The organism is Mycolicibacterium aubagnense (assembly GCF_010730955.1).
In the GTDB taxonomy this organism is placed as follows: Bacteria; Actinomycetota; Actinomycetes; order Mycobacteriales; family Mycobacteriaceae; genus Mycobacterium; species Mycobacterium aubagnense.
In genome coordinates this window covers 170898-227490 of the sequence record NZ_AP022578.1, presented here as the reverse complement: position 1 = coordinate 227490, position 56593 = coordinate 170898, and the positions used below count along the sequence as shown (strand labels likewise).

General features: G+C 63.9%; 53 protein-coding genes and 7 pseudogenes (2 of these 60 only partly in view). 17 read left to right on the top strand and 43 right to left on the bottom strand.

What is annotated here, in order from left to right:
- Together G6N59_RS30315 and G6N59_RS30310 are read right to left on the bottom strand one after the other, a co-directional pair.
- Positions 1–833, bottom strand: partial view of a ferritin-like domain-containing protein gene (locus G6N59_RS30315; RefSeq protein WP_138233480.1) — the 5' portion only. The gene continues 91 nt to the left of window position 1, outside the view; the window shows 833 of its 924 coding nt (coding positions 1–833); its start codon is at positions 831–833; its stop codon lies off the left edge, out of view.
- A 1-nt stretch (position 834) separates the two neighbouring features.
- Complete coding sequence (locus G6N59_RS30310; RefSeq protein ID WP_138233479.1) at positions 835–1701, bottom strand: SDR family NAD(P)-dependent oxidoreductase; 867 nt, start codon at positions 1699–1701, stop codon at positions 835–837.
- 128 nt (positions 1702–1829) lie between these two features.
- On the opposite strand from G6N59_RS30310, the gene G6N59_RS30305 reads away from it, so the two are divergent.
- On the top strand, positions 1830–2462 hold the full coding sequence (locus G6N59_RS30305) for a TetR/AcrR family transcriptional regulator (RefSeq protein WP_138233478.1): 633 nt from the start codon (positions 1830–1832) through the stop codon (positions 2460–2462).
- 166 nt (positions 2463–2628) lie between these two features.
- Here G6N59_RS30305 and G6N59_RS30300 read toward each other — a convergent pair whose 3' ends face one another.
- Positions 2629–3498, bottom strand: a complete 870-nt coding sequence (locus G6N59_RS30300) for a metal-dependent hydrolase (protein WP_138233477.1) — start codon at positions 3496–3498, stop codon at positions 2629–2631.
- A gap of 73 nt (positions 3499–3571) precedes the next feature.
- Between G6N59_RS30300 and G6N59_RS30295 the strand changes: the two genes are divergently transcribed.
- Positions 3572–4258 carry a TetR/AcrR family transcriptional regulator gene (locus tag G6N59_RS30295; protein ID WP_138233476.1) on the top strand — a complete coding sequence of 229 codons (687 nt, stop codon included), beginning with the start codon at positions 3572–3574 and terminating at the stop codon, positions 4256–4258.
- A gap of 165 nt (positions 4259–4423) precedes the next feature.
- On the opposite strand, the gene G6N59_RS31755 is transcribed toward G6N59_RS30295, so the two are convergent.
- Positions 4424–4801: a PaaI family thioesterase gene (locus G6N59_RS31755; RefSeq protein ID WP_163912280.1), complete on the bottom strand. Its 378-nt coding sequence runs from the start codon at positions 4799–4801 to the stop codon at positions 4424–4426.
- On the opposite strand from G6N59_RS31755, the gene G6N59_RS31750 reads away from it, so the two are divergent.
- Positions 4769–4927, top strand: coding sequence for a hypothetical protein (locus G6N59_RS31750; RefSeq protein WP_163912199.1), 159 nt, complete (start codon positions 4769–4771; stop codon positions 4925–4927). The genes G6N59_RS31755 and G6N59_RS31750 overlap by 33 nt on opposite strands.
- Before the next feature lie 463 nt (positions 4928–5390).
- On the opposite strand, the gene G6N59_RS30280 is transcribed toward G6N59_RS31750, so the two are convergent.
- The 7 genes from G6N59_RS30280 to G6N59_RS30250 form a co-directional block, all read right to left on the bottom strand.
- Positions 5391–6491: a BtrH N-terminal domain-containing protein gene (locus tag G6N59_RS30280; protein WP_138233474.1), complete on the bottom strand. Its 1101-nt coding sequence runs from the start codon at positions 6489–6491 to the stop codon at positions 5391–5393.
- Positions 6492–6768: 277 nt separating this feature from the next.
- Complete coding sequence (locus tag G6N59_RS30275) at positions 6769–7875, bottom strand: NDMA-dependent alcohol dehydrogenase (RefSeq protein WP_138233473.1); 1107 nt, start codon at positions 7873–7875, stop codon at positions 6769–6771.
- Between the two features lie 46 nt (positions 7876–7921).
- Positions 7922–9550 carry a fatty acid--CoA ligase gene (locus G6N59_RS30270; protein ID WP_179970398.1) on the bottom strand — a complete coding sequence of 543 codons (1629 nt, stop codon included), beginning with the start codon at positions 9548–9550 and terminating at the stop codon, positions 7922–7924.
- Between the two features lie 36 nt (positions 9551–9586).
- A complete protein-coding gene (locus G6N59_RS30265; protein WP_138233472.1) occupies positions 9587–9997 on the bottom strand; it encodes an SCP2 sterol-binding domain-containing protein in 411 nt (136 codons plus the stop codon).
- A gap of 264 nt (positions 9998–10261) precedes the next feature.
- The gene (locus G6N59_RS30260) at positions 10262–11464 is read right to left on the bottom strand and encodes an NAD(P)/FAD-dependent oxidoreductase (RefSeq protein ID WP_138233471.1); all 1203 of its coding nucleotides are present in this window, start codon (positions 11462–11464) and stop codon (positions 10262–10264) included.
- Entirely contained in the window at positions 11461–12849 is a 1389-nt protein-coding gene (locus tag G6N59_RS30255; protein ID WP_138233470.1) for a cytochrome P450, read from the bottom strand. Before G6N59_RS30255 ends, G6N59_RS30260 begins: the two co-directional genes overlap by 4 nt.
- A 25-nt stretch (positions 12850–12874) precedes the next feature.
- Positions 12875–13195 (bottom strand): 2Fe-2S iron-sulfur cluster-binding protein, encoded by a 321-nt coding sequence (locus G6N59_RS30250; protein WP_138233469.1) that lies wholly within the window; start codon positions 13193–13195, stop codon positions 12875–12877.
- Positions 13196–13362: 167 nt separating this feature from the next.
- On the opposite strand from G6N59_RS30250, the gene G6N59_RS30245 reads away from it, so the two are divergent.
- On the top strand, positions 13363–14331 hold the full coding sequence (locus G6N59_RS30245) for a helix-turn-helix domain-containing protein (protein ID WP_138233468.1): 969 nt from the start codon (positions 13363–13365) through the stop codon (positions 14329–14331).
- A 150-nt stretch (positions 14332–14481) separates the two neighbouring features.
- Here the strand turns inward: G6N59_RS30245 and G6N59_RS30240 are convergent.
- From G6N59_RS30240 to G6N59_RS30215, 5 genes and pseudogenes are all read right to left on the bottom strand, one after another.
- Positions 14482–14846 (bottom strand): annotated as a pseudogene (locus tag G6N59_RS30240) (transposase); the annotation flags it as partial.
- A 48-nt stretch (positions 14847–14894) separates the two neighbouring features.
- Positions 14895–15458 (bottom strand): hypothetical protein, encoded by a 564-nt coding sequence (locus tag G6N59_RS31420; RefSeq protein ID WP_234884485.1) that lies wholly within the window; start codon positions 15456–15458, stop codon positions 14895–14897.
- A gap of 412 nt (positions 15459–15870) precedes the next feature.
- A complete protein-coding gene (locus tag G6N59_RS30230; protein WP_138233467.1) occupies positions 15871–16188 on the bottom strand; it encodes a helix-turn-helix domain-containing protein in 318 nt (105 codons plus the stop codon).
- 5 nt (positions 16189–16193) lie between these two features.
- Positions 16194–16893 (bottom strand): annotated as a pseudogene (locus G6N59_RS30875) (hypothetical protein); the annotation flags it as partial.
- A gap of 10 nt (positions 16894–16903) precedes the next feature.
- Positions 16904–17092, bottom strand: a pseudogene (locus G6N59_RS30215) (transposase); the annotation flags it as partial.
- A 169-nt stretch (positions 17093–17261) separates the two neighbouring features.
- Between G6N59_RS30215 and G6N59_RS30210 the strand changes: the two are divergent.
- Both G6N59_RS30210 and G6N59_RS30205 read left to right on the top strand, forming a co-directional pair.
- Positions 17262–17888: a TetR/AcrR family transcriptional regulator gene (locus tag G6N59_RS30210; RefSeq protein ID WP_234884483.1), complete on the top strand. Its 627-nt coding sequence runs from the start codon at positions 17262–17264 to the stop codon at positions 17886–17888.
- A gap of 337 nt (positions 17889–18225) precedes the next feature.
- Positions 18226–19461 (top strand): IS256 family transposase, encoded by a 1236-nt coding sequence (locus G6N59_RS30205; protein ID WP_041799755.1) that lies wholly within the window; start codon positions 18226–18228, stop codon positions 19459–19461.
- Between the two features lie 404 nt (positions 19462–19865).
- Here G6N59_RS30205 and G6N59_RS30200 read toward each other — a convergent pair whose 3' ends face one another.
- The 3 genes from G6N59_RS30200 to G6N59_RS30190 form a co-directional block, all read right to left on the bottom strand.
- Positions 19866–20123 (bottom strand): hypothetical protein, encoded by a 258-nt coding sequence (locus G6N59_RS30200; RefSeq protein ID WP_138233537.1) that lies wholly within the window; start codon positions 20121–20123, stop codon positions 19866–19868.
- A 37-nt stretch (positions 20124–20160) separates the two neighbouring features.
- Entirely contained in the window at positions 20161–20862 is a 702-nt protein-coding gene (locus G6N59_RS30195) for a TetR/AcrR family transcriptional regulator (RefSeq protein ID WP_138233536.1), read from the bottom strand.
- 391 nt (positions 20863–21253) lie between these two features.
- Positions 21254–22177, bottom strand: coding sequence for a 3-hydroxyacyl-CoA dehydrogenase family protein (locus G6N59_RS30190; protein WP_138233535.1), 924 nt, complete (start codon positions 22175–22177; stop codon positions 21254–21256).
- A 143-nt stretch (positions 22178–22320) separates the two neighbouring features.
- On the opposite strand from G6N59_RS30190, the gene G6N59_RS30185 reads away from it, so the two are divergent.
- A complete protein-coding gene (locus G6N59_RS30185) occupies positions 22321–23037 on the top strand; it encodes a TetR/AcrR family transcriptional regulator (protein ID WP_138233534.1) in 717 nt (238 codons plus the stop codon).
- Here the strand turns inward: G6N59_RS30185 and G6N59_RS30180 are convergent.
- The 4 genes and pseudogenes from G6N59_RS30180 to G6N59_RS30165 form a co-directional block, all read right to left on the bottom strand.
- Positions 23018–24211 carry a cytochrome P450 gene (locus G6N59_RS30180; protein WP_138233533.1) on the bottom strand — a complete coding sequence of 398 codons (1194 nt, stop codon included), beginning with the start codon at positions 24209–24211 and terminating at the stop codon, positions 23018–23020. The two genes, G6N59_RS30185 and G6N59_RS30180, sit on opposite strands and share 20 nt — an antisense overlap.
- 210 nt (positions 24212–24421) lie before the next feature.
- Entirely contained in the window at positions 24422–24814 is a 393-nt protein-coding gene (locus tag G6N59_RS30175) for a hypothetical protein (protein WP_138233532.1), read from the bottom strand.
- Positions 24811–25428, bottom strand: a pseudogene (locus G6N59_RS30170) (tyrosine-type recombinase/integrase); the annotation flags it as partial. The gene G6N59_RS30175 and the pseudogene G6N59_RS30170, both read right to left, overlap by 4 nt.
- A pseudogene (locus G6N59_RS30165) lies at positions 25424–26245 on the bottom strand (acetyl-CoA acetyltransferase); the annotation flags it as partial. The pseudogenes G6N59_RS30170 and G6N59_RS30165, both read right to left, overlap by 5 nt.
- A gap of 209 nt (positions 26246–26454) precedes the next feature.
- Between G6N59_RS30165 and G6N59_RS30160 the strand changes: the two are divergent.
- The 5 genes from G6N59_RS30160 to G6N59_RS30140 all read left to right on the top strand — a co-directional run bounded on the left by G6N59_RS30160 (position 26455) and on the right by G6N59_RS30140 (position 29645).
- Positions 26455–26979, top strand: a complete 525-nt coding sequence (locus tag G6N59_RS30160) for a TetR/AcrR family transcriptional regulator (protein WP_234884497.1) — start codon at positions 26455–26457, stop codon at positions 26977–26979.
- A 53-nt stretch (positions 26980–27032) separates the two neighbouring features.
- Entirely contained in the window at positions 27033–27470 is a 438-nt protein-coding gene (locus G6N59_RS30155; RefSeq protein ID WP_074325748.1) for a PaaI family thioesterase, read from the top strand.
- On the top strand, positions 27467–28381 hold the full coding sequence (locus G6N59_RS30150) for an alpha/beta fold hydrolase (RefSeq protein ID WP_138233539.1): 915 nt from the start codon (positions 27467–27469) through the stop codon (positions 28379–28381). Before G6N59_RS30155 ends, G6N59_RS30150 begins: the two co-directional genes overlap by 4 nt.
- A 92-nt stretch (positions 28382–28473) precedes the next feature.
- A complete protein-coding gene (locus tag G6N59_RS30145; protein WP_179970406.1) occupies positions 28474–29055 on the top strand; it encodes a TetR/AcrR family transcriptional regulator in 582 nt (193 codons plus the stop codon).
- A 71-nt stretch (positions 29056–29126) separates the two neighbouring features.
- On the top strand, positions 29127–29645 hold the full coding sequence (locus G6N59_RS30140; protein WP_170313193.1) for a PaaI family thioesterase: 519 nt from the start codon (positions 29127–29129) through the stop codon (positions 29643–29645).
- Positions 29646–29788: 143 nt separating this feature from the next.
- Here the strand turns inward: G6N59_RS30140 and G6N59_RS30135 are convergent, their stop codons facing one another.
- Positions 29789–30061: a hypothetical protein gene (locus G6N59_RS30135; RefSeq protein WP_138233530.1), complete on the bottom strand. Its 273-nt coding sequence runs from the start codon at positions 30059–30061 to the stop codon at positions 29789–29791.
- 123 nt (positions 30062–30184) lie between these two features.
- Between G6N59_RS30135 and G6N59_RS32000 the strand changes: the two genes are divergently transcribed.
- The 5 genes and pseudogenes from G6N59_RS32000 (at position 30185) to G6N59_RS30110 (ending at position 36654) form a co-directional block, all read left to right on the top strand.
- On the top strand, positions 30185–30352 hold the full coding sequence (locus tag G6N59_RS32000) for a hypothetical protein (RefSeq protein ID WP_163912276.1): 168 nt from the start codon (positions 30185–30187) through the stop codon (positions 30350–30352).
- Between the two features lie 51 nt (positions 30353–30403).
- Positions 30404–31565 (top strand): annotated as a pseudogene (locus G6N59_RS30125) (IS3 family transposase).
- A gap of 836 nt (positions 31566–32401) precedes the next feature.
- Positions 32402–32775 (top strand): annotated as a pseudogene (locus G6N59_RS32060) (ATP-binding protein); the annotation flags it as partial.
- Positions 32776–33145: 370 nt separating this feature from the next.
- Complete coding sequence (locus tag G6N59_RS30115; protein WP_138233413.1) at positions 33146–33580, top strand: DUF6188 family protein; 435 nt, start codon at positions 33146–33148, stop codon at positions 33578–33580.
- Positions 33581–33594: 14 nt separating this feature from the next.
- The gene (locus G6N59_RS30110; protein WP_138233415.1) at positions 33595–36654 is read left to right on the top strand and encodes an MMPL/RND family transporter; all 3060 of its coding nucleotides are present in this window, start codon (positions 33595–33597) and stop codon (positions 36652–36654) included.
- Between the two features lie 171 nt (positions 36655–36825).
- Here G6N59_RS30110 and G6N59_RS30105 read toward each other — a convergent pair whose 3' ends face one another.
- From G6N59_RS30105 to eccB, 19 genes are all read right to left on the bottom strand, one after another.
- A complete protein-coding gene (locus G6N59_RS30105) occupies positions 36826–38037 on the bottom strand; it encodes a DUF1173 family protein (protein WP_138233412.1) in 1212 nt (403 codons plus the stop codon).
- Positions 38015–38347, bottom strand: a complete 333-nt coding sequence (locus G6N59_RS30100; protein WP_138233411.1) for a hypothetical protein — start codon at positions 38345–38347, stop codon at positions 38015–38017. Before G6N59_RS30100 ends, G6N59_RS30105 begins: the two co-directional genes overlap by 23 nt.
- On the bottom strand, positions 38344–39765 hold the full coding sequence (locus tag G6N59_RS30095; protein WP_138233410.1) for a type IV secretory system conjugative DNA transfer family protein: 1422 nt from the start codon (positions 39763–39765) through the stop codon (positions 38344–38346). Before G6N59_RS30095 ends, G6N59_RS30100 begins: the two co-directional genes overlap by 4 nt.
- 66 nt (positions 39766–39831) lie before the next feature.
- Positions 39832–40044, bottom strand: coding sequence for a hypothetical protein (locus G6N59_RS30090; protein WP_138233409.1), 213 nt, complete (start codon positions 40042–40044; stop codon positions 39832–39834).
- Between the two features lie 23 nt (positions 40045–40067).
- Positions 40068–40922 carry a DUF2637 domain-containing protein gene (locus G6N59_RS30085; RefSeq protein ID WP_138233408.1) on the bottom strand — a complete coding sequence of 285 codons (855 nt, stop codon included), beginning with the start codon at positions 40920–40922 and terminating at the stop codon, positions 40068–40070.
- Positions 40923–41047: 125 nt separating this feature from the next.
- Positions 41048–41554 carry a hypothetical protein gene (locus tag G6N59_RS30080; protein WP_138233407.1) on the bottom strand — a complete coding sequence of 169 codons (507 nt, stop codon included), beginning with the start codon at positions 41552–41554 and terminating at the stop codon, positions 41048–41050.
- A gap of 24 nt (positions 41555–41578) precedes the next feature.
- On the bottom strand, positions 41579–43135 hold the full coding sequence (eccE, locus tag G6N59_RS30075) for a type VII secretion protein EccE (protein ID WP_163912273.1): 1557 nt from the start codon (positions 43133–43135) through the stop codon (positions 41579–41581).
- Positions 43132–44775: a S8 family serine peptidase gene (locus G6N59_RS30070; protein WP_407665924.1), complete on the bottom strand. Its 1644-nt coding sequence runs from the start codon at positions 44773–44775 to the stop codon at positions 43132–43134. Before G6N59_RS30070 ends, eccE begins: the two co-directional genes overlap by 4 nt.
- Before the next feature lie 2 nt (positions 44776–44777).
- On the bottom strand, positions 44778–46295 hold the full coding sequence (gene eccD, locus G6N59_RS30065; protein ID WP_138233404.1) for a type VII secretion integral membrane protein EccD: 1518 nt from the start codon (positions 46293–46295) through the stop codon (positions 44778–44780).
- The gene (locus G6N59_RS30060; RefSeq protein ID WP_138233403.1) at positions 46292–47938 is read right to left on the bottom strand and encodes a MinD/ParA family ATP-binding protein; all 1647 of its coding nucleotides are present in this window, start codon (positions 47936–47938) and stop codon (positions 46292–46294) included. The genes eccD and G6N59_RS30060 overlap by 4 nt, the downstream gene beginning before the upstream one ends.
- 129 nt (positions 47939–48067) lie before the next feature.
- Positions 48068–48946, bottom strand: coding sequence for an ESX secretion-associated protein EspG (locus G6N59_RS30055; protein ID WP_235678766.1), 879 nt, complete (start codon positions 48944–48946; stop codon positions 48068–48070).
- A gap of 53 nt (positions 48947–48999) precedes the next feature.
- Entirely contained in the window at positions 49000–49293 is a 294-nt protein-coding gene (locus G6N59_RS30050; protein ID WP_138233401.1) for a hypothetical protein, read from the bottom strand.
- A gap of 68 nt (positions 49294–49361) precedes the next feature.
- The gene (locus G6N59_RS30045; protein WP_138233400.1) at positions 49362–49679 is read right to left on the bottom strand and encodes a WXG100 family type VII secretion target; all 318 of its coding nucleotides are present in this window, start codon (positions 49677–49679) and stop codon (positions 49362–49364) included.
- A 78-nt stretch (positions 49680–49757) separates the two neighbouring features.
- Positions 49758–51164: a PPE domain-containing protein gene (locus tag G6N59_RS30040; RefSeq protein WP_138233399.1), complete on the bottom strand. Its 1407-nt coding sequence runs from the start codon at positions 51162–51164 to the stop codon at positions 49758–49760.
- A 10-nt stretch (positions 51165–51174) separates the two neighbouring features.
- Entirely contained in the window at positions 51175–51474 is a 300-nt protein-coding gene (locus tag G6N59_RS30035) for a PE domain-containing protein (RefSeq protein ID WP_138233398.1), read from the bottom strand.
- A gap of 132 nt (positions 51475–51606) precedes the next feature.
- Positions 51607–52023, bottom strand: a complete 417-nt coding sequence (locus tag G6N59_RS30030) for an XRE family transcriptional regulator (RefSeq protein ID WP_138233397.1) — start codon at positions 52021–52023, stop codon at positions 51607–51609.
- A complete protein-coding gene (gene eccCb, locus G6N59_RS30025; protein ID WP_163912269.1) occupies positions 52020–55199 on the bottom strand; it encodes a type VII secretion protein EccCb in 3180 nt (1059 codons plus the stop codon). Before eccCb ends, G6N59_RS30030 begins: the two co-directional genes overlap by 4 nt.
- Positions 55186–56202: a hypothetical protein gene (locus G6N59_RS30020; RefSeq protein WP_138233395.1), complete on the bottom strand. Its 1017-nt coding sequence runs from the start codon at positions 56200–56202 to the stop codon at positions 55186–55188. Before G6N59_RS30020 ends, eccCb begins: the two co-directional genes overlap by 14 nt.
- A 138-nt stretch (positions 56203–56340) precedes the next feature.
- Positions 56341–56593, bottom strand: partial view of a type VII secretion protein EccB gene (gene eccB, locus G6N59_RS30015; RefSeq protein WP_138233394.1) — the final stretch only. The gene runs 1235 nt beyond the window's last position; 253 of the gene's 1488 nt are visible here — the last part of the coding sequence; its start codon lies off the right edge, out of view; the stop codon is at positions 56341–56343.

The following is a 56593-nucleotide window of genomic DNA, read 5'->3' as shown; positions in this document are numbered from 1 at the left end:
AAGCGCTGGGAAACGAAGTGAAGGGGTTGGGACCGCTTGATCGAGGCGGACATATGGGCCTTCAAGATGTGATATCCAGGCACCCTCCGCGTGTGCTCACTGCGGTCCCCGACATTGCCATATCGCGTCACCGCGTTGTACAGCTTCTCTTCGGATAGCCCCATCGCGTTGAGATTCATCAACATGCGCGTGAGAAGCGGTATATACAGCAACGCGCCAGTGAGAATACGGGGGTCCATCACAGCGCCGACCGTTTGCATTGCATGGATTCGCATGGGACTGGCGCCGAGGTCATTCAGGACTTGAAAACCTACTGCAAGGTGCCGCGATTCGTCGCTGTTGACCTTATTGAATACTTCCCCGCAAATTGGGTCGTCGACCTCATCAAGGAGAAATTTCAGCAGGGCCCCGTCCAGCGCGGTCTCCAGTGCGGGAATCGCGGCGCCGATGACAGTCAGGGGAAGAGCCTCAGCGTACCGATCTAGCCACTCGATCACCAGACGGATGTTCTTATTTGGTACAGGCTTTTCGCCTTCCTCGATCATGCCCCAACGGCGCATCAGAGCAAGTTCGGCGTTGGCGTGACGCTGCTCCTCGGCGTGAAAGTAACGGTAAATGTCTCCGAGCGCCTCGAAGGGCGCCTTCGGGGCCATCGCAGCGAAGGCGCGCGCTCCGACATGCTCAATCCACACCACGTCGGACATGAACTGCTTGAGTTTGGGGCGCTGTTCGTCGGTGATCAACTCCGCACCAGGGGCGTCCCAATCGATATCGGCGAGAGCCCATTGCTTGTTCTTGATCGTCTCGAGCATGTCGCTATATGCGAACGCCATTTCACTGCTCCCTCTGTTCGGTTGGATCGTTCCATGAGGCCATGCGTTCCACCAGCCCCAACGCCCGCGTAAACTGACCGGGTAAAGCTCTTTTCAGTTGCCACAAAATTTTCGCGTCCAGTTGGGGCACGACATAGATTTGTCCGCGATCGTGCGCGTTCAAGGTCGTTCGAGCCACCTGATCCGGCGAAATGCCGGTCCACCTCATCAGGTTGGTCGCGAGTCTCGCCGCCGACTCCTCAATCTGAGGATTATTGGCGATGTTCGTCTTGACGAAGGTGGGGCAAAGCACTGTGACGTTGACGTCAGTACCGCTGAGTTCGGCCGCCAATGTCTCGGACAGAGCGAGCACGCCGGCCTTACTCACGTTGTATGCGCCCATTCGAGGCGCCGAGCCGAAACTTGCGGCGGACGCCACATTGATCACTCCGCCCCGGCCGTTGCTCCGGAGGCGAGGAACGAAAGTCTCGCACCCGTGGATAACACCCCAAAGGTTCACAGAAATCGCAGCGTTCCAGTCCTCAACCGACGTAGCGCCGATGCGATTGCCGCCGGCACCGATTCCGGCGTTGTTGATCACCAGACTCGCCGCCTTGCCGAACCAGTCTTCACTGGCATCAGCGAGGTTACGGACCTGCTCAAGTTCGGTGACGTCGCATACGACATCGAAACCCTCGCCGCCGGCCTGCCTCACCATCTCGGCCGACTCTTTCGCAGTGATGGGGTCTTTGTCGGCACACACAACACGTCCACCTCGGCGTGCAAGCTCAACGGCGAACGCGCGGCCGATACCGCTCCCTGCGCCTGTGACTACTGCGTGGGCGCGGTGGGTTCTACCTGGTGAATTACCGAACGGCAAGAACCTCATCTGCTTGCCCTTTGGATCGCGACACTGACTTCCAGTGCGGGAGGAAATTCGTTTGGGGGCATCAGCCACCATTGGGGTCGCATGCCACCAGTTTGGTCGTGAGCCCGACGCTTTGTCAAGATGGTGAGGTGAGGTCGAGGAACAAGGTCTGGGGTGGTCGGACCGGTGCTGAGCGTCGAGCAGAACGACGGCAGCAATTGATCGAGGCTGCGACCGAGATTTGGAGTGAGAGCGGTTGGGCCGCAGTGACTATGCGCGGCGTATGCGCCCGGACAGGGCTCAACGATCGATACTTCTACGAGGACTTCAAGACGCGCGATGAGCTTCTCGTCGCAGCGTGGGATGGCGTTCGCAATGACATGCTCGGCGAGGTTTCGGCGCTCTTCGACGAGCGTGTGGATCGGCCACCGATCGAAACCATCACCGCGGCGATCGCCATCGTGGTCGACCGGATCGCACGCGATCCTGGCCGGGCCCACATCCTCCTCGCTCAGCATGTAGGTAGCTCACCGCTGCAAGATCGCCGCGCTGTGGCGCTGCAGGAGGCAACGCGGTTGGTCGTCGAGGCAAGCCGGCCACATCTCAGAGAAGACGCCGACGAGACGGCCCTCCGTATGGACACTTTGGTTGCAGTGGGGGGGTTCGTCGAAGTCATCACGGCCTGGCACTCCGGTTTGCTTGCGGTGACCGAAAAGGAAGTGGTCGCGCACACGAGCCGACTGGCTGAAACCTTGGCTCAACGCTACGTCGTCAGCGGCTGAGGCTTAACCTTTCCGTGAGTTTCGAGGCCGACTGCATTTGTCTGTATGACTGTCGCCTTGACCCGCCACCGGGCGTACAATCCGTGACGACAGGCGCGCTGTCGTTTGTTTGGAGGAACGACGCAGAAACAGTGTTTTTCTGCGTCGCCCTCCGCACGCACTTTTGCTACCCCGGCTGAGCGATGACCTTCTGTGAGCCGTCTTGGTCGAACAGTTCCTTGCTCCATCGCTCCAGGACCGCGGCACTGTCCCAATCATCAGGGTGGAAGCCGGGGCGGCTGTACGAACGGAATCGCTGCAGCGCATCGGCGGTGAACATCGGGGTGCGACTGAAGCGATGTAGGCTACGCACCAACGTGACCGGGTTATACGAGGCCTTGTCTGAAGCCATCGACAGCGCAGTCTGCAGAATGAGTTCGCCGAACAGAATTGCAGAGGCGATCCGCATGCCCCGTACGCGGGTGTGCTCGGTGCCTCCAATCAGCCGATAGGCGTCGAAGGCGACGGCTTTGTGCTCCGACTCCTCGAACGCATGCCACAGCAGAATCGGTCGAACCTCTGTCTGTCCGATGAGCTTCTGGGCGTCATCGCTGGTGAGAATGATTTCAGCGAGCGTCGCGGTGTAGTGCTCCAATGCAGAGGTCATCGACAGCCGCATTTCTGGCGAAAAGCGCCGCTCCAATCGCTTGATCAGGCGTGCGACGTGGCGGTCGATCCGCGCGGTCGGATAACCCATGGCCTGGAGCCGTTCGTTGAGGAGCCGATGCTGATGCCGGTGTGTGGCCTCTTGTCCGATGAAACCCTTGACCGCTGTCAGCAATTGGGGATCGTCGATGGAACTCTGGAAATACTTGACCGAGCGGATGAAGAAGTCTTCCCCTTCCGGGAAGGTTGCAGAAAGCACCGAGATGAAATGGCTCATCACCAGGTCGCCATCCACGAAGTGTTGCCGCTTCGTGGAGGTGGGCATGGGGAAACGAACGCGCCGGGGTTTTGGCAATACACGGCTCTTGGTCGAGGCTCGATCTTCCGGCATCTTGACGGGGTCCTTCCTCCGTAGTGTGATCTGACTTTAGGCCTTGTCACATGAGACTGCCAGAATGTAGGGCATGAGTCCAGCACGTGTTTATGGCGGGCTGTCCGCAACTCAACGCGATGCGCAGCGCCGCGCACTGCTGATTGACGCCGCGGTCGCGCTCATGAGCAAGCAGGGAGCCGCCGCGTGCACCGTGACCGCTGTGTGTACGGAATCAGGAGTGACGAGCCGGTACTTCTACCAGCAGTTTCGCGACAGAAACGCGCTCCTGCGCGCGATGTTCACCAAGATCTCCACCACCTTCCAAGCCGTGATCACCAAGGCAATACCGGATGACACCGTTGCTCCTCAAGAACTCGCTTACGCTCCGATAAAGGCCCTGGTTCAGATGATCGAGAACGAGCCCAGCATGGCCCGCATATTGTTTGTCGAATCGGGCGCTGAACCCCTGCTTCGGCAGCTGCGAAGCGAACTGATGTCCGAATTTGCGGAGCTCGTCCTCAGAGAGGCCCGCCTGCATCTCGATATACCCAGCGAGGTGATTCAGGTCGCAGATCTCGCCGCTACCTACGGTGTCGGGGGCCTGTTCGAGATTCTCCGTCGCTGGATAGACGGACAACTAAACCTATCGACCGAAGTGCTTATCGAGCATTGTGCGGGTTTTCTCGGCAGTCTTGGCCTGTATACCCTCGGCCAGAAACCTGACCCGGCCGCTTCGCACATCCAGGTCGATATCAACTCCCCGGCGGGCCACAGCTGATGAGACCGGCGGTATTTTCGCCGACACGCTGCGGCGTCACGCTACCGAAGGCTGGTACACCACGATGTGGTCGAGTACGCGTTTGCTTAGCAAACCCGCCTGTCGGCCCCGGTTTAATCCGAGCAGCCTGCGCCGGTTGAAAAATGAGCAGATTTACGGGTTGCGTCATCCCTCCCAGGGAGGTCGCGCAGTGCAGCGTATTGACGACGCCTTCTGTATGGAGCTAGTGAAGTGATCCAGCGTGACGACGACGAATAACCCGGACGCAGACGCGACCAGCTGGCCGGTGGCTTCCTCGCGCAATTCTGTCCGCACTTCGAGTTTCCGGCCGGTTCTGGACATGAGCTGGGCGCTGACCTCGTAGGGAACCCCCAGCAATACCGGCGCGAAGAACTCGGTGTCGAGCTTACGGGTGACGGCCATCTCACCGACGACGTAGAGCAGCATGCCCACCGTGTCGTCAAGAACCGTCATGACTGCGCCGCCATGTGCGATCCCGGGTGCGCCGCGATGTCGGCCGTCGAAGATATGCCTGGCTACCACCCCGTCGCCACGCCGACGCGCTCGCAGGCGATGCCCGTGCGGATTGTCTGTGCCGCAACCAAGGCACCACGGATGGTGCGCATCGAGGTAGTCGCCGTCGGCGGCAACAGCACGATTCTGAAATGAATGCCACCACGCGATGGCCGAATCTTCTTCCGCTTGCTCGTCGATGACGAAATCCTCCTAGATAGGACCACGCAGTCGCATGGACCACCATGCGACTGAAGAATTGCGCCGACGTCGGCTGGGCTGATCGCCGGAAGACAGTATGTAAAGGACTCGTTAGCCCGCCGAGATCATCGCTGCGGTACACCTTCCAGTTCCGTCACTATCAGCCATTTGGTCCGGCCCCGCAATAGGCCCTCGACGCTGTCGCCGCATAGCTCAGCCCGATAATGCTCGGGGTCGTCGTCGGTGCTATAAGGGTCATACCAAATCCTGTCCCCCACAGCGGTGACGGTCAACCTCGCCTTCTGCACAAGGGTCACGAACGTCACCGACCGCGTTCTGGGCGAAGCGCTGAACATCGTCATGCTGCCAATCGAGAAACCAGTAGTCTTCAGGAAACTCGATTGGTTTGAAGTGCCACTCACAGATGGCCTTTCAGATGAGCTTCGATGCCGGTACCGACAGTGCCAACGGATCGACTGGCCGTTTCGAGGGCTTCGACGAGGCGCGTTTCGGCGTCCGGGATCGTCGCGGCGACTTTGGCCGCAGCTAGACTACGACTCCGTAGCGATGTGCCGGCATCCGTGGCTGCGGCCGCAAGCGTAGACCACGCTTGGGAAGCATGTCGGGCCGCGGCCGCCGCTTCGGCGGCCGCGGCGTCATGTAGGAGGTCGGCGATGTTTTGGCAACCTTGCGCCTGCAACGTACGAAAGAGCCCGCCGCCGGTGCCGGCTTTCTCGATGAATGCCCCGAGCCCGAACAAGGCCGCGGTCAGGGCATCGTCATCGAATAGCGTTGGCCAATGCCTTACGTCATCGGCGAAGTCCTGCACACCTTTCAAACCGGAAGATTCTACTTCAGCTGCCTCGATGCGCAGTAGCGGCGCACCTGCGGCACCGCCGCGCATGAACGCTGCGCTCGCGGCGAGTGCATCGGCCGCGATCGACCTGAGGTCGGGCATTCGTTCTGGCCAGTCGACGTGATAGGTGGTGTGCCGGGTAGGTGTGGGAAACCCGACCGAGGACCGCGCCCGGCGTAGGTCGTCGTAGGCCACCGTCTGGGTTGTGTCGCGGTCATTATCGACCACATAGGCGACCTGTTGTTCGTCATCGTATCCGGTGATGACGATGTCGTGACGGCTCATGTGCAATCGGACGCGCAGGTAGGGGAGTTCGCCGATGTCAGCCCAGACCATGACGGGTCGACCTTTGTCGATTTCGTCGGCCACAAATGCCCATCCCACGTCTGGGTCATCGGTCGATTGCACAATGAATGTTGCGCCAATACGGGTGAGGTAATCTTGTTCCAGGTCGCTTCCGCGTCCTACCAGGTACACCTGGGGGAACAACTGCGTAGAGCGGACGTACGAGAAGTCCAAGGCTCCGCCGAGGGTGAAGACCAATCCTTCACTGAGTGCTTCTGTCCCCCATCCGAGTTGGGCCCATTCAGTAAGGTCACGAAGCGCACCGGAACCACAGTGCCCTCCCCTCCTATGGGGATAGGGAATTTGAATCTTCGTCATCGCCGCTTCCTCTCTTGTCAGTAGCACTGTTGAGACTCGTCAAAAGCTACGTTTCATCACGGCTTCCCGGCTGACAGTAGGTGCCAACACCAACACGCGTGACCGCAGCCAACCTCAGCCGCGCATCTCGACCGCCTATGGCGATGGGGCACATTGACTTTCGATCGCTAGTCCTGCATCAACACTTCGACGGTAAGAGCCACAGACGCGCAGCACTCAACCGTTGTACTCAGCTCGCTTGCTCCCGGGGTCGCGCTCCCGCGCTTCGGCTGCCTTATCAGAATCGGATGAGTCCTCGGATGTTGCGGCCCGATCGCATATCCGCGTAGCCTTCGTTGATCTGATCGAGGGTGTACTCGCGGGTGATCAGCTCATCGAGCTTGAGGTGTCCGGCGTTATACAGTTCGACGAGCCGCGGGATGTCGTGGGCGGCGTTCGACGAGCCGTACAGAGCGCCGCGGATCTGCTTTTCATACAGCGTTAATTCCAGCAGTGAACCCGACATCGAGGTGTCTTCGGGGTGCCCGATCGCGGTAACGACCACACGGCCGCGTTTACCGACCAAGGACAGCGCTTCGCCGATGTAGGACCCTTCGGCGACATCGGTGGTCAAGACGCAGACATCGGCGAGTTTGCCGCGGGTGATGTCACTGATCAGTGACCAGGCCTCATCGACCGTGCCAACGGCATGCGTCGCACCGAAACCGCCGGCTTGTTCACGCTTGAACGCCACCGGATCGACAGCCACGATGTTCAACGCGCCCGCGATGCGGGCACCCTGAATCGCATTCATGCCGATGCCACCGGCTCCGATCACCACCACGGTATCCCCGGCACGCACCTCACCGGTGCGCACCGCCGACCCGTACCCGGTCGTCACACCACACCCGATCAACGCCGCCTTGTCCAGCGGTGTCCCCTGGTCGATTTTGACCAGAGACGCCTTGGGGACCACGGTGTATTCCGAGAACGTGCCCAGCAGGCACATCTGGCCGACGTCCTCACCCCGGGCATGGAAACGGTAAGTGCCGTCGATCTGGGGTCCCATCATGAGCGCCGCGCCTAGTTCGCACATGTTCCCCATCCCCCGCGCGCAATAGGAACAGTGCCCACACGACGGCAGGAACGTCAGGATCACCGAATCGCCCTCGGCGACGTTATCGACCCCCGCACCCACTTCGACCACGGTGCCGGCACCCTCGTGGCCACCGACGACGGGCAGCGGAATGGGCAGGTCGCCGGTCACGAGGTGCTCATCGGAATGGCACAACCCGGTCGCGGTCAGCTGGACGAGCACTTCATCGGGGCCGGGAGGATCCAACTCGATGTCCTCGACTTCCCACTTTTCTCCCAGGCCCCACAGCACGGCAGCACGTGTCTTCATATGTGTCTCCTTAACGTCAGTGTTTCGGTCGCAGTGGATTGATGATTCACGCCAGCGTCTCGACGGCGAGGTCACCGTCGGAGTGCTGGCGGCGCAGCTTTTTCTTGTCGAACTTGCCGGTAGAGGTCAGCGGAATGTCGGTGACGAATGCCCACCGTTCCGGTAGCCACCACTTGGCCACCCGCGCACGCAGAAATCCGGTTAACTCCGCGGCGGTGGCGGTGCGGTCGGCAGCCAGGACGACCACTGCCAGTGGTCGTTCCTGCCACTTGTCGTCGGGCACCCCGATCACCGTGGCGGTGCGTACCGCAGGATGAGCGGCCAATTCGTTCTCCAGTTCCACCGAGGAAATCCACTCCCCTCCAGACTTGATGACGTCCTTGGCACGGTCGGTGAGCGTGATGAACGCGTCCGCGCTGATCGTCCCGACGTCCCCGGTGCACAACCACCCGTCCGGCGACACCGCTGGACTGTCCTGCTCGTAATAGGACCCGGTGATCCAGGGGCCGCGAATCTGAATCTCCCCGACCGACTGTCCGTCCCAGGGCTGTTCCGCACCGGTGTCATCGACGATGCGGGCCTGCACACCGGCCACCACCCGGCCCTGGGTTCCGCGCAGGTGAAGCGACCTCTCCGGGGTATCAGAACTCCGCGGCAGAGCGACCGCAGCCAGCGGGGAAGTCTCGGTCATCCCCCAGGCCTGCACAATGCGGATGCCCAGTTCGTCATACGCGGTCATCAACGACCGCGGGACCGCCGAACCACCGCAGGCCACCATCTTCAGCGAACTCACGTCGCGGCCGGGATTGTCGCGCAGGTAGTGCAGAACATCGGTCCAGATCGTCGGCACGGCGCCCGCCATCGTGGGTCGTGCCGCCTCGATCATCTCCACCAAAGGCCCCGCCTGCAGGAAACGGTCAGGCAGCAGAAGCTGCGCGCCGGCCATCATCGCCGCATACGGCAACCCCCAGGCATTGGCGTGGAACATCGGAACGATCGCCAACACCGTGTCGTCATGACCGATGCCCAAGGCATTCGACGTGCACGCCGCCTGAGAATGCAACCACGTCGAACGATGACTGTAGACAACACCTTTCGGGTGCCCGGTGGTACCGCTCGTATAGCACATCGCTGCAGCCGACTGCTCGTCGACATCGGGCCAGTCGAACGTACTCGACTGGGCGGCCACCACATCGTCGTACCGAAGGACGTCCTTTCCGCAGCCCTGCACCGCGCCAAGATCGCCGGTGCCGGTCACCAACACGGTGTGCACCGAGTTCATCGACGGCAATGACGCCGCCAACAGGCCCAGCACCGTACCGTCAACGATGATCACCCGATCCTCGGCATGATTGGCGATCCACGTCAGCTGTTCCGGCGGCAGCCGCAGGTTCAACGTATGCAGCACCGCGCCCATCGACGGCACCGCCGCGTAACAGTCCAGATGCTCCTGGTTGCTCCACTGCAACGTCGCTACACGCTCATCTCCACGAATGCCGATCTCGCGCAAGGCATTCGCCAGCCGTGCCGCACGCTGGGCCACCTCGCGATAGGACACTCCAGAGATCTGCCCGGGTCCGCGCGCGGTCAGCACCTCGCGATCGCCATGGACCCCTGAAGCATGGGCCACGATCCCGGCCACCGTCAACGGAACATCCTGCATCGTGCTCTTCATCGCACACCCGCCCTGCAACCCGCGGTGAAGCGCCGATCACGCATCGATGAGGTCCTGCCGATTCTGGCTCTGCAGCATCAACCGGTACTCCGGGAACAGGTTCTTGGCCTGCGGGATCAACTTAACCAACTTCGGGACCGGGCCCTTCGCGCGCACCGTTCCCTTGGCCATCGCCATCGTCAGGTTTACCTTGCCCAGCCAGAACTTGTTCCCGGTGTCCGCCGACATGAACAACTCCACGTTGGGCACAGCGGTACTGGCCGCTCCGGTCTCCACCACTTTGTTCGGCATATCCACCGTCACAACCGCGGTCGGATCGGTGTAATGCACCCGCAACACCACACCCGAGTTCGCGAGCTTGTCCGCCAGTCCCTCCTTCTCCAAACCCCGCAGAAAGATCCCACCCAAAAAGGCATAGACCTCGTCCTCGTCCCTAAACACCGCCACCGTCAACCTCCCCAACCTCATTGTCAGAACAGAACAGAACAGAACAGGCATCGACTTCATACGATGTCTTGTCCACGAAATCCGCATAGTTGCTAGCTCGCAAACGTCCACTACACCCGGATGTGCTGCTTTAGCGCCAGATCGATCGCCGGCAGCCGTTAGCGCCCCCTTTCCCAGCAGAGCTGCATGGCCGTAGTGTCTGACGTTCCCTTCCGAGACACGAGACGTGCCGTCGGCGTACCCATCGCTCACGCAACCGTCACCTCAGGCTGAGCTGGCGAGCATCAGCTCGGCCCGGCCGACGGGGGCCTGCTGCGCAATCGCCCGCTTGCTAAACATGAAGTCACGAGGGCGGTTGATGCAGTCGGCGGCGATGAGCTCGCCGGCAAGAAGGTAGAAGCAGGTGAAGTCACGGTCCCGGGTCGGGTCGCCGCTGAGCACGACCTCGTCGTATCCGGTGTTGAGACCGGCGATCTGGAGCTTGAGGTCGTATTGATCTGACCAGAACCATGGAAGCGCCGATATCTTCTTGGACTTCCCGCAGACGGTCGCGGCGGCGACTTTGGCCTGCTCGACCGCGCTCGGCACGGATTCCAGGCGTATGCGACGGCCGTAACGGGCCATGTGGTGGCTGGCGCAGTCCCCGGCCGCCACGATGCCGGGGTCGCTGGTGCGGGCCTGATCGTCGATCACGACGCCGTTGTCGACGACCAGGCCCGCGGTGGCGGCGAGCTCGGTGTTCGGCTGAACGCCGATGCCGACAATGACCAGGTCGGCGGGAATCGATTCCCCACCGGCCAGGATCACTTCGCGGACCCTGCCGTCGCCAGACATGGCCTCGACCTGCGCGCCCGTCCGGATATTGACGCCCTCCCCCCGGTGGATCCGGTCGAAGAACGCCGAAACCTCGGGGGCAGTGACCCGTTCGAGGACGCGACCGGTCGCTTCGAGCACGGTGACCTCAAGCCCCAGCACACGCAACGAGGCGGCCGCCTCCATTCCGACGTACCCACCGCCGACGATCACGGCCCGCCGCCCGGGGCTGGTAACCGCTCGGATCATCGCGACATCCGCGGCAGTACGTAGATAACACACCCCGGACAGGTCGGCTCCCGGGGTCGGGAGCCGACGCGGTCGGGCACCCGTACACAGCGCGAGCTTGTCGTACGGCAGTGCGTCGCCGGTATCTAGGACGACCTGACCCGCCGAGCGGTCGATCGCCGTTACCGTCGCGTCCAGCAGTTGGATTCGCTGCTTGGCATAGAAATCCGAATTGCGAATCGCGAGTTCAGCGAGTGTGCATGCGTCGGCCAGGTAGGCCTTCGATAGCGGAGGGCGCTGGTATGGCAACCCCGACTCCTCGCCGACGAGAACGATCTCACCAGTCCACCCATCTTGGCGAAGACTCGTGGTGAGTTGGGCCCCAGCGTGGCTGGCCCCGACGATGACTGCCCGCTCCAATGTCATGTAGCAGCTTTCGAGGTGAGCCGGACCATCAGCTTGCTGATCCCCCTCACGAAGTTGGACTGCACGTACTCGGGCTCGCCGACGACCTCGATGTTCTCGAACCGTGGAAGCAACTCCTCCCACAAGATCCGCAACTGCAGTTCGGCCAACCGGTTGCCCATGCAGCGGTGAACGCCGAAACCAAAGGAGATGTGGTTGCGGGCGTTGGCGCGGTCGATGACGAAGTCGTCAGGCCGATCGAATACGCGCTCGTCGCGGTTGCCCGAGGCATACCACATCACGACCTTGTCGCCCTTACGGATGAACTGCCCGTTCAGCACGGTGTCGGCCGTAGCGATCCGGCGCATATACGCGAGCGGGGTTTGCCAGCGGATGATCTCCGAGTTCATGTTGGGGATCAGGTCGGGATTCGCCTTCAACTTCTCAAACTGCTCAGGGAATTGATTCAGCGCTAACACACCACCACTCATGGAATTGCGGGTCGTATCGTTGCCCCCCACTATCAGCAATACCAAGTTGCCCAGGAACTCCATCGGGCGGTCAATCAGGTTCTTGGTGCTCTCGTCGCTCTGCAGCATGGTGATCAAATCGAAGCCGGGCTGCTCCCCGGCAGCTGTGCGGGCTTTCTTGTCATGCCAATGCTCGCTGAGACCTCGCGCCATGTCGCGCATGCCGCGGAATATCTCGTCAAGGTCCGAGGGACCGCCGTTGGCTTGTTCCATCGAGGTTGCCAGATCTGACCACTCGACGAGCTTGCGACGCTGCTCGTATGGGAAATCCAGGAGCGTCGCCAGCATCCGAGCGGTCAGCTCGATCGATACATTCTGCACCCAGTCGAACGGTTGATCTATGGGTAGTTTGTCCAGCACCTCCTGGACGCGCGAGCGAATCAGCCCCTCCATCTCACGCAGGTTCTTCGGCGCGACCACCCCTTGAACAGCAGCCCGCTGCCGGTCGTGTTTTGGGGGGTCCATCGCGATGAACATCGCAATATCGAGGAAACGAGGCGGGACTCCGATGACGATGAACGGCTCGGAGGAGAAGACCTCATGGTTCTTTTCGACGGCCACGATGTCGGCATGCCGCGTGACAGACCAAAACGGACCGAAGGGACTGTTGGGCTGATAGTGGACCGGGGCTTCGTTACGCAGACGCTCGTAGTATGACTGCCAGAGTCCCTGACGATAGAGGAAAGGGTTGCTGAGGTCGATGTCGGCGAGTTCGACGTCCTCGACCGGCGGGATGAGGGTCTCGACGAAGAGCTTTTTCCCGTTTGTTCCGGTCACCAAACGCCGGGTCTTGTCATACAGATGCGCACCTTGAATCTGCAGGTCCATCGGGATGGTCGCCTGCACTTTCTCGGTGATTGCTTCAGAAACCCTCATTACCCGTTATCCGTTTCTCTCGTCGCTACATCTGGAACTCGGGCAGATGGACGATCAAGCCGTCCCACGCCTCAGAGACCTGCATCTGGCAGGACAGCCGGGAGGTCGGCTGACGCTCGGGATTCATCACGAGCATCTCCTCTTCATCTGCCCCGGAGAGGCCGACCCGATCGGACCATCGCTGGTCAACGATCACGTGGCAGGTTCCGCAGGCCGCTTCGCCTCCACAGTCGCCGTCAATTCCAGGCACCGCGTTATTCGTCGCAACCTGCATCAGGGACCGACCTTCTTCGAGCGGCACCCCGTGCTTTTCGCCGTCGTGGGAGACAAATGTGACAACGGCCATGACCGACTCCTCTCGCGTTGTCCTCATTGTGAATACTCGTTAACAACATTGTCCGAGGCGAGCGCCGACAGCTATGGTTTCCAGGATCAGGAACTTGTGAATTCGGCTCAGAGGGACGGCCAGTGAATCGAAATGACGGGGGTGTGCCCCCACTCGCATTCGCGCAAATGCTCGAGAGCCAGGCACTTGAACCAGATGCCGTTGCGGGGCTTCGCAACATCATGGCTCGCGAAGGAACCGACGAGGCGACGCTGATTCAGCGTGATATCCAGGTCCCGTTACGGTGGTTTCGCGAGGTGTACCCCGATCTAGACGTCGACCGGGCAACCGCGCTCGGGATTGCGTTCGCCGGACAGGCGCAGGTGACGTCCTTCGGCCCGTTGAGTGTTCCGCTCGTCAGCGCGGGCTCGGTAGCCGAGATCGTAGAGTTGCTGACCTATCTGCCGTTGATCACCACGGCAATCAACGCACAGATCCATCCAAACGACCATGGCCTCACCGTAGGGCTCTGGGGACATACAACCGATCGTGCCCTGGACTGCTTGGCCCTCACATACGCTGGGGCGGCGTTGATGCGACTGCTGGGCATGCTCGTTCGTGACGCGCCGATCGTCACACTCCACTTGAGCTGGCCGACGCCGGTCGGCCTGACAGATCTCGAAAACGACGAGGTGCTAGCCGGACGCCTGTTCTTTGACGCACCGATGTCCTACCTTCACGTTCCCGTCGACACGCTCGATGAGGTATGCCGGTTCGCCGATCCCGTCACGTATCGACTCGCCGTGGCCCAGTTGAGGCGTACGCTCGACCAGCGCAGCGGATCGACATCCATTTCAGAGGAGGTGAGAAGCTTGCTGGAGACGAGTCCCGGACATCGAAGTAGCCAGTGGGTCGCAGACAAGCTCTCGATATCAACCAGCACACTCAAGCGTCGGCTCTCTGAAGAGGGCACTTCCTTTGGCGAGTTGCGCCAGTCATGTCTGCGCGAGAGCGCCATGATGCTGTTACTCACCCGATCAATGTCGGCCACCCAGATCGCCACCGAGCTCGGATACGGCGATCTGGCCAACTTCTCACACGCCTTCAAACGATGGACCGGCCGCTCTCCGAGCGAGTTCCGGCGCTCACAACGCTGAGGCGTCGCAGCCTGCCCGGAGATTCGTGACCACGGGGTAATCCGCCTACCGAAAAGTCATGCCCGATCGTAAGGACCCAGCCAAGATTTCACCGACAGCCGTGCGGGCTGCTGGGGACTATCTCGTTAACGGTGTTTCCGGCGGTTTCCATCAGTAGGTTTCGGCTGCCGGGAATCGGTCGCCGAAGGTGATCGCAAACGCGTTGAGCGCCGGCTTCCACCTCATTGTCCACCCATGTCGTGGTGAATTCGACGAACCGTTCCTTGGCTGCGGCCTCGGTCGGTGCGGTGTAAACAGGCAGGATCGATCTCTTTGGCGATCTGATCCCAATACTTGCGGGACGCATAGCGAAAGGTGTTGCGCAACAGATGAATCACGCAGGTCTGGACAATGGCGCGGTCCCACACCGTGGTGATCGCCTCGGGCAGCCCCTTGAGGCCGTCGCAGACCGCGATGCACACGTCGTTGGTGCCGCGGTTCTTGATCTCAGTGAGCACCGCCGGCCAGAACTTCGCAAAAGCGCACGGGTTCGCGCGAAGGTATGCGAGGTGGCGCCTGAAGTGTCACGGGTTGGGCAGGCGGGCGGTATCGACGTGGTCGGCGAGGTAGGTGATGACGGCTTCGTGGCGCATGCCGTAGGCGGCGGCGACGAGTTTCGCATCGATCGTGCCGACGAGGTCGACCAGCCGGGTATAGCGCAGGATGCCGGGTTGGATGCCGACCGCGCGCAGGGTGTTCTTGACGTAACCATCGGACGGCGCAGCCCGGGTGGCCTTGGTCGGCATGGTGATCAGTACGTGGGAGTTGCTGCTGCCCAATGTCTTACGGTGATCGAGGCAGCGTTGTAGCGCGGCCCAGGTCCACGGGTCCAGCGGTGTCGGGTGTGGTCGATGACCCAGCCTGATGCGGTGGGGGTCGATGTCGTCGTCGGTGAGGTGCTGCAGTTCTTGGGTGGTGGCGGCGCCATGCAGCAGGGCGGCCGGTCCGACAAACGCCTCGTGCGGGTGCACGGCGGGGTCGGTGCTCCACCGCTGGAACAGTTCGCGTTGCCGATCGGCGGACAGGGCCGGCCCGCGAAACGCCATCGTTTGCGGGGCGTTCAGGCCGGCGGTGGGGTCGATGAGCATCAGTCGTTGGCGCCGTGCGTAGCGGCAGAGCTGGCGCAGCCCGGTCAGGTAAGAGGCGCGTCGGCCGGGGTGTGAGCATGATCCGCACCAGCCGGTCGTTGGCCGCAGAATCCTACATATTCCGCAGCGTGGGCGCTCGACTCGATTGGCGTCCAAGCGGTTTCGCCGATTTCACCTCGCGCACAGGTCGTGGTCGACAACAGCACCGGCGTGTCGCATTGCCGGCACGTGCGAGAGCAGCGCACACAACGACCGCTGTCCGACTGCAACACGCGGTCGGCGCCGCAGCGTGGACGGGGCTGTTTGACCGGCGCGTGTGTGCGAGCCCAGTGGCAGCGCGCGCATAGGTCACGCGTGGCCTTGCCGACGGCACGGCCACAGCCGCGACAGTCCCGGATCCGCCGCGTCATGATCAGATCGGCGGCATCGACCTGCCCGGCCGCGATGTCGGCGTTTCGTTGACGGCAACCTTGGGCGGTTTCGATGAAATCGGTCGTGTGACTGGAGTGGTGTCGACGTCAAACAGGTCATTGGGCGTGCACTCCAAAGCGGTGCACAACGCGATCAGGGTGGACAGCTTGACCTGGCTGGGTTGTTTGGTGAACAACGCCGAAACCGACGCCGAGGATAGCTCCAATCCGGCCTTCCCCGCCAGCAGCCGCTGCAGCTGGGTACCGGTCCACACCTCGTGTTGAGCGGCGGCCATCCGTAGCTTCCACCTGATCTGCATGCTCACTCCTGTCCGGTCAGCTCGCTCAGCGTCGCCGAGATCGCACGCTGGTAGGGATCTTCGATGAACGTTTCCGACGGGCGCACATACTGCATCGTCGAGGCGACCGTCCAGTGCCCCAAAGTTGTTGGATGGCAACCAGATCGATCCTCGCCTCGTTCATAGTTGTGGGTGGCGCAGGCCCGGCGCATCGCGTGCGGGCTGAACCAGTCGGCGTCGGGTCGTCCTTCCGCGATCATCAAATGCCGCAGCCGGTTGCGGATGGTGGCCGCGGCCATCCGGCCGCCGGACTCGTCACACAGCAGCACCGGGCTATCCGGGAACCGACCGCGGACGTCGTCGAGATACCAGCGCAACACCAGATCCAGCCCATCCAGCATCGGGACCCACCGCGGTCGCGGCCCGGACCCCTTTGGCGCCCTTGCCGAACCGCACATGCAACTTACCGAACGGGCCGCGCGGACAGTGCACATCCGAGCGATCGAGCATCACCACTTCTTCCGACCGCAGCCCGGCGTGATACAGCGTGCGGAACAGCGCGTAATCCCGAGCGGCCGGCGCGTCCGAGTTCGGCGAGTCGTCGCTGACGTGGCGGGCGGCGTTGAACTCGTCGAGCGGACAGTCCAGCCGCACCCCAAACGCCGCCTCGATCTCCGCTGCCTTGCGGACCTGCAGGAAGCGGTGAAACCCCTTGAACACCTGCAGTTAGTTCCGCCGCGTCGATCTGGCAGGTCGTCAATCCCTTTGCCGTCAAAGACAAACGATCTCGTCGATACCCGTCGTCCGTCGTTGGCGTTTTTTGACGATCTGCGGATCGAACGACGAGTTCATCTCGGTCAACACCGTCTTGGCGCCGACGCCGTTGCGGGAAATTGCCGCTGCCACGCCCGGCCGGGTCGTGCCGTCAGTCCTTCCCGCCAAGCTCCATGCTCGGCGCGTCAGACCAAGATCAGATCCACCGTTGTTCTGACAGTCCCACAGCCTCAGATTGTGAACATCGGTTAACGTTTATTCATCATGGTTGCGGGGATCTACAGCGCTGCGCGTGCCCGCGTCGCGAAAGGAAGGTCCAGGTGAACAATGCGGTCGCTGCCGTGCGTACGCGGGTCGGAGGCGAACGTCGGGAGCGGATTCTCGCGTCGGCGGCCGAGTTGATTGCCGAGAGGGGCTACCACGCTGTCTCTATGGCCGACATCGGGGTTGCATCCGGCGTTGTCGGACCAGCCATCTATCGCCATTTCGACAGCAAGAGCGACCTATTAGCGGCGCTCTTCGAGAGAGTGGTGGACAACCTTCTTGAGTGTGCGACAGCGACTATTGAGCAATCTCGCGACGAGGCGGAGGCGCTGACCCGGCTGGTGTCCGGCCAAGTCGCCTTGGTAACGGATCAACGCGAGCTGGCGATCGTGTATTACCGCGAAGTGCACAATCTGTCAGATCAGCAACAGAGCCGGTTACGCCGAAAACAGCGGCTCTATCTAGAAGAGTGGGTGCACCTCGTCGGGGAGTTGCGGCCCGCGGTCGACGAGATCGAACTTCGGGCGATAGTTCATGGGGCGATCGGTGCCATTCAATCGATCTTGCACTACCGCAGTACTGGTCTACCTCTCGAACAGAACGCTGCACTCCTCGTTGCGATGGGTCACGCCGTACTTGGCATCCCCAGCGTCGAGTCAACAGATGGGCGCCGTGATCGCTGAACCATCATCTAAACCGTCCCAGTCAGCGCCACCAGGCGCATTGCCTGGGTGCTAGAAAGAGTGGAAGACGACTTCGCGGGGATGCGTCCCTCCGGCGGTGCAAACGACGTTGCCCCGGTCTTCGAATTTGAGGTGAAGGTCCCTCACCTGCGGCCTCCCTAGATGGAGGTCTTCGGGTGAACTGCCAAGTACACACACGAACGGGTTGCGTCCATCAAGGTGGTGTACGAGTCGGACCTGATCAGCGGTACCGGCGTGTCGTAGCCGAGTGATTGAAGGTCATCGCGTGATTCTTCGAGAGACCGTCCAAAGTCACTCGAGCAAAGGAATCGACGCGATGACCACTGCCCACAATATCGATCTGCCCACTGTGCTGGCCGAACGACTCACCACTGCCCATCCCGACGTGCTGCGCGAGCTGCTGGCCACGTTCATCCACACCCTGATGGGCGCCGAAGCCGACGCCCTATGCGGTGCCGGCTACGGCGAACGCTCGGCTGAGCGCACCAATTCCCGCAACGGCTACCGACACCGTCAATTCGACACCCGTGCAGGGACTTTGGATCTTGCGATCCCGAAGCTGCGGCAAGGATCCTACTTCCCGGACTGGCTGCTGGAGCGCCGTAAACGCGCCGAGCGGGCCCTGACCACGGTGGTGGCGACGTGTTACCTGCTTGGTGTCTCGACGCGGCGGATGGACAAGCTGGTCGAGACCCTGGGCATCACGTCGTTGTCGAAGTCGCAGGTGTCGGTGATGGCCAAGGAACTCGACGCCGCCGTGGAGGCGTTCCGGACCCGGCCGCTCGATGCCGGCCCGTATACGTTCGTCGCTGCGGACGCTCTGGTGCTCAAGGTGCGTGAAGCCGGCCGGGTGGTCAACGTGCACGCCCTGATCGCCGTCGGGGTCAACGCCGAGGGCTACCGCGAGATCCTGGGAATCGATGTCACGACCGCTGAGGACGGGGCGGGCTGGTTGACGTTCTGGCGGTCGTTGACCGCCCGCGGCCTGTCCGGGGTCAAACTGGTCACCAGCGACGCCCACGCCGGGCTGGTCGCCGCCATCGGGGCCACCCTGCCCGGAGCGGCGTGGCAGCGCTGCAGAACCCACTACACGACCAACCTGATGTCCGTCACTCCCAAGAGTTCGTGGCCCTGGGTGCGCACCCTGCTGCACTCGGTGTTCGACCAACCTGACGCTGAATCCGTTGCTGCTCAATATGATCGGATCATCGACGCATTGTCCGACAAGCTGCCCAATGTCGCCGATCACCTCGAAGCGGCGCGGCCGGATCTGCTGGCGTTCACCGCGTTCCCCAAGCAGATCTGGCGCCAGATCTGGAGCAACAATCCCCAGGAACGACTCAACAAGGAGATCCGCCGGCGCACCGACGTCGTGGGCATCTTCCCCGACCGCGCGGCCCTGATCCGTCTCGTCGGAGCAGTGCTGGCCGAACAACACGACGAATGGGCCGAGTCGCGGCGCTACCTCGGCCTCGACGTTCTGAGCAAATCACGCACCGTCAACGACACCCCAACCGAACAGGAGGCTACCCCCGCGGCACTGCCCGCCTGACCCAACTACCTCGAAGAATCACACGACGACGTCATACACCACGTCCCTGGACTTGACCCACGAACGAAGGGGCCGTCATGAAAACCGTACCTACGATTCGCCTTGCTGACACCGCCTGTCAATGGCCAAGTTGAGGTATCCGCTGGTGACCAGATAAAGGTACCCACCCCGTGCAGTGGTTCCTAAGTTGGTCTGGGGTTCTCCTTCCGGTGTTGGGCGTCTTTCATGCGGTGGGTTGCGGTGTCCCGGTCCCTGCGGCCAAGATCGAACGCGCGTCAGCGGCCCGGAATCTCCGGAACGCCACCGCCCGATGCAGCGCGGCCACCAACGCCTGTTTACCGTGGGCGGCACCGAGGGCGAGCAGGATCGATCTCCAGCTCCGCGCCGAGGCGACCTGTCCGTCGCTACAGTCGGTGCATCTCGCGCTCCATGGCCGATTCCCAGAACAGCCGCTCGTGCGCCCCGTGGAAGCGGGGTTGACGAGCCTGCCGGTCGTGGGGGCGGTGCGACGACGCGGCGATGGTGCGTTGACCGGCGCCCGACCGGCCGCGCCGCGTTAAGCCGGGCAGATCAACGACCGCCGTCCAGCGATGCACCCGCGCGCCACCGAATCGGACGTTTGGCAGCGTCAGCCGCAGTGGATGGATCCTTAGCGTGAACATGGCTACCTCCTGCGTTATGCCCCGAATCACACCAACGCTACAGTAAGTAGCGCTCCGCTACTAGTAGTAGCCTTTCTGGATTGTTGGTCGCGGCGGGCGGGCGATCCAGAATGCGGGCAGTGGCGCGGTCGATGCGGTCGCGAGTGTCGGTCGCGGACGCGCGCCCGCCGACGAAAGCGATCAGATTCGCCAGCCAGATATCGGCGATGACCGCTGCGACGTTTTGATCAGTGCGGGTGGGCGTCGTGTCGCCGAGCGCTCGCGCAAGCAGACGCTCGATCACCGTGGCCGCGATGTCGAGGTCGCCGCCGTCGTGGGTGTTGGCGTCCACGAAGGCCCGGATCATCGCCTCGGTGAGCAGTGGTTGACGCTGCCAGTATCGGTATAGGTAGTCGGTGAGTTGTCCGAGTCGCTGCGCCGGGGTGGCCCCACTGCCGGGCCAGTCGTAGGCCGCTTCGATGCGTTCGACTTCCTGGGTGAGTGTCGCGGCGAGGAGGTGCGTTTTGGATGCAAAGGCCCGGTAAATGGTGCCCGTCGCGATGCCGGCGCACTCGGCGACGGCCCGTATCTGAACCGCTTCATAGCCACCCTCGGCGGCGACGATGAGCGCGGCATCAAGGATCGTCTGCCGGCGGCGTAGTGACGGGCGAGAACGCGCCGAAGCGTCCGAGCGATCGGAGCCACACGCACGCTCGGATCGTTCCGGCATGACCGACAGGGCTGTATTGGGCGCGATCATGACGCTGGACCGTTTGCATCGGGACCCAGGCCGCGTCGCCGGTCGATGTCGGCGACGCCGCGGCCGAGCAACACCCGCCGACGGCAGCGGCGGGAATTGGACAGCTCCACTATCGAGCCGCCATCCGGTGTCGCAGTGCTGCGCATTCTCGCCTCCGTGGTCAACACTCGCGAAAGTCCCACGCGGTGGCGCCGGCGAGTCGCAATGCACCAGCTCGTCGAGCCGGCGTCCCGGAAGCTGAGCTCAGGCATGGACTACGTGGAGTATCGCTACACTACCGAGTGTAGCGATAACGGTTTGATCGCGCGGCAGAATAGGGCCGCTGCGGCGAGGTGGTTGACGGCTCGCGATCAGGTGAGTGCTGGGCAAAGCCGCCCACCGATGCTGGTGGTTAGGCCCCTCGTGTGATGTCAGTCGGAGCCGGTACCACGGGGTGGGCGCTGCACGATGGCGCTGCCGCGATGTCCCCATCCCAGGTGAAGAAACCTTGCCCAGTGCTGCGGCCCAGTTCGCCGCGGGCGACCTTCTCACGCAACAGCGCCGGCGGGCGGAATCGTTCCCCGTAGGCGCTATGGAGGTGATCGGCCATCGCAAGGCGAACGTCAAGGCCCACCAAGTCGGTCGATGTCAGCGGACCCCACGGGTAGTGGAAGCCATCACGCATGATGCGATCGATGGACTCCGCGTCAGCCACGTCGTCTTCGAGTAAGCGGATTGCCTCCAAGCTCAGCGCCACGCCGATCCGGCCGGTGATGAACCCCGGCATGTCTTTGACCACGACGCCGGCCTTGTCGATCGCCCGCAGATAGCCCGCAACAGCGTGCATCGTTGCGTTCGTGGTGTCCGGCCCGCGGACGACCTCGACAACGCTCGAACTGGCAATCGGACTGAAGAATCGGACTCCGACCAGCCGCCCCGGATGCGCCAGCAGCGTGGCCATCTCGCCGATCGAATGGTCGGTGACAGCGGTGGCAATCACAGCCGTTGCGTCGATGTTGGCCTCGATCGCGCGCAGGGTAGCGATCTTGGCGTTCAAGGTCCCCGCCGCGGCATCGACCACCAGCGCCGTGTTCGGCGGCAGAGCCTGCAACGAGGCGATGCACTCGATCCGGGCCCAGCCCGCCGTGGGGCTGCCCTGCACTGGCGGCGAGCTCGCCTTTGGGGATCGAACGGCGCGCCGCTGCGGGCCACCCGCCGGGGTGGTCAATCGCGCGGGCGCCCGGATGACCTGAAAACCGGCCGCCGCGAACTCGCCGGCGAGGTCGGCACCCACGGTGCCGTCATCGACCACAGCCACCACCTGCGAGGAAGTCATCCACTGCGCCGTTCTCGCTGATCGATCACACATCGCCGCCACTGGTGGGACGCGTAGTATCGATGCACTACCGGTCGTACCCTAATCGACGGGGTGGCGAGCGGCAAGGGCCAGAAAGTTTGCGGACGGCGAGGTGAGCGAGCGTGAGCAAGCAAGGGGTATTTGCCCACTACGAGGACGGCGACGATATCGATCCCCGTCGCATCCAGTCACGCAACCGTCTGCTGGACGCCGCAGCGGCACTGCTGCGTGACGGCGGCATCCAGGCGGTCACCATCGACGCGGTGACCAAAGCCTCCAAGGTGGCCCGCACCACCCTCTACCGCCATTTCACCAGCTCGACCCATCTGCTGGCCGCGACCTTCGAGCGGCTATTGCCGCACGTCGTAGCGCCCACCCAGGGGGTGGGCACCTTGCGCGATCAACTGATCGAACTACTTGGCCGCCAGGCCGCGCTCTTCGACGATGCGCCACTGCACGTCACCGTGCTGGCCTGGCTCGCCTTGGGCCCCACCACACCCACTGACGAACCCGGTGATGACCTCGCCTCGGGGGCACTGCGGGCACGCGTCATCGACCAGTACACGCAACCGTTCGACGCACTGCTCACGAACGCCCAAGCGCGAGCCGAGCTGGACGATTTCGACCTCAAGCTGGCGATCTGCCAACTCGTCGGGCCGCTCGCATTCGCCCGAATGAGCGGCATGCGGACCATGACCCACGATGACTGCGCGCAGATTGTCGATGACTTCCTCGCTGCTCACCGGCGCCAGGACGCCATCACCCCCACCGAGCCGCAACCGGTAACGCGCCGCGCTCCGGGGCCGCGTTCTGCGGTGGCTAGCTCACCGGCCAGCTGATCGGCAGCGACAGATAACCGCGAATCGGCCCCGACTGAAGACGCACCGCCTCAGCGTGATCAACGGACCACTCCGGCAACCGTGACAGCAACGCGCGCAAGGCAATTCGAGCCTCCATACGCGCAAGCGCGGCCCCCAGGCAGAAGTGGATACCCCGACCGAAAGCCACCTGATGTTCAGGCTTGCGGCCGATGTCGAAGATGTCCGGGTCAGTGAAGGCCCGTTCGTCGCGATTGGCCGAACCGAACAGCAACAGCACCGAGTCGCCGCGCGACATCGTTGTCGCATGCAGGGTCGCATCGGTGGTCAGCACCCGTGAAAGTCCTTGCACCGGTGAGTCATAGCGCAACAGCTCCTCGACCGCCGGCGCGATGAGCGCCGGATCGGCGGCCAGCCGACGGCGGCTGCGCTGATCCGCGGCCAGCACCACCGCGGCATTGCCCAACAAGTTAGTCGTGGTCTCATGGCCGGCGATCAGCAACAGCAGACAAAACCCGAGCAGTTCGTCGTCGCGGAGGCGCTGACCGTCGATTTCTGCGGCCACCAGCGCCGACATCAGGTCATCGCGCGGCGCCCGGCGCCGCTCGGCCAGGAAATCAGCGAAATACCCGTACACCGCCGCTGCGGCCGCCAAACCGTCAGCCACCTCGCCGCGCGCCGGGTTGGACTGGATCAGCGTGCTCGACCACTGCCGGAACTGCTGACGATCCTGTCGCGGCACACCCAACAGGTCGGCAATCACCATCGCCGGAAGGACCCCGGCAAAATCCTCAATGAAATCCCCACGACCGGCATTGCTGACCAATCCCTGGGCCAAAGACACCGCCAGCGCGTCGATGCTCGCCTCCAGAGCGGCTATCCGCCGAGGCGTGAATGCCTTGCTCACCAAACCGCGCAGCGCATCGTGCCGCGGCGGATCCATCATGATCATCATCGGCAGAAACGACTCCAGGAACGGGACGTCCGGCGGCGTCGGAAACACACCATTGATCGAGGAATACCGCTGGTGATCGAGCAAGGCGCCAGTCACATCCTCGTGGCGGCTGAGCACCCAGGTGTTCGACATCGATGCCCAGAACACCGGCGCGTCGTCGCGCAACATCCGATACACCGGATACGGGTCGTCCTGGATCACCGGATCGAACGGGTCGTAGCGAAGCTGCGCTGTCGTCATATCCGCTCCCGCCGCCAAAGTAGAGCAATAGAATCGAGAACCAGACTAATTGACTGACGCGTCAACAGGTGGGTTTCTGCCGCGATCCGCAGTGCAAGGAGTCCTCGGTGGTGACCCGGCCGACCAACCACGGCGTAGCGCCGATGCTGTCGTCGAGCGTGGCGCCTGCGTCAGTATCGCCACACGCTCGCAGCGTGCAGGGTGGTCGTTCTACGGTTGGGTTTGCTCCAGCTTGCCGTGCAGGACCGCAATAGTGTTGTCCCGCTGGCGAAGTTGGCCGCGCAAGGTGGTGATTTCTCGTTCTTTGGCTGCCAGCTGCCGTCGCAGCGCGTCGATGATGGTGTTGGTGGTCTGCCCGGTGGGGGAACTGGCCGTGGGTGCGGTCGCAAGTCGGGTGTGGGTTCGGATGCGGGTCAGTAGGTCCTCGTGGGCGTACACCGCTTTGCGGGTGACCCCTGCGCGTTTGGCCACCGCAGCGATGTTGATGGTCGCGCCGGAGCGGCGGAGGTCGGTAAGGGCCTTGTCGATCCTTTTGCGGACGTTGTCGCTGCGTTGGCGGGCATGGCGGCACAGTGCCTGTTTGGAGGCTTCGGTGGCGCTCACGAGGAACCGGCCGGATCGGCTTTGCGTAGTGCCGAATCGTGGGCGCCGCGGGTGGCCACCGGCGTCAGCGGTATCCGGTGGGCGGTGCCGGCCCCGGCGATCGCGGCGTTCACCGCGTGTTCGGTGCTGATGCGGTCGATGATGGCGGCCAGTGAGGACAGTTCACGTAGACGTTCGTGCACCCAGACGTTGTCGTCGGTCAGTTCGCGGCCGGTGCGGGCCAAATGCTGGCTGCGGCGGGCATCGAGCAGGACTTGGGTTCGCCCCTGCTGCTCACGCAATTCATCGAGATGCGTTGCGTCGGTAGCGAAATGCCCGCAGGACAGGCAGGCGTTGCCCTTGTCGCAGGTTTTCAGCGGGGGTAGCAGGCACACCCCGTTGGGCAGCACCCGGTCGGTGCGTGATCCCAGCTGGGTCATCAGGTACATGTCGATGGGGCTGATCGCGATCTCGGTGCCGTGCGCCCCGATCTTCTTGTGTCTGAGGAACTCGGTCTCGGCGGTCGCCGACAGTGTGGCCGCGTACCCCATGGTCATCTCCGGGCTCTTGTGCCCGAGATAGCGTTGCACGACGTGGATCGGGACACCATCGTTGAGTAGCTCGGTGGCACACGTCGTTGCAGGTTGCCGCTGACCAGGGAAAGACCCAACGATCGCGCGAGACGCCCAATTCGTCTGCCATCTCGGCCGCCACAACGATAAACGCGGCAGCCATGTCGACGGACATGTTGCTGTTGAGCAGCTTGGGATAAGGCAAGTACACCATGCGGTTTTCCGCCGTTACTTCGCTGAGTTCGGCGGCACTTCGTGTGCGCGGGAACCAAGCCTGCTCGGGATGGCGCGCCGCCTCGGCTGTGAACGGTGCCATCAGCGTTCCCAGCCGCTCCCTTTGCGCATCGAAATCATGGCCCTGGCGTGCGGCGATCGCGGACTCGAAGATGGGATACACCTCGTGCGGCCAACTTAGACCTACCGACATCTCGGCTTGACTCAGCCCGGGGCGGGCGTCCCCAAGGGATTCGTCGCCGGAGCGGGGCGGGGCTGGGCAGTTGAGAAGTGTCTCACCCTGGAGCTTGCGCGCGGAATGCCCGCTCGCCGCGCCGACGACCAGGACAACGTCTGCGCGGCCCTCGGCTATTTCTCCATCCAACACCTCGACGAGATACTGCGGGGTGTTTCCGCCGACTGGACAGCTGATGCGGCGGGCGGGACTGATGCGTATCGCTTCGGCGATCCTGCTGGCGGGATTGTCCCGCGATATGACCAGGATGCCGGGAGCCGCGACCGTGTCGATGTGCCGTTCGACCGCGCGACCGGTGTCGTTGACCGCGCGGCCTCCACTGCCAAGTCGATCGGGTCCACAACGTCGTTCCCGCGATGGGTGACTTCGCCTACGCCGACCAACCACCGGGGTATGCGCATCTACCGACAATCGATCACTCGCTCAGGGCCACAGGCTGTTGTGAGACACGAATGCGATGGTGTCATATCTGCAGTCAAGCCACAATGGTGTGCGCCCGCGGCATACTGGCTGTTGTGTCGACGAAGTTGGTGCGATGGGGTGCCGAAGCGCCGTCAGATCGTGGTTCCGCTCGCGACCGATTGCTAGATGCTGCCGAGCGGTGCCTTGAGAGTTGCGGCGTGGTAGGCACGACCATGGAGGACATCGGCAGAACAGCGGGTGTCTCCAGGGCAACGGTGTATCGCTACTTCCCCAATCGGGAGGCGGTGATGTCGGGCGTCATCATTCGCGCCGCCGAGCGCTATCTCGATCGCATCACCCCCCGGATCGCGGAGCACACCGATCTGGGCTCCGCTCTCGTCGATTTCGTGGAATACACAGTTGAGGCCGCGCGCCGCGAAGAGATCATCGGATTGTTGTTCGGCAGCGACGAGGAACTCGCCGGCGTTGGCCTCGCGGCGGGGACCTCGACGTCACTCTTCGAACTCGTCACCGAGTTTCTCCGTCCCATCTTCAGGAGACACTGGAGTTACGTAGAACCGGGCGTCTCCGTCGACGACGCCGCCGAGTGGGTTCTCCGCACGATACTGAGCCTGCTGACTGTTCGAGGACCGCGGGAGCGCAGTCGTGACGGGCTCAGGACATTTCTTTCAAGGTTCCTCCTTCCCGCAATCCTGGTGAGCGACCATTGTCGACCGATGTGACAGACAAGGCGTAATGTCTCAACCACAGCTGAGGTAGGAGGCCGGACATGTCTGTGCAGTTCACCACGTTCAACCAGCAGGTCGCTGAACAACTGCAGAGCGCAGCAGAAACCACGGGCGGGTTGGCCGGTTACCTCGGCTTCCGGCACACTGAATTCACTGCTGGACGGCTCGTCGCGGAGATGGACGCACGCGACGACCTGAAGACGCCTTTCGGCAACTTGCATGGCGGCTGCTTGTCGGCCATGGTCGACCATTGCCTTGGAGTGGTGTTTTATCCCGTGATTCCGATGGGATCCTGGGTCGCGACGACGGAGTTCAAACTGAATTTGCTTCGTCCAGTCTCCAGCGGAACCTGTGTAGCCACGGCTGAGATCATCTCGCTGGGCAGAACCAGCGGTGTGGCACGTATCGACATCTGCAACGACGGCAGAGCGGTGTGTGCGGCGCAGGGCACCGTCACCGTCGTCGCACCGAAGGCCATCTCTTGAACTCTGCAAACAGAGCACATGATTCGTCCGCTCCTGTCGTCGAGCGCGTGCCCACGGTGGATGGGCTCTCGCTGGCGGTCGACTTCTACCGCTGTGACGGACCGCGGGCGGTCGTGTTGCTCCTTCACGGCGGTGGTCAGAGCCGGCACGCCTGGGATGTCACCGCCCAACGATTGCATCAGCGGGGCTACACCGTTGCCGCCTACGACGCAAGGGGACATGGTGACAGCGACTGGGATCCGGACGGACGCTATGACATCGAACGGCTGGGGTCCGACCTGTTGGCCGTGCGCGCGTACGCCGGCTCCGCCCGCCCAGTTGCCGCGATCGGGGCATCCTTGGGCGGTTTGACCATCCTCGGCACGCACTTGCTCGCCCCGTCGGAGCTATGGCAGGCCGTCGTCCTGGTTGACATCACTCCGCGAATGCAGATGCACGGCGCCCGCCGAGTCCTATCGTTCATGTCGGCCCATCCCGAAGGTTTCGACAGCCTAGAGTCGGCCGCTGACGTGATCGCCGCCTACAACCCGCACCGCCCTCGCCCCGAAAACGTCGACGGCCTTCAAAAAGTCCTCCGCCGACGTGGAGACGGTCGCTGGGCCTGGCGATGGGATCCGGCGTTTGCGACGTCGAATTTTCATTTCCTGCAGAGTGATTCAGACGACGGCGCAGAGGAGTTCGAGATGATGAGCGCATTCCTTGTCGATGGCGCACGGCAGGTGTCCGCGCCGGCGCTGCTGGTCCGCGGCCTGCTGTCGGACATAGTCTCCGAAGAGACAGTGAAAGATTTCCTCACCTTGGTTCCCCACGCGCAAACCGTCGACGTGTCGGGCGCGGGCCACATGGTTGCTGGCGACAACAACGACGCATTCTCGACGGCGGTCGTCGACTTTCTCGACCGTACCGTTTGACGCCAGTCGTCGGGCTGCGCGGGAGATCCCAGTTCGCCACCTATTCTGCTCGTATGCCAACTGATTCGGCGCGGATGTCGTTTCGCCGACATATCCGCGAGCAGGTCTTGAGGGCGACACGGGAACTCACCATTGAGAAGGGCTGGGAACAAGTCCGAGTGAGTGAGGTCGCCGAACTTGTCGGCGTCTCCCGACCGACGCTATACAAGGAGTTCGGCGATAAGCAGGGACTTGGTGACGCGCTCGTGGTGGCCGAGGGTCAGCGCTTCCTGGAGGGTATCCACGCCATCCTCGCCGAACACACCGGCGACGTTCAGGGCGGCATCACCGCAGCGGTGCGGTTCACCCTGCGTGAAGCAGAAGCCAGTCCGCTCCTGAAGTCGGTGCTGACGTCCAACCACTCAGGGGATGATCGCGCCGGTGCGCCGACGACGACGGGCGTTCTTCCTCTCCTGCCGACATCGGCGTCCCTGCTCCAGCTCTCCTCCGCGGCTTTGGTCGCGTGGTTTCACGACCACTTCGCCGATCTCGACTCCGAAGACGTCGAGGAGGTCGCAGACGTTCTGGTGCGGCTCACCGTGAGTCACGTCGTCCTTCCCTCCGCGGACATCGCCACCACGGGTGCGCGGATCTCGCGGGTGGCGCTCCGCTACCTCGGCGTTGGCTATAGGTAGCTGTGACTTGAGCGGTCTTAGCCTCGATCCACTGACAATGGACTGTTTGTCGGGGTGTCGGGATAAGGAAAGTGTGGCATTCATTTCAGAACCGTGCTGTTGCCGCCGACGGCGACTACCTCGATGCGCACCATCCGTGGTGCCTTGGTTGCGGCACAGACAATCCGCACGGGCATCGCCTGCGAGCGCGTCGGCGTGGCGACGGGGTGGTGGCCAGACATACCTTCGACGGCCGACATCGCGGCGCACCGGGGATCGCACATGGCGGCGCAGTCATCACTGTGCTCGACGACATGGTGGGCATGCTGCTCTACGTCGTCGGTGAGATGGCGGTCACCCGCAAGCTCGACACCGAGTTCTTCGCGCCGGTGTTGCTGGGAGCGCCCTACGAGGTCAGTGCGGAGCTCGCGTCCCGGGTTGGCCGGAGACTCGCAGTCCGGACAGAATTGCGTGAGGAAACCACCGGTAAGCTTGCCGCGTCAGCGTCAGGGTTATTCGTCGTCGTCACGCTGGGACACTTCACTACCGCCATACAGAAGGCATCTGATATCCCCAGCATTCTGCGGTCACCCCGCGAGGAAAGAAGCTGAATACCAACCTCGAAGGCGTTACAGACTTCGACCGTGTCACCCGACCACCAATGGCCTTGACGGCCGCAGCGGCCAACGGACGCCCTGCACTCATCGGCGAACTCGGACAACCGGACCCAATGCCTGCCCTCGGGAGTGTCCGATTAACGGTGGATCCGACCTCGGCATTTGGTTAGTGGCCGGTCGGGGTGACTCGGTCGCTGTAGCGGTTTTCGCTGGTCGCTAGGCAGGTTGTGGGTGTTGAGCCTGATCAGGCCGGTAGCGTAGCTGGCACCGCGCAGTAGGCGGGGTCGGTCGGTGCAGGTGGTGTGCATGTAGTCAGCGAGGCGGGTGGCGATGGTGCCGCTGCGCAGGGATCCGTCGGTGACGTCCAGCAGGTCGCTAATGGAGTGCAATTGGTTGGTGTCGATGGTCACGGTGTCCTTCTCGGATCGGGATTCGAGTCATGTATTGCGCTGTGTAGCAATGCATTTAGCGTTGGTGTAGTCCAATTTGGCTCGGTGGGATGCGTTCGTTGCGGCGGTGCGCAGGGCGATGACATGCTCACCGTCACGCGCCATGGCGCCGAGCTCATCCGCGGCCAACCGGTGCCGGGCCACCACGATGCCGCCCGCGGTGGCGATACCGCAGAACTGGCCACCGAGGGGATGGCTAACCGCGACGTGGACGGTGGCCAACTCCCGGGGTGGGGTCTGCTGCACGAATAGGTGACATCTGAGTTGGCTTGCCCAGCATGGGCGGGCTGGAAGGATGTCCCCATGGCAAGGCCCTACCCCCGCGAGTTCCGCGACGACGTCGTCCGGGTCGCTCGCAACCGCGATGACGGTGTAACGATCGAGCAGATCGCCACCGATTTCGGAGTGCACCCGATGACGCTGCAGAAATGGCTCCGTCAGGCCGACATCGACGAAGGCACCAAGCCCGGCAAGAGCGCCAGCGAGTCCGGTGAGCTGCGCGAAGCCCGACGGCGGATCAAACTGCTAGAGCAAGAGAACGAGGTGCTGCGTCGGGCCGCAGCGTATTTATCGCAGGCCAATCTGCCGGGAAAAGGGTCTACCCGCTCGTGAAAGAGCTCGCCGCCGACGGGATCCCCGTCGCGGTGACGTGCCGGGTACTCAAGCTCTCCCGCCAACCGTATTACCGCTGGCTGGCCGACCCCATCACCGAGGCCGAACTCATCGAGGCCTACCGCGCCAATGCGCTGTTCGACGCGCACGCAGACGATCCGGAGTTCGGCTACCGCTACCTCGTGGAGGAGGCGCGCGATGCCGGCGAGCCGATGGCCGAGCGCACCGCATGGCGGATCTGCTCGCAGAATCGACTGTGGAGCGTGTTTGGTAAGAAACGCGGCAAGAACGGCAAAGTCGGGCCGCCGGTGCACGACGATCTTGTCGAGCGTGACTTCACCGCTGAAGGGCCAAATCAGTTGTGGCTCAGTGACATCACTGAGCACCGCACCGGTGAGGGCAAGCTCTACCTCTGTGCGATTAAGGACGTGTTCTCCAACCGGATCGTCGGCTACAGCATCGACTCCCGAATGAAGTCACAACTGGCCATCCGGGCACTACACAGCGCGGTAGCCCGACGCGGAGATGTCGCGGGTGCATTCTGCACTCGGATCGCGGATCTCAGTTCCGGTCAAGGAAATTCGTACACGCCTTGAATCAACACGAGATGGTCGGCTCTATGGGCCGTGTCGGAGCCGCCGGCGACAACGCCGCCATGGAGAGCTTCTTTAGCCTGCTGCAGAAGAACGTGCTCGACCGCCGCCGCTGGGACACCCGAGAACAACTCCGTATCGCGATCGTCACCTGGATCGAGCGCACCTACCACCGGCGCCGCCGCCAGTCCGGCCTCGGGCGGTTGACCCCGATCGAATTCGAAGCAATCATGACCACACCGGCCAGTCAGGCCGCGTGACCGAAACTGTCACCTGATCGTGCAGCAGACCCGTGCACAGAGTAGCGGTTACGCGGTAGGACACCACCATCGCCTGCCGTGATGTGGTGCGGGGTCTGCGAGACGCTCACCGGATACGGCACGGACGGAAGTGGTTGCAATGGCTCGCTTTTGGCGGTCATGGCAACCGATGACCGTCCGTCGGCGGCGGCCAAGCAGCCGAGTTTCGCCATGCAGTGCGGCGAAGCCATCCACGTTCACCTGGGTGTGCGCTGGGGTGGCTTCATTGGCCAGGGTGCGTCACCAGCTTTGCGCCGCAGTGTGATTGGCCTTCTCCACCACGCCTCTACGGTGGCCCGCCGCGGTGGGCAGATCCCCACAGCCACTCCGCAATGCTTGGCCACCTCGGCGAACGAACGCGGTCACCGACCGCTGCCGGGATCGCACATCGCGGCCATCCGGTCGTACCGCCACATCCGCGCGCAACCCGCCCAGACCGCATCGCTGAGATCGTCCAACCACGCGTTTGAGGGCGTGTACTTCCATATCGTCCTCCCATGTGAGCATGAGAAAGTGGCCGGCTTCGACTGGAACATTCTGGTGAATTTTGAACCCGGTCCTCTGGATAGGAAGATCTGCAGCTCCCGGACTACCGTATCCCCCTGGGCCGCAATCAGTTAGCGATCTTGCCGGTGGTGGTGATGGCATTGGCCTACTCACGATTCCGGGCCGCGCTGATGATCCCTCACGCCAAAGCGAAGACATCTTGGCCGGGATGTGGCAGCTGCGAGGCCGGATCGCTGCGGTGACCGCCAAACTGGTGTTGGACGTGAATCAGCGATCGGCGGAAAAGGCCGGCCCACAAGGCGCTCTTTGACACCACCATCGGCTGGGCTGCCCGGCTCACCGACGCCCACAACGGTGGCCAGCTCCCTAAGAACTCAATCGGCTAGGCCGCTACCGGCTGCTGATCCTTGGCGAAATGGCTACCTGCCTTCCGATTCGGACACCGCCAACCTGTTCTTCCAGCTGATCGCCAGCCGCTACGAACAAGGACCGATCCTGATTACCTCGAACATACCGTTCGGCCGCTGGGGTGAAGTCTTCGCCGACGAGATTGGTGCCGCCGCCCTTGATCGACCGCCTGGTTCGCTACGCCAAAGCGATCACCATGAACGGCGACTCCTACCGAACCAAAACACGCCGAGAACTGGTCAGAACCAACAAATAGCCAGGCACTACGGGGTCAATTTCCACCGTCGTCGACAACTTGGCAGTTCACACGAAGACCTACCATCAGGCAGGCCTCAGGCGAGGGACCGCCACCTCAATTCCACGAAGATCGGAACAAACCTCCGCTCACGCTCAGGCTGACATAGGGAACACGCCGGCGATAGGCAGGGGGTCGATCAGGGCGAGGCACCAGCCTCGGCCGAAGCAAAGCGGGGCGGTGCACGAACGGCGAGTACAAATACCCACGCCCGCTTCGCTTGCCCCGCGCATTCATTGTCGCCACCGACAATAAATGGGACTGATGGTAGCGTAGCGCTACCTGCCGTACGCTTCTGGTACGGCCCGAGGACGTGTCACAGGAGGTAGCCATGGTCACTCTCTGGATTGAGCACTGCACCGTGCAACGGATGGCACTACACGACGGCCTGGTCTTGGACCTTGCCGACTACAACGAGCTGGTCATCTCCCGCCCATTACAGCTCACGCTGCCCGCGACCGGCGACTTTCCGGCCGAAGATGTGGTCATCGACCCCGGTGACGTCGCCGCCCACCACCGACCGCTGCTGGACCTGGCCGGTTCGGTGTGCACCGAAGCGTGGTGCGCGGCGGACGGCGCACTGCACCTGAGGTTCTCGCGCGGACATGTCATCGAGGTCAGTCCCGATCCGCACGCCTGCACCTGGGAGCTGTACGGCAAGCGCCACGGCTACATGGCGTGCCTGCCCGGTGGCCGGGTCAACACGGTGCGCTACGACCGCAGCGATGAGGGCACGAACGCCGAGATGGCCCCTGCCACACCGTGACGGACACCGATTCGATGATCGCCGGGACGGCCACGTCCGGTCAGCGCCGCCGCGATAGGCCGGCAACCGCAGGTGAATACAGCCCGCAGCTGGCGCGGTTGGGCGCGTTCGCCGTGCATCACAAGGCCCTGATCTTCGCCGTCTGGATCGGTACCGCGGTCGTGCTGGCCCTGCTGTTCCCGCAACTGGAGACCGTGGTGCGCCAGCAGTCGGTCGACTTGGTGCCCCGTGACGCCCCGTCGCTGCAAACCGTCGACCGGATGAGCGCAGCGTTCAGCGAGCAAGGCTCGCGGACCATGCTGGTCGTTGCCATGGAAGACCCCGCCGGTCTGACACCGGCCGCACGCCAGCATTACGAGCGGCTCGTGGCGCGGCTGCGCGCCGACACCACCCACGTTCTGTTCGTCCAGGACCTGCTGGCTGACCCGGTCACCAAGACCGGGGCTATCAGCGCAGACCGCAAGGCCTGGTATCTGCCCGTCGGGGTTGCCGGCACTCTCGGCGATCCGGCCGCCGCCGAATCGGTCACCGCCGTCCGCGCGATCGCCGCCGAGGTCTTCGCCGGCTCCCCAACGACGGTGGAGGTCACCGGCCCGGCGGCAACGTTCGCCGATCAGATCGCCAGCATGGAACATTCCCTGCTGTTCATTTCGATCGCCACCGCCGCCCTGATCGCGCTGATCCTGATGATCGTCTACCGCTCGGTGTTCACCGCACTGCTGCCGCTGCTGGTCATCGCGTTGAGCCTGGCCGTCGGCCGCGGGGTGCTCTCGGCGCTCGGCGTGGCCGGCATGCCGGTGTCCGAATTCACCATCGGGTTCATGGGCGCGATCCTGCTCGGCGCCGGCACCGACTACACGGTCTTTCTGATCAGCCGCTTCCACGAACAGCGCCGCGCCGGTGTGCCCGCCGAGCAGGCCGCCATCTACGCCACCGCCAGCATCGGCCGGGTCATTCTCGCCTCCGCCGCCACCGTCGCGTTCGCATTTCTGTCCATGGTTTTCGCCAAACTCAACGTGTTCGCCGCACTCGGCCCCGCCTGCGCGCTGGCAGTGTTCATCGGGTTCCTGGCCACCGTCACGCTGCTGCCGCCGGTGCTGACGTTGGCCGCCCGGCGCGGCATCGGCGACCCCAAACCCGACCGGACCCGGCGCTACTGGAACAGCGTCGCGGTCGCCGTGGTGCGCCGACCGGCACCGCTGCTCGCGATCAGCCTGATCATCCTGATCGCCCTGTCGGCGGCGGCCACCACCATCACGATCAGCTACGACGACCGCACAGGCCAACCGGCGACCACCGACAGCAACCAGGGTTACCGGCTACTCGACCGGCACTTCCGCAAAGACATCATCTTCAGCGAATTCCTAGTGGTGGAAAGCCCCACCGACATGCGGACCGGCAAGGCCCTGGCCGACCTCGACCAGATGGCCTCCCGTATCGCCCAAATCCCCGGCGTCACCAAAGTTTCCGGCGTCACCCGACCCGCCGGCGCACGACTCGAACAAGCCCAGCTGTCCTGGCAGAACGGCCAGATCGGCGACAAGATGGCTAGCGCCGCCGCCGACGGCAACGCACGAAAAGACGACCTGGCCAAGCTCACCAGCGGCGCCGACCAACTCGCCGGCGGGCTAGCCAAACTCGACACCGCCGTACGCGGCGCCCTCACGCCACTGACCGCAGTCCTGGGCCAAGCCCAATCGGCCAACACGAGCATCAACCAGTTACGGCCTCTGCTGCAACAACTTTCAGCCACTGGCCCCAGCATCGACCACGCCATCCAAACCGGCCCCGGAATCCGCCCCCTGGCCGAACAAGCCCAAAACGCCATCGCCACCGTCGACCCGCTCGTCGGGGCGCTGAACACCTCGCCCTGGTGCGCCACCACCCCGCAATGCGCCCAAATCCGCGACCAAGTCCAAGTCCTGGTCACCTTGCGCAACAACGGCTTCTTCGACCAGGTCGCCAACATCGGCGACCGCTACAACCCCGCGACCAACGCCACCGTCACCGGAACCCTCACCAACATCCAGACCGCCATCGGCTCCATGGACAAGGCCTTCGGCGCCCTCGGCAACCCCGCCGACATGGCCGCCAACATCCGCCGGCTACAAGACGGCATCAGCCAACTCGCCTCCGGTGCACAAGCACTGGCCACCGGCGTGCACACCCTCGCCGACAGCAACATCCAAATGCTCTCCGGGATGAGCCAAATCGCCACCCAGCTACAGAACTCCGCGCGCGCCAGCGCCAGCTCAGACTCCGCCAGCGGCTTCTACCTGCCGGCCAACGCCTTCGACAATCGCCAATTCACCGATGTCGCCAAACTTTTCCTCTCACCCGATGGCAAGACTGCACGCTTTGCCATCGAATCGAACTTCGACCCCTACAGCGGCGACGCCACCCACCTGGCGCGGCAGATCGTCGATGTCGCCGACGCCGCCCGGCCCAACACCGCACTGGCCAACGCCACCGCCTCCGTCGCCGGCTTTCCCGCCGTCAACACCGACATCCAACGACTCCTGTGGTCGGACTTCACCCTGCTGGCCGTGGCCACCCTGCTCATCGTCGGACTGATCCTGATCGTGCTGCTGCGCGCCGTGCTAGCGCCCCTGTACCTGCTGGGCACCGTGATACTGAACTACCTGGCCTCGATGGGCATCGGTGTCCTGGTGTTCCAATGGGGACTCGGACACCAAATCGCTTGGCCCGTACCACTTATCGCCCTCATCATCCTCGTCGCTGTCGGCGCCGACTACAACATGCTGCTCGTCTCGCGCCTCCGGGAAGAATCCGGCCGCAACATCCGGGTAGGCGTCCTGCGCACCGTCGCCTCCACCGGCTCAGTCATCACCTCAGCCGGACTGATCTTCGCCGCCAGCATGTTCGGTCTCATGGCCGGCTCCATCGCCATCATGATCCAAATCGGCCTCATCGTCGGCTGCGGACTGCTCCTGGACACCTTCCTCGTACGCACCCTCACCGTCCCCGCCATCGCCACACTCCTACGCGAAGCCAGCTGGTGGCCAAACGCACCGCGCGACGCCGCTGATCACAAGACACAGCCCTACAGATAACACCGTCCCCCACAACCCACCGGCCACCAACGACCATCGTGGAAAACAGTCGGATACACCACGCCGGTCCTACAGATAACGAGCGCGGCGTCGAGATTGCTGCCGCCGCAGCCGCGGCGCTCACCGCCAGCATCTTCGAGCGTGGCGCGACCTAGCCCTAGGGTGTGAGGGCTACAACGGGGCCGAATATTCGGTTTCAGGCGACGGTAAGTCCGGCATGTCCTCGTCAGTTCGCCAAGTCCACACTGGCATCCCGGCGATTGACGCATCGTCATCAGTGTCACCCGCTGGGCGGTCGATGAAGGCGGCCACCGCAGGGCTGGTGTCGGTGAAATCCATGGAGGCCATCGCCGTAGCACTACTGTTGTAGGCCAACACTTTCCGGAACATGCGTTCCTGATCGACGGCCGTGCTCAACAGAGTTCGATCGGCGTCGCCGGTGAAAGGCAGCGAGTTGCGATCGGTCGTCATGAGCGACAGTTGCTCGACGTTGGCGTAGCCCGCCAGCGAGACAGAAAACGTGGTGATCGCGATCAACCGCACGTCACCGGCTTCGGCCAGCTGCCAGTGCTCAAGTTCGACGGCGAACCGTTTGGAGAGCTTGCGGTAGAGGTCTTCCTCCAGATACCACGGATGCCCGGGCAGGTGTCGTACCTGCATTTTGAAGCCATGTCCGGCCGGCTCTATGGCCTTGACCTCGCCGACCCCGATCAGCAGCTTGGTCGACTTCCCCGGCTGACGGCGGGCAGTTGCCCACGCCCGCATCCGGCGCTGCTCGAGTTCGCTCTTGCGGTCCGCTGAGAACGGTTCGGGCACAAACAGTGCTGGCTCAAGCGGAGTCTTGCGGACCAGTTTGCCGTCCACGGCCGAGCGGAGACGCCGGTAGACCACGCCCCACGACCGGTGCCCGGCGAAACCGGGATGCCAACTGGTCAGCTCCGCCTCATCCCACAGATAGTGCAACACCGCCCGCAGCGACAGCTTGTTTCCATCGGCTTGCACCGTGTTCGCCGGCGTACCACCAGGCTCCGGGGCAGCGCGGTTTCCTGACTTCGACAGCGAAAAGCCAAGGCGCAATGCCGTTGTGCCGTCGGCCGGGTTGTCGACAATGGACTGTTCGGCGACAGCGCCGTAACCGGACAGCTCATCGGGCGGTAGCCATGAGCGGCACCGGTGATGATGGGCAGCCGCGGTTCCGGGCATTCGCTTGATGATCAGTTCGCCGCCGGCGGCGGCAATGTACATAGGCACTCCCGGCGAGCTGCACAAGCACAGCGGCCGGAGCCGCCGAGTTTTCGCTTGGCTGAGCAACTGTTGCGCCGCCGGGGCGTGCACATCGTCGATCAGCTCGTCATCGACCTCAAACGCAGTGGGTATCGCCATCGCCGACGTCCTTCCCGCGCGGGCGATCGTTGCTGCACTGCGCGCACACGTAGAACTGCGGGATGGGTGTATCGCCGCCGCCGCAGTACCGGCCGCATTCGGCACACCAGACGTCGGCGCCCCGTCCGGACAGTTCGGGCTCGGAAACCGATTCGGGGCAATGTATTTCGTGCTCGCTGGAACCGGTGTCGGTGGCCGAGCACAGGCAGGAGCTTGCGCCAAAGTCGTTCCACGACACGTCGCCGTGGGGTATTCCACCCATCGCGTTCGATGCCGGTGCAACGCCATCTGCGTCAGTGGTGTCGGTCATGACCACGCCCCAGCCTGCCTGCGCTCCAGTCGCCGCTGTAGTGCCTCGTCGTAGATCTGAAGCCACTCAGTCCATTCGGGAATCAGCACCCGCGTGCCTGCTGTACCGCGTTGCAACAGTTGCGCTTCCTCGCGCGACTGCGGCAGCAGTTCCTGCCAGCCGATCATCTGGCCGAAGTTCGACGACAGGTTTCGGTGGCCGGTCTGCGGCCCGTAGCTCTCGGTGCGGCGCGTGGTCTCCCCCAGCCAGTGGGAGGCTTGTTCGAGCAGATGCCGTTCGTGCGAGCCGTACATGATCAGCGTTGCGGGAAACATATCCCTCAGCGCATCAGCGTAATTCGCCCCGTAGACGACCTTGAAATGTTCCGAAGACTGCACGGTGGCCATAAGGTTGACCCCCAGCCCGGCGCTCTCACCGACGTAGGTCAGCAGTTCGGGCAGCGGGCATGAGTTGCACACCTCGTCTAGTTCGAGCAGCAGGCGATGATGAAGTTCGTCGTTGGCCTCTTTGTCGCGGAAGTGACGGATGATCGAGTCAATCAGCGCCACCGCGACGCCCGCCACAGTGCCGGTGTTGGGTGCGATCACAAACAAGGTGGCGTCGGGCTCGTCGAGGAACTTCACGTCGAACGAATCGATGCTCAGACGGTCGACCGCGTCGAGCTTGGCTGCGTTCTTGCGGGCGCTCAGACCGAGCCGGACCCAGGGCGTGACGGCCTTCGTGACGGTGATTTTGACGCTGTCGCGGAGACGGCCGTCCAGGACCAGCACTCCGTACAGGGGTTGGGCGAGCTCGGGGACTGGGCACAGTGCGTAGGCGGTCAGCCAGGACGGCCGGCCGATCTCTCCTGCGCCGCCGCCGTCTTCTTGCTCGGATTCGTTGTCTGTGCCGAAATCTTCGACGGCTTGCAGTACCCAGGGCATTCCCTGTCCGTTGCCCAGCGGGCTGGCCGCATACAGCAGGCACGCCAGTGGGCGTGAGGCCTGCGACTCCCACAGTCCGCCAGCGGCGACCGTGCTGCCGCTGGCCGCGCCACCGAACCCAACCCCCGAGGTCGCCAGCATGACTTCCGCAACGGTGAGTGCCTCATCGGCGTCGGTGATCGACTTCGTTGGGTCGGTCACCCAGCGGCGCACGTCCTGAGGCCATACGCGCGTCTGCTCCGGGCGCAGGTCAATGACCCCCGTCACGCCGGCGCAGCGGCGCTGCAGAACGAGTTTCGCGAGGTCGGGCTTGCTGGAACACAAGACCGCAGGCCCGGGGTGCATGACCGCCGCTGGCGCCAGGATTCGGCGAGTCTTACCCGTACGGGTCGGCGCCGACAGCAACACATGTGGCGCGCTGGGAGCCTTGACCGGCTGGTTGGCCTCGTTGTAGATCAATCCGGCGTACGGCGTGTAGGGCTCGGTGTACGTCATGGCCATGATGGTCTGCCCACCGCAGACTAAAAATCCAGCAACGCAGCCAGATTCGCGCCGGATACCTCAGTGCAAGTGCATGACGTGTTGCACGGCTGCTGCCGCGCCGCCGACACCGCCGCTACCAAGCCCCACCACCAACGCAGTCCTGACCAGCCAGCGGATGCGGCGGACAACGGCGTGTACGAACGCGACTACCGCGGCCCCGGCCATCACACCAACGAGACCGAGCATCAACGCCATCGGGTGCACCGATACGAGTGTCTCGACGGTGGACATGGTGCTCCTTCGATCAAAAGAGGTTAGGCGGTGGCGGCAACCGTCTGCTTGGCGTTCACGATTCGCCGGACCGTGGTGTGATGCAGATCGAGCTCGTCGCTAATCCTTCCGACTTTCATTCCCGCAGCATGCTTTTGCAGCACTGCGGCAATCACCTCCGGCGCCTGCTTAGTATGCCGGGAGTCCGCAACGGCGTGCGCGGCCGCTTCATGGCGTCGATCGGTCTCGACGGGCTGAACCGCCGAGTGCAACTCTCGTGGGCCCACTTCCAACTCGGTGCCGATCAGCTCCTCCTGAACAGGTTCAGACACCAGCTCCGCAGGCTCATCTACTGTCGCGACATCGACCACCTCAGCGGCCTGCGCCCATCCGTTCGGGTACAGGGTCGGTCGAATGATGCGGTGCAGCTCGTCAAGGTTGCACGTTGCCTGCACGATCGGAACATCAATGACCACCGGCAGCAACCACGCCAGGCTCGCCGGCATGCCGCACTGAATCCCCAAGTCCCGCAGCGAATCAAACGACATGCGGAACGCGGCCAAGGCGAGAAATCCGGTTAGCGCGAGATTGAACCACGCCATGCGCGACGGCCGCCGCCGCGCTTTGATCATCAGGGCCATACCTTCTGACGAGGCCAGCAAGACCACCGGCGCCGTCGCCGCGACCAGCGCGGCCAATAGCGGAGACGCCGATGCTGGATGCGCCCACTTTTCAGCGGCATTGCCAGCTATCGAGAAACTGGTCGCCACAATCACCACGGCCCAATGGAACCGCACCGCCCGGCGATACGTTCGGCGAGCCTCAGTCAGATCATCACTGCGCAAAGAACTTTCAGTGCCCACCGCATCATAATGGCGGCCAAACTCGACTGGGTCCATCAACGCACCCACATTCGCCAGCGGAACCTATGGACCCGTGCTGTTCCACCCAGTCGGGTAGATCCGGAACGATGATTTAGGTAATCCCGCGAATCGCCACTCGCGCGAACAGGTCAACCAGCGCGTCAGTCGCCTTCCGCCGAGTCGGCAACGACCTTTGCGAAGTCGTTGATTTGTTCGCGCAGCCGCTCCAGCCCGAACCCTTCAACGACCGAGTACGGGAGTCCAGGGCCGTCATCCGGGTCAAGTCCGGCTGTAATCGTTTCGACTATGCCCACAGCCTGTTCAAGAAGGGCGACTCGCTGCCTGCGTGGAGCATTGACCGCGAGAACGTAGGTGCCGATATCAAGGGAAGCAACCAGAGTCTCTGTGCTGGAACCGTTTTCGCGCCGCGGCTCACCTGCCACCGTGATTGACTCGATCAGCGAGACATGGCAAGCCTCGGTCGCCGCGATATCACGGAGGTGTGATTCGACCCGTCCGGCGCAGGCATATAGTTCGGCGCACAATGCGAGGCCGGTTGCGCGGAAACCATGCGCAGGCCACCCGGTAAGGGCTGTCCTGATCGATTCGGCCGCATGGCGAAGCCCGACCGCTGCGAGCCTGATGTGATCGCTGTGGCCGCCTACCATGGCACATGGTCTCCTGTCGGCCGCTTAACGCAGGTAGGTTTCTTCGTTGCGGAAGGTGACGTCCGAGATTTGTGTCCGAAACCGACTGGTACGCAGGGTGATAACGTCCCGCTGCTGCTCGATCACGATGTCCTGAACGTCAGCGTCATCTAAGGCGTAGGGCGGATTGACCGCGACCGAAGTCCTCGCGGTCAGCTGCGGCGGACGCTGCCCGCTGTGCACCACCATGGTCGCCGCGAAGGGAGGCATAGCCGCTGGGTCCGGGGAGAACCAGATGCGCGGCGAGCCTGCCGCCATGGACCACCGGCCCACCGGGTCATACACCGCGACCGCATACCCATTGGTTGCCGCCCTGCGGATCAGCTTGCGCACAGCGCGATCGTCATCGGTTCGCAGCGCCACGGTCGTGGTGGACGCCGGGTCTGACATTGGCATCAGCAGCAGCTGGTCACGCCACTTGCCGATCATCACGCCGGAGGCGCCTACGCTGACTGCGGCATTCAGCTCTTCGGTGACCGGGATGCGGGGCAGTCCACCCATTGACGACGCTGATGGCAACGCCGTGACCAGCGCATCCCATTGGCGGCCGGTGCACCGGTTGAGCACCGCAGCCGGGGGTGTCTGCAACGGCTGCACGGTGGTCAGCCGGACCAGACCCGACATCCGTACCGGACCGGTGGCGTCGGTCCGCAGCGAGAGCACCAGTGCCGTGTGATCGGTCGGATATGACCACACGTCGTCGATCATTTCGGCGGTCAGATCCTCGGCGCTGAAGAAATAGGACGTGACATAGCCACGGCCGCCGCGATGCAGATGCGACCAGTTGTCCCGGTAGGTCGTGGTGCCGGTATCGCCTCCCAGGCCAGCGACCATCGCCTTGGTGTATTCGCGCGCCGTCAAAAGCTTTGCCCGGCAGTTCGCTTGGTTCAACGCGCGGGTGATGCGTTGCGCGGCGGCAGCGGCGGCGTCGACGTTGTCCCGACGGTAGGTGACCGCTCCGACCGTGTCGGCGGCATGGCTGTCGAATCGCACCAGCAGCGTCGTTGTTCGCTGCCCGACTGCGGCCTTGCCACCGATATTGACCTGGTACAGGTCCGAGTAATTGTCACGCGATGTGCGCTGCCCTTCGGCGATCACATCGACGTCCACCCGCAGTCCCTGTACCCGCATCGTTTCAGCAATCACCGTCAGCGGCAACGTATTCGGTGTCTCGGCGCCTTGTGGTCCGATGAGTGTGGGAATGTGCTTGCGGCCCCACACCGCGATCATCAAGCACACCGTGTTGCCGTCGACCACTACCCCGGCGGTAGCGTCGTCGACAGTGACGTCAAAAGGCTCAGGCAGCTCCGGTTCGCGGTCGCGGTGGCGGACCCATCCCCAGCCTCGTGCGACCCATTTCCACAGCGGCGCACCGGCATAGGTGAGCACCACCGTCAGCAGCGCGACCAGCGCACCCACCGGTAGTGCCACAACCCATGGGGTATGGACGGCCGCCAAACCCAGTGCAAGGACGCCGGTGACGATTTCTGCGGCGATGACCGTACGACTGTCGAGCCGCACATCAACAGGACGTTGCTTCACAATTCGTTCCTTCGGCGAGTGGCGGCCAGAGCGGCCGCGACGGACAACACGGCAACCACCGCAACAGAAGTGATACCAATGGCCACCAAGCGCGGTGCCGGGTCCACCACCGGCGGGGGCGGCGGTTTCTGCAGAGGCTGGCGCTGAACACCAGGGGCAAGCAGCTCACCCGGCGGCACGTCCCACGTCAAGGCTGAATACGCGTCGACCACGCCGTATCCGACCGCCGTGTCCCGGCCGGCGGCCGGCGGATGAGCGGTGGCCTCGATCCGGTGAATCACCTGGTGCGCAGTCAAATTCGGAAACTTGGCGCGCACCAGCGCGGCGATGCCGGCCACGAACGCCGACGAGAAACTCGATCCGCCGATCGGGTGCAACTTGTCGTTGTCCACCGAGCCGTTGATGACCTGTCCGGACATCGACAAGCCCACAATGTTGGAGCCGGGGGCCGCAACCCCCACCCACGGGCCGTGCACCGAGGCGGCGTCCTCGACCGCCGGTGCGCCGACGTTGTCGGTCGCCCCGACCGACAACACGTAGTCCGAGAACAAGGCCGGGGCCACGATCGTGGCCACCGAGTTCTTCCCCAACGGGTCGGTCCGGTCGCCGGGGATCGGCGGCGGATTCTGCTTGCAGCCCTGGCTATGCGCGTTACCGGCAGCGCTGACGATCACGACGTCCTTGTCGACCGCTGCGTACCGCAGTGCCTCACCGAGACGGTCCCAGGCCTGCTGCTTGTCTACCGATACGCAGGACACCACGCTGATGTTGATCACCTTGGCGCCCATATTCGCCAGGTGCACGACCGCACTGGCCAGCGAGTCGATATCCCCGGCCCGCCGAATGTCCTGCGGGTCACCCTCCATGCCGGGGTCCACCAGCCCGAAGGTTTGCGCCGTTTGCCTGACCGACAACAACATCGCGTCCGGTGCGATGCCCACCAGCCCGTCAGGGCCGCCGGTGGGCGGCGGCTCCAGCGGCACCGGCACGCCCGCGCCCGAGGGCGGAGCCCACGCCGGAGCATCACCAGGCGGCGGCGGCGGCGGGGGCGGCGGTGGAGGTGGTGGCGGCGGTGCCTCCGTCGTCTTGGTCACCGTGACCGTCGGAGGTGGTGGCGGCGGCGGGATCGGCTGCGGCGCAGGCGCGCCCGGTGGTGCGGGCGCCACGGTCGCGCCGGGGGGCTGGATCGGTAGGGGCGCACCCGAGGGTGCCGCGCCGATCAGGCTGGCGATGACAGTTCCATGCCCGTCGCAATCGGACAATCCGTCGCCGTACTGGCCCATCACGTAGTCGCCGGCACCCACTAGGTGCGGGAGGCGTGGCTGCGGGCTGACCCCGGTATCGACCACGCCGACCACGACGCCGGCCCCGGTTGAGACTTCCCACGCCGCAGGAAGATTCATCAGCTCCAGCGGCAGGGGCAACTCGCGCAGATCACTTCCCGGCAGGACGCCGGTCAACGTGCACGGTGCGATCTGGCGCATCGGCTTATCGGGACCCGGCGCCGGGTCGGCAGGCGGCGGACCCGGTGGTATCAGCGGCGGATCGATCGCCCCGGCCACTCCGGCCGACAGCGCCACCAATGCCGCCACCGAACCCAGGGCCGCCGCGGCGCGCCCACGGCTTGCCATCGACCCCATGGTCAGACTCCGTGCGGCAGGTTGCGGACCAGCTCAAGCACGCCGATCGCCCACAGCCACCACGGCACCAACACCGCCAGCGGGGCGTACTCCAGGAGTTGGATGAACCGGTTGGTGGGTGCGTTGATGCGCGTTGTCGGAAGGACCAGCGCCACAATCAATCCCATGACCGCCAGGGCGGCGACCGCGCCCACGCAGATCAGTGTGGTGCTCAATTGCGGCGGGGTCGACGCCGAGGCGTAGCGGCCGATCACCATCGCCACGCCCAGCACCCCAGCCACCACCAGCACCGAGGAGTGGTAGCGGTCGCGGAAGCTGCGCGAGCGCAGAACCAGGATCAGGCACACCCCCAAGGTGAACGCCAGCAGTCTCCAGCTCCAGTCACGTCCCGGCGCCACCGCATACCGCGACGCCGCCACCGTGAGCACTGCCGCGCCGGTGAGCAGCCCGTCGAGGATGCGATTGCCCTTCAACGCCCACTTCGCATGGTCGGCCCCCGACTGGCCCTGGCCCGCGTCGACCGGTGACACGATGTCGGCGGGCGCACCGTCAGGCCGTTCAAAGATGCCCTTGTTGCTGATCGACGGGAACCGCGGCCCGGGGATGCCCGAACCACTGATGCCCATCGAGTCCGCCCAGGTCACCAAGACCAGCACCACCATCAGGACCGTGGTGGCGATCTGCTCGGGCTTGAGGTGCCAGCCCAGCGGCGCCAGCATCACCGTCACTGCGCCCACGCCAAACACCACGCTCAACGCGTAGAGCGTGGACAAGAACCGGCCGGTCAGCATGTTCAGCACTTTCACCGCGGCGATCGCGGTGGCCGCGCCGGCCAGCACGCACCATGGCGAGGGCTTTGGCACCGACAGTACGGCGGCGCAGGTCGCGGCGATGATCGCCGACCAGGCCAGCACGTCAGATGCCCGCTGACGTTGCTCAAACTTTGCGTGTGCGGCCAGCGCGGCGGCGATCGCCAACGCGGCAGCGATCGACCAGGACACCGCCGCCGGAATCCAGCCCCCGCTCCAGCGCCACTGCTGCGCCAAGATGATCTCGGCCCACACCACCAGCGCGACCAGCAGCCCGCTGGCCACCCGCCGCGCGGTGTCTGCGTTGGCGCGGCGGAACCGGGCGGCTGCCGCCCGCGCTAGACCGGTCGCGACTTCCTCAATGACCGGTTCGAACCGCTCGGTGGACTCCACCGGAAGCAGCAGCAGCAGATCACCGTCAAGGACCCCGGCATCGTCCAGGGACGTCGTCACCTCCAGCGGGTGCCCGTCGGCCCAGCACAACGTGTAGGTCGTTGCATCGGTCAGCGGCGCCACGCCACGGCGCTGCAGGTCGCGATTGACCCGAGGCCAGAGGTCCTCGATGATCGTTACCAGCGGCACGCCCGCCGGCAGAACCTTGTCGAGCATGGTGTCTTCGCCGATCAGCAGCGACACCCTGCACAGGCGCGGCGCATTCGGGCGAGCCTTGGCCGCCGTGGTGGTGGCCGGCTGTTCAGCTGTGGACGTCATTTCGTGTCCGATGTGGTCGAAAAGCCTTGGGACAGTGCAGCACCGATTTCCAGCAGCCGTCGCCGCGTGGTCTTGTTGAGATCGTCGAGATTCACCACCGCGCTGGTGGCCAGGTGCTCATCGAACGGCAGGACGAAGACGCGCTTCTCGCCGATTCGGCGACGGAAATGATCGCCGGTGGCCTGCACCAGTTGTGCGGTGGCCTTGCGATCTCTGCGGCTGGCCGCCGGCCGGTGATGGTTGATGACCACCACCATGCGCGACAGCAGCTCGTGGTACTCCTTGGCTACAAGCCACTTGAGGTTGGTGTCCGCCCCGGCTGAACCGCCGGTATCGGCAGAGGCGACCACCACGATCGCGTTGGCTGACTTCAACACTGCCGGCATCACGGCGTGCCCCAACTGCTGGCCGGAGTCCACCAGCAGAATGTTGTAGAAGGTTGACAGCCGGGCGTGGGCGTCGCTGAATTCCTCAGGGGTGATGGCCGTGGTGGATGCGCCGTTGTGCTGTGGGGAGGCAACCACATCGAGCCCGGCGCTGTTCTGTCCGGTCAGCGAGCGCATGTCGGTGTAACGGTTGAGGTTTCGGTCGCCCAGGATGGCGCGCACCGAAGCTGCCCTCGGGTCGATGCGATCGGCCAGATTGGCGCCCTCGGCCGGGTCCGCGTCGATCGCCACCACGGGGTCGCTGCGGTGGCTGCGGATCATTGACGCCAATGTCGTTGTGATGCTGGTCTTTCCGGAGCCGCCTTTGCCACCGAGAACAGCGACGGTATAGGTGCCACGAAGGTTCGCTCCGACCTGCGCGATCAGTTCACGCTCGTAGAGCTCGTCCGGCGAGGCACCGACATTGATGGTCTTGAACGACGTCCGGTACAGCCAATACCGCCATCCCCGGGTCGCCGGAGCCTTCGCCGGGGTCACCAGGTCACCGGCGCGCAAACGTTCGGCCAGGCCCTCGTGCCCCACCGGCTCGTCGGTTTGGGATCGGCGCGCGGGCTGCTGCTGCACCGGGTGCATCGGGGGCGGATTGCCCGGCCACTGGCCCGGTGCTGCGTTCTGCCAACTACGTTGCGGCGCAGCACTTTCGTTGAACGATGCGGGGGTGATCACCTCACGCCCGGCGGCTGCGGCGCCTGCCTGAAAGGCCTGCACGTCCTGGATCATCTTGGCGTGCGTGGCCCGGTCCATGATCTGGGTGCCTTCGGGGTCGAAGGTGGGGCGCGGCGGAACCGGGCTCGCGGCGGCAGGGTTCAGGCCTGTTGGCCGTGCGGCCGGGAAGCTTCCCGTGGATTCTCCTGCAGGCCGCTGCGGTGGGCCTTGACGCGGGTCGTATGAGGGGAATCCGCCGGTATCGTAGGGCCGCTGAGGCGGCTGGGGCAGCTGTGGCTGCGGCCCGGTGGGCGGGTTCAGTCCGGCCGGCCCGCTCGACGACATCGCGCCGAAGTGCGGCGGACGCGCCTGCTGGAGTCCGTTGACGTGACCGGTATCCGTATCGGGTGCGGGTGCGTCATGGTGAATACCGTTGGTGGCCTGATGCTTTGGCTCCCCCGCGTCAACAGCATCGCCGTCAACGGGCTGGTTCACGCCCCCGCCGGGCTGGCCCAAAGTGGAAAAAAAGTCGCGATCATTCGGTGTGCTCATAGCGTTCTCCCCCGACCGGTAGCCGCTGACGAATTGCGGCTAGTGCCAAATTCTTTCGTCATGGCGCGAGAGTAACAACCAGCATTTTCTTACGTCCACAACGCGGACCACATTGGCCCGTAACTATTTTTAGACGCGTTGATGGCCGGTCCAGTCACCGCCTGCGGGCAACGATTCAAGCAACTCCACGACCGCAGTCTCGATCGCCTGACCCGTCCCGGGCAGCAACGTCGTCCACTGCTGGCCATCGGGCGCAATCGAATTGCTGACCAGTACACGACCGCTGAGCGTGTTCGAAATCGACAACGCCAGCGACGCCCATTGTGGCCCGTCGATCGTGAACTGTGCCGCCGCGAGCGTCGCCTGCGTGGCACTGGCATCCGCGGCGCTGCGAATGATCCGCGCTTGCGGAACCGAAACCCCCGCATGCACCAACTCCCGGACAACGTCATGGTGCGGATGCTGTTGCCAGTCGGTCAGGATGGGCCGCAGCACATCAGTTTCGATGTTGATCCCATGAAATTGGGCGGGCTCACCAGGACCGAGCACCTGGGTGACGGACGTGCCGATCGGGGCCGTGCCCAGTGGTGTCACCACAATGTCGTCGATGGAGTCCTCACCGGCCCGCCACAACCGCACCGCCGACACCCACTGATCATCGCGCCGGCAGATGACCGCCGCGCGCCGTGCACGCTGCCGATGCCACTCGGCCAGCGCCGCGGCCGCTTCATACGGGTCCTCGGGTGCGTTGAACAGTGGCGGAGGACCGAGTTCGCCGGTCGGCTCGGTCTGCGGCCGCGACACCACGACGTCAACCTCGATGTCGGGACGGCCTAATACGCCGATCCACTCTGCGACATCGCTGTCCACGACCCGTCCGCGACACACGCCCTGCGCTTCGAGCACCTCGAGTCCGGGGTGATCAGCCACCGTTTCGGCGATACTTCCCACCGGCCGGACTTTGAGGGCCTCGGGAAGCTGACGAACGCCGAGCAGCGCGGCTGTCAACCAAATCCCTTCGGAAGTGGTTGACAGCCCCGCCGTCGCCGAAGCTGTTGTGCTCACAGGGCTTTGAACATCCCTGCCACGCTCTGGTCGCCGGCCCCCGCGTTGTGCGATGACGTACCGATCGCCGCGGCATGCCGGTTGATCGTGTCGAACACCGTCTGGAACGCCTGGTTGATCTCCATGCTGCACTGGGCGTAGGCGTTTGAACCGTGCGCGGTCCAGATCGTCTGCAGGTGATTGAGCACACCGACGGCCTTCTTCTGCAGCTCGGCCATGTGATTGACCAGATTCTGCTGTTGGCCGACATGGTCGCCCATCATCACGTGGTCATAACGCTGTGAATCCATGAGTTCTTCTCCTTCTGAAAAGTCGTTGGCTCGAAACCTGTTCGAGCGCAGGATGATGTGGCGGCCGGCTAAGCGCCGGTAACCTGTCCGATGACGTTGCGGTTCTGCTGGTTGGTCGAGTCGTAGTGCGCCGCAGAGGTTTTGATCGTATTGATCACCGTCTCGAACCGCTGGGTCACCTGGGTGCCCGTGCGGCGGATGTCCTCGGTGGTAGTCATCGACTGGATCGCGGCATCGCCCTGGAAACCGCTGGACGTCAGGTTCTGGTTCATGGTCTGGTACCGCTGCAGCGAGGCCATGAGGTCCATGTGGATGTTGGCGAGCTGGCGCGCCCCTTCGAGCATCGCCCCAGTATCGGTATTCAGTGCGCCGTTAGATGATGGCATGTCACGAATCTCCTTGTTAATTCAAAAGGTTGGTGATACAGCTGCGTTTCGGTCTGTCCCTGGTCTCCCGCCAGGGCCCTATCCCCCGCCCCCGGTGTAAACGACGTCCCCATCTGCGGTGTAGACCGGCATGGCGTAGGAATTGCCGCCAGTCTCAATCGCCTTGTCTTCCTCACCCATCGCGACAGCGCCGCGCTGATCGCGCCGGTTCGCACCAGCAGCCCCCATCGGCCCCATCATCCCGGGAACACCGCCAGGTCCGGCGGCCCCGCGCGTGGCCCCAGCGGCCTTGGACGACTGTTCAGAGGCCGGGTCGCTGCTCCACCATCCGGCAGGCAAACCCACCGGGCCACCCAGGCCCACCGAGCCAGCCGACGGTTTGGTCAGAGCGGCCGAAACCGCCGACCCGCCACCGGCAAACCCGCCGTTGGCGGCACCGAGTCCCTGCCAGGGGGCGCTGGCGGCACTTAGCGGCGGCGCTGCGCCGAAACCTCCGGCTCCGCCAGGCCCGCCGTTCATGCCGCTGGTCAGCGACGACAGCGGGCCCATCAAGCCGCCCATCTGGCCGCCGAGCATCTGCGGAAGTTCCCCGGCCGAGGACAGCGGCGACCCGCCGGCGCTCGACAGCATCTGCGGGGCCTGTGCCAGCTGCGGGAGCAGCGACTGCACCGACTGCATGGCATCGCTGCTGCCGGGCTGCCCGGTGGTACCCGGCGCGCTCGCGGGCCCGCCCTGCGCCGGTGTCGGTGCGGTGCCCGCCTGACTGGGTGTACCCGACGAGGCGGGTGCTTGCGCCGCTGCTTGAGCGATTTGGGCGCCTTCGCCGGCCAGTCCCGCCCCGGTCGATGCCGCTTCGCTGACGCCCGCGGCGGCTTGTGAGAGTCCGGCGCTCATGGCCTGCATGCCGACTTCGGCGGCTTCCCTGGCCGCGCTGGCAACCGCCCCGCCGATGGCGGCAGGATTGGCCCCCTCGCCCAGCGGGACCAGCGGAACCGATAGCGGCCCCATCAGGCTGCTCACCCCGGCCAGGTACCCCATCATCGCGGTGGCGTTCTTACCCCAGAAAAACGTGTATTCGGCGTTCGTTTGGGCGATGGCGGGGGTGTTGAAGCCCATGAAATTGGTGGCTTCCAGGGTTGCTTCACGTACCCGGTTGGCTACCACGACCGGTGCCGGGATGGTGTTGGTCACCGCGTTGATGTAGTGCGCCTGTCCCATCGCGATCAAGCCGGCCCCGGTCTGGGCGTGGGCGGCGGCGGCCTGCATCCACGCCGCGTTCTCCACGGCTTGCGCGACGCTGGCGATGCCGCCGAGACCCTGGAATGACGGTGCTGTCGCTCCGGCGGTCGCTGCACTCTGGGCGCCCTGCTCGGTGTGTGTGATGGCGGCGGTTTCGTACGCCGCCAGCTGCGCCGCGTGAGCTGCCGGTCCGGCACCCGCCATCAGCCGGAAGGCGTTCGTGGCCGGGTCGATCCCCCAGTACATGCTGGGCCGTCTACAACGACAGAGCGACCTTGGCCAGGTCGCCGATCGCTTCGTAGGTCGCCGACGCCACTGCCACCGACGTGCCGAACAAGGCGCGCTGCACGGTGCCGGTGCCGGCCGCGGCCAGGAACTGCCCGCCGTGCGCCGCCGCAGCTGAAGCCAGCATCGCGCTGACTTCCTCGGCGCCCATCGGCGGTGCGGTCAGCATCGCCGGCGCCGCGCCGGTCAAGGTACCGGCGGTTGTCGCCGCCCCCGTCATCTCCGTGGCCGCCTGCGCGGCGATAATCGGAGTCTCCAAAAACATCGTCATGAGGTCCCTCCCCCGTGATGCATGAGCGTCAAGTACGCTTTAACCCTTTTGACTTTAGTGACGGCCCCTGAGTGCGTCCACCGACGCAACCCGATTCACCACAAGTCAACAGCCACTGTGGACACCTCCGCGTTACGGTGAGCGCAACACCAGCCGCGCCGCAGCCCTGACCTGCGCTTCGATCTGGCGTAACCGCCCCGCCGAGCGTTCGGCATCCTCGGCCGCCGACGCCGCCGACGCCGCCAATTCGTCCAGTTGTTCAGCCACCAGCAGCTGAGCCTTGCTGGGTGGCACCATCACCTGGGTCATGTCGACCCGGCCATCGAGGATGGCCGCACACGTGCCGGGCTCCCAGCCCAACGCCGCGCCGATCCGATCCAACCCGGACTCACGCGCCGGGATCACCGCGTGGTTGATCAGCAGTGACACCGTCGGCCGACTCGTCTTCGACAACCGCGCCAGATCGTGCTTGGACAGCCCCAGCTCCCCACGGGCATCATCGACCGCCTTGGCCAGGCGCAAGCACGCGTCCGGCTCACGGGCGCTCATCGCGGCCCGCCCACCGGGCGCGGCAGCCCGAATTGCAGCGCTGCCGTGCCGGCCTCGGTCAGATACAGGCCGCGGCCGGGCACGCTCTTTTGAGCTCGCACGTCCTCGATCACCGGACCGTCTGCCGGGTCGCCGTCCATGATGATGGCCGACTTGGCGGTCATCAGCTTGCTGACAATCGGGTCCTGCCAGACCCGGTTGGAAAAGCTGGTGTCCAGCCGACGTCCGATGACGAAGTGCAGCCCGACCTCATCGGCCCGGGTCACCAAGGGCGCCAGGAACGACAACGGGTTGACCTTCGGAATCTCGCCGGCCATTGGGAAGCCGCCACGGTCCCACTGCTGGACCTCCTCGATTCGGTCGACCAGCACGAAGATCTCCGGACCGCTCCACGAGCGGTGCGCTTCGCGCAGCTGCGCCTGAGTCAGCTTCTCGGTGGGAATGCGAGCTGTCAGCATTTCGGCGAGGTCATAGAACACCTGCCGGGCTTCGTCCTCCTGGTGGACGTATTCACCCAGGTGTTCTCCTTCGACGACCTCCAGCTGCGATCGCAACGGGTCCACCACGTAGAACTTGGCCTGCTGCGGCGAGTAGACGTCCATGATGGACTGTGCCACCGATGTCACCGCCGAACTCAAACCGCAGTTGGGCCTGCCGGTGATCAACAGGTGCGGGTTCCGCTTAAAGTCCGCGTACACCGGTTTCATATCGAGTTCGGAGATACCGAGCGGCACCAGCGGAGGACTCGGCGGACGCGTGGTCTGAGCGATCACCTCGTCCAGCGTGATCCTGGTCGGCAACAAATGCACCCGCGGCGCCGGCGGGTAGCTCGCGGCGACCGCTTTAATATGTGGCAGCGCCTCACTTAGGTCCACGACGTGCGGCCCGACAGCCACTTTCGGCTCACCCGCCTGAAAGTGATAGCCGTTCATCGAAATACCGCGCCCGGCAATGCGCACCGTGACCATCCGTGGTTCCGGCGCGACATCGTCCTCGGAGGACGAATCGTCATCATCGTCGGTGTCGCGTTCGGCGTCGTCCAGAAACTCCTGGCGGGACCCGAACGGAACCTTCGCGGCCATCTTGTTGTTGTCCGTGGTTCGGCTCGTATCAGTCGAATCGAGTTTGAATTCCAAGAAATTCGTCAGTCGCGGCCACATCGTCGACCGGATTCCCGACCGAATATAGGACCCGGCCGCGATGACCATGTGCACGCCATAGGCCGGCCCGACCGTCATCAATGGCACGACGTCCTTGTCAATGAGCTTCTCGAACCGCTCGGCGCTGCCGAACAGCTCCCAGCCATCGATCACCAGGAACACATCGCCGTAACCGTCCTCGGGATAGCTGCCCGGTTCGCTGCCGAATTTGCGGCGCCGGAACCGATCCAACGTCAAACCATGAGCCTTGAAAGAGTCTGCGCGCTGGGCGACCAAGGCGTTCATTTCGGCAAAGATGCGCCGCACCGTCTCCGGATCGCCGTCTTGGGCATATCCACCGACATGCGGAAGCCCTTGAACCGCTTCATAATCGGTGCCAGCCATCGATACGATGTAGAACTGGACCCGCCGCGGCGTGTACTTCAGCGCACCGGCGGTGATCATGGTGGCGATCGCCGTGGATTTGCCGGACCGCGACAGCCCGACAACAAAAAGATTGCCCTGGGTCAAATCCGGTGCGTACACGTACTGCTTATGGTCGAACGGCCGATCCTCCATGCCCACCGGAAGCGCCAACTCCGTCGCGTCGGCGTCAGCCTCCCCGTAATTGACATCCCACGGCTTGCCCCGGCGACGCGTCCGGCGCACCAAGTCATCCGCCTGCAACGGCGCCAGCGGCGGCAACCACATCGGCGGCGGCAGGGGCAGCGTGTACGCCGAGCGCAGCGCCTGATTGGCCACCTGAATCTTCTTCATCTCGCGCCCGTCCGGACCGATCACCGTCTGCGGTGCGGCCACCGGCGCAGCAACGGCCTCGACCGGCTGCGGAATCGAAAGCTCACCCATCGGTGTGACCGTGAAGTCCTGCGGCACAACATATCCTGCTGCGGTGCGGACCTCCTCGGAACGCACCACATCAGAAGACTTGACGTACACGCCGCTGGTATAGGCGAATTGCACCCGACTCAGATGCTTGTCGCCATAGATGCGGTGATACCCGGCGCCGGCCGGCTTCTTCGGCAGCCGGTCCGCCTCGTCACTCTCGATGACCGCACGCGAGACACCCTCACCGCCGGTGCGCAGAGCCACCCGGTGCGGGACGTTGGTCAGCAGCCCGCTGGACATCACGTGCCCGAGCTGCTGAGAACCCAACACCACACGAATACCCAGCGACCGGCCCTGGCGCAGGCCTTCGTCGATGACCTCTTTGGCCGCCTCGCACTCGCCGAACATCTGAGTGAACTCGTCGACCACCAGCATCATGTGCGGCAGCGGCCGCAGCTTCTCCTTCTTGTGGATACGCAGATATTCGTACTCAGCGATGTCGCCGACCCCGGCGCGGTCCAGTGCCTGCTTGCGAATCTCGAACTCGCCGAACAGAACATCGGCCATGCGGTCCATCCACATGCTGTCCGAGCGCAAGTTGTTCTGGCCGGCCACCAGATGAGGCAAGCCATACAGTGAATGGACCAGACTGGAACCTTTGAAGTCGAAGACCGCCACCACCAGCGACTGCGGCGAATGGGTCAAGCAGCCACCCAGCACAAGGGTTTTGAGGAACTCGGACTTACCCGAGCCCGTCGTCCCGACCACCACGACGTGAAAGCCGCCCCCGCTGAACTCGTGGGTTTCTTTCAGGTCGATATAGAACGTGTTGCCGTTACTGTCCCGCCCGACGGGGATACGCAACCAATCCTCGCCCCACAAGTAATCGCCTTCGCTATTGGCTTGCGGCGGCCCCAACGACGTACGCGCCCACAACTTGTCCAAGTCGAGGCGAGCAAAATCCTTGATGCCCGTCAGATCGCCCAAGTCCACCGACGACAGCCGCGGCGCTGCGCTGGCAGTCACCCGATCCGCATCGGCGTGATACCGGGCCAAACGACGCACGATCGCCCGAGTCTCGGCATCACTCAACAAGTCAGGCGTGACCCAGAATTCACCCTGGGCCTTCTGGTCCCGGGCCAACAAGGCATCACGGGAGACGTCGATCACGTAGCCATCACCGAGTGACATTTTCATCTTCCTTCTGCTTGCCGACGACCCGTACGAACGTCACACCGGAGACACCGCCAGAACCCTTGCGGGTCAACGTATCCCACTCGCTGTCTTCCTTCGGGAGGTCGTTGAAAACCAGCCAGTGCGGCAATGTCGGTTCACCGCTGGTCCCGAAATTCTTACGCTTGTTGCCGAACTCGACACCGACCGCTTCCGCCATCTCCTGCGCCGACCCCCAGATCAGCCGCATCGACCCACCCTGATCCATCCGATCCGGATGCTGGCAATGCGGCAGAAACTTCACCGCATCCCACCGCTGCGGATCCTCGGTCACCACAGCGATTTTCAGGAACGTCGGCGGATGCAACACCGCGCTCTGGCAGATCATCGCCCGCACCACCCCATACAGAACCTCGTCATCGCCGTCGCCGGCCAACGTGATCAACGGATGCTTAGTCAGCGAAAGCGCCTTCGGCGCACCCGAGAGATGCGTCTGCTCCAGCTGGAACTGTGCGTGCGCTTCCAGGGTCACCGGATCGTAGTCAGCTCGCTCCCCACTGATGTGCGTGTCCGACAGCTTCTTGATCAGCTCAACCCGGCCGGTCCCCATCCGCACCACCCCGAAATTGCCCACCATGGGATCGCGGCTGGCATCACCAACACCCGAACGCTCCCACATCCGGGGAGAACCGATCAACCCCCGCAACTGATTTGGCGCAGGGTTGAGGAAACGCATGTGCTCAAACTGCAGCCTGGCCGCCTCCTGCAGCTCATCGCGTGCCTCATCCTGATCGGCGAAATATTGGCGCCGATCCTCGGCCAGGTCCGACGGCGACTTCGGCTGATTCTCGCCGCCCCCGCCGCCTCGATTGAACGTGCTCGCGAACGCCCCCAGCATCATGATCGGGAGAAAGAAACTAAACATGCCCGCACCGCTGCGTAGACCCGGCTGCGTCACGATCACGGTGATCATGCCCAAAAAGACGAACCCGATGATCGCCGGAACGACCAACTGACGCATCGCAAGGGGCCTGGCCCGCGGCGCTCTCACCGGGTGCGGCACCGGCTGCTTACCGCCTGGAGGGCGGGGCAACTCCTCCCGCGGTCCTCGAGGACGCGGCTCAAAACGCTTCGTCGACATTACCCGTGCCCCCTCGATCTACCGCGACGCCGTCGGGCCCGCAGTGGCCACCGGCGCCGCCGCCCCATCAGCTGAATCATGAACCGTGGCCGCCGCCGCCTGAGACAACTCCGGTCCCGAAGGCCATACCTGCAACATCGCCCACGGCGCCGGCCGGACCTGCCCTTCATTCAGCCCCAACGCCTTCAAATTCTCTTTATCAAACGGAACGCCATACCGTGCACCGGCCGAGCTGATCAGCCACAACGTCTCGCGGGCCGGACTGTCGATC

What these genes read in the sequence shown, in the direction of transcription:
- eccD (WP_138233404.1), bottom strand. Translation starts at nt 46,295, where the DNA reads ATGACGTCCACAGCTGAACAGCCGGCCACCACCACGGCGGCCAAGGCT.
- G6N59_RS30180 (WP_138233533.1), bottom strand. Translation starts at nt 24,211, where the DNA reads ATGACGACAGCGCAGCTTCGCTACGACCCGTTCGATCCGGTGATCCAG.
- G6N59_RS30045 (WP_138233400.1), bottom strand. Translation starts at nt 49,679, where the DNA reads ATGCCATCATCTAACGGCGCACTGAATACCGATACTGGGGCGATGCTC.
- G6N59_RS30205 (WP_041799755.1), top strand. Translation starts at nt 18,226, where the DNA reads ATGACCACTGCCCACAATATCGATCTGCCCACTGTGCTGGCCGAACGA.
- eccCb (WP_163912269.1), bottom strand. Translation starts at nt 55,199, where the DNA reads ATGTCACTCGGTGATGGCTACGTGATCGACGTCTCCCGTGATGCCTTG.
- G6N59_RS30110 (WP_138233415.1), top strand. Translation starts at nt 33,595, where the DNA reads ATGATCGCCGGGACGGCCACGTCCGGTCAGCGCCGCCGCGATAGGCCG.
- G6N59_RS31750 (WP_163912199.1), top strand. Translation starts at nt 4,769, where the DNA reads ATGTCGGCCGTCGAAGATATGCCTGGCTACCACCCCGTCGCCACGCCG.
- G6N59_RS30090 (WP_138233409.1), bottom strand. Translation starts at nt 40,044, where the DNA reads ATGTCCACCGTCGAGACACTCGTATCGGTGCACCCGATGGCGTTGATG.
- G6N59_RS30300 (WP_138233477.1), bottom strand. Translation starts at nt 3,498, where the DNA reads ATGCCGGAAGATCGAGCCTCGACCAAGAGCCGTGTATTGCCAAAACCC.
- G6N59_RS30260 (WP_138233471.1), bottom strand. Translation starts at nt 11,464, where the DNA reads ATGACATTGGAGCGGGCAGTCATCGTCGGGGCCAGCCACGCTGGGGCC.
- G6N59_RS30035 (WP_138233398.1), bottom strand. Translation starts at nt 51,474, where the DNA reads ATGACGATGTTTTTGGAGACTCCGATTATCGCCGCGCAGGCGGCCACG.
- G6N59_RS30200 (WP_138233537.1), bottom strand. Translation starts at nt 20,123, where the DNA reads ATGTTCACGCTAAGGATCCATCCACTGCGGCTGACGCTGCCAAACGTC.
- G6N59_RS30105 (WP_138233412.1), bottom strand. Translation starts at nt 38,037, where the DNA reads ATGGCGATACCCACTGCGTTTGAGGTCGATGACGAGCTGATCGACGAT.
- G6N59_RS30255 (WP_138233470.1), bottom strand. Translation starts at nt 12,849, where the DNA reads ATGAGGGTTTCTGAAGCAATCACCGAGAAAGTGCAGGCGACCATCCCG.
- G6N59_RS30245 (WP_138233468.1), top strand. Translation starts at nt 13,363, where the DNA reads ATGCTCGAGAGCCAGGCACTTGAACCAGATGCCGTTGCGGGGCTTCGC.
- G6N59_RS30060 (WP_138233403.1), bottom strand. Translation starts at nt 47,938, where the DNA reads ATGAGCACACCGAATGATCGCGACTTTTTTTCCACTTTGGGCCAGCCC.
- G6N59_RS30080 (WP_138233407.1), bottom strand. Translation starts at nt 41,554, where the DNA reads ATGGTAGGCGGCCACAGCGATCACATCAGGCTCGCAGCGGTCGGGCTT.
- G6N59_RS30195 (WP_138233536.1), bottom strand. Translation starts at nt 20,862, where the DNA reads ATGATCGCGCCCAATACAGCCCTGTCGGTCATGCCGGAACGATCCGAG.
- G6N59_RS30095 (WP_138233410.1), bottom strand. Translation starts at nt 39,765, where the DNA reads ATGACGTACACCGAGCCCTACACGCCGTACGCCGGATTGATCTACAAC.
- G6N59_RS30020 (WP_138233395.1), bottom strand. Translation starts at nt 56,202, where the DNA reads ATGCGTCAGTTGGTCGTTCCGGCGATCATCGGGTTCGTCTTTTTGGGC.
- G6N59_RS30115 (WP_138233413.1), top strand. Translation starts at nt 33,146, where the DNA reads ATGGTCACTCTCTGGATTGAGCACTGCACCGTGCAACGGATGGCACTA.
- G6N59_RS30085 (WP_138233408.1), bottom strand. Translation starts at nt 40,922, where the DNA reads ATGGACCCAGTCGAGTTTGGCCGCCATTATGATGCGGTGGGCACTGAA.
- G6N59_RS30050 (WP_138233401.1), bottom strand. Translation starts at nt 49,293, where the DNA reads ATGGATTCACAGCGTTATGACCACGTGATGATGGGCGACCATGTCGGC.
- G6N59_RS30190 (WP_138233535.1), bottom strand. Translation starts at nt 22,177, where the DNA reads ATGACTTCCTCGCAGGTGGTGGCTGTGGTCGATGACGGCACCGTGGGT.
- G6N59_RS30070 (WP_407665924.1), bottom strand. Translation starts at nt 44,775, where the DNA reads ATGGGGTCGATGGCAAGCCGTGGGCGCGCCGCGGCGGCCCTGGGTTCG.
- G6N59_RS30100 (WP_138233411.1), bottom strand. Translation starts at nt 38,347, where the DNA reads ATGACCGACACCACTGACGCAGATGGCGTTGCACCGGCATCGAACGCG.
- G6N59_RS30295 (WP_138233476.1), top strand. Translation starts at nt 3,572, where the DNA reads ATGAGTCCAGCACGTGTTTATGGCGGGCTGTCCGCAACTCAACGCGAT.
- G6N59_RS30280 (WP_138233474.1), bottom strand. Translation starts at nt 6,491, where the DNA reads ATGACGAAGATTCAAATTCCCTATCCCCATAGGAGGGGAGGGCACTGT.
- G6N59_RS30275 (WP_138233473.1), bottom strand. Translation starts at nt 7,875, where the DNA reads ATGAAGACACGTGCTGCCGTGCTGTGGGGCCTGGGAGAAAAGTGGGAA.
- G6N59_RS30230 (WP_138233467.1), bottom strand. Translation starts at nt 16,188, where the DNA reads ATGCAGATCAGGTGGAAGCTACGGATGGCCGCCGCTCAACACGAGGTG.
- G6N59_RS30040 (WP_138233399.1), bottom strand. Translation starts at nt 51,164, where the DNA reads ATGTACTGGGGGATCGACCCGGCCACGAACGCCTTCCGGCTGATGGCG.
- G6N59_RS30270 (WP_179970398.1), bottom strand. Translation starts at nt 9,550, where the DNA reads ATGAAGAGCACGATGCAGGATGTTCCGTTGACGGTGGCCGGGATCGTG.
- G6N59_RS30310 (WP_138233479.1), bottom strand. Translation starts at nt 1,701, where the DNA reads ATGAGGTTCTTGCCGTTCGGTAATTCACCAGGTAGAACCCACCGCGCC.
- G6N59_RS30030 (WP_138233397.1), bottom strand. Translation starts at nt 52,023, where the DNA reads ATGAGCGCCCGTGAGCCGGACGCGTGCTTGCGCCTGGCCAAGGCGGTC.
- G6N59_RS31420 (WP_234884485.1), bottom strand. Translation starts at nt 15,458, where the DNA reads ATGCTCATCGACCCCACCGCCGGCCTGAACGCCCCGCAAACGATGGCG.
- G6N59_RS32000 (WP_163912276.1), top strand. Translation starts at nt 30,185, where the DNA reads ATGCTCACCGTCACGCGCCATGGCGCCGAGCTCATCCGCGGCCAACCG.
- G6N59_RS30250 (WP_138233469.1), bottom strand. Translation starts at nt 13,195, where the DNA reads ATGGCCGTTGTCACATTTGTCTCCCACGACGGCGAAAAGCACGGGGTG.